Genomic DNA, 57,671 nt, shown 5'->3' on the forward strand with positions numbered 1-57,671 from the left:
CCTGGTTGCAGCCGATGCAGGTATTGATCCGCTCGCTGTGACCGGCCGCCGCCTTGTTGACGAATTCCGGGTCAGCGAGAAACGGACGCGCCATGGACACCATGTCTGCATCACCCTCGGCCAGTACCTGCTCGGCTACCTCCGGCGTATTGATGCGGTTGGTGGTGATCAGCGGAATGCTCACCTCGCCCCGCAGCTTGGCGGTGACCTTGGTGAAGGCGGCACGTGGCACCTTGGTGGCGATGGTCGGGATTCGCGCCTCGTGCCAGCCGATGCCGGTGTTGATCAGCGTGGCACCGGCCTGTTCGATCGCCTTGGCCAGTTGCACGACTTCTTCCCAGACACTGCCGCCCTCGATCAGATCGAGCATCGACAGGCGATAGATGATGATGAACTCCTCACCCACCGCTTCGCGTACACGACGCACGATCTCTACCGGCAGGCGCATGCGATTCTCGTAGCTGCCACCCCAGCGATCGGTACGGTGGTTGGTATGCGCGACCAGGAACTGATTGATGAAGTAGCCTTCCGATCCCATGATCTCGACGCCGTCATAACCGGCGCGCTGGGCGAGGCTCGCGCAATTGACGAAGTCGCGAATCTGCTTCTCGATGCCCTCCTCGTCCAGTTCGCGCGGGGTGAACGGGTTGATCGGCGCCTGGATCGCGCTCGGTGCCACCAACTGCGGGCTGTAGGCGTAACGGCCGGCATGCAGGATTTGCATGCAGATCTTGCCGCCCGCCTCGTGCACCGCCTGCGTGACGATCCTGTGCTCCTCGGCCTCCTCAGACGTGGAGAGCTTGGCCGCCCCGGCACGCACCGAACCTTCCTCGTTGGGTCCTACGCCGCCAGTCACGATCAGGCCGACGCCACCACGGGCACGCTCGGCGAAAAACGCCGCCATGCGCTCGAAGCCGTTGGGCATTTCTTCCAGACCGGTATGCATCGAACCCATCAGGGCGCGGTTGCGCAAGGTCGTGAAACCCAGATCGAGCGGAGCCAGCAGATTCGGGAAAGCGGTCATCGGTGCATCCTCATCGGTTTCGGTGCCGAGCCTCATGGGGCTGCGGTCGGATATGCGACGACGATAAACAGGCCAAACGCCGCACTCAATGATCATAAATGACAACTTTCTGATCATTCAGCGCAAAACGCTTGGCAACAGGCATCGCCTTACCTAGGCTGTCAGGGTCCATCACAGCTCCGCATCCAATGCGCACCTCATTCAAGCTCGCCCTGCTGCTATTCCTCGCCGGCGCTTCGCTGGTGGCCTACATCGACTGGACTCGTGACCGTCGCAGTGGTCCCCTGCTGTCCGATCTGCGTACCCTGCCCATCGACAGCCGCGGGCAGGCCGGCACCGATGGCAACCTGCTGGGTATCGAAACGCGGCTGCAACCGGCTGATTACCAGAGTCGTGAAAGGCTGCAGCTGAAGTTTCGAACCTACCTTCTGCAAGCCGCCGAAGCCGGCATGCTCAACGAGCGAACCGTGGTCGTGCTGCCCGAGCATGTCGGTACGGGCTTGTTCGCCCTGGGTGAAAAGCCGCAAGTGCAGCAGGCCCGCACGTTGCGCGATGCGATGCAGTGGATGGCCCTCAGCAATCCAGGCGGCTACCTGCGGGCACTGACCGGCAACCAGAGCGATGATCGACGCACCGACGCCGTGCTGCGACTGAAAGCACGACAGATGGCCGAGGACTACCAGGCGGTCTTCGGTGGCCTTGCCCGAGAGTTCGGCGTAACCCTGGTGGCAGGCTCGATCGTGCTGCCGGAGCCGTACCTGGAAAACGACCGGCTCAGGATCGGCGATGGCCCCCTGCGCCAGGTCAGCCTGACCTTCGATGGCCGTGGCCAACCGTTGGGAAGCTTGCAGTACAAGTATGCGCTGAGCCGCTACGAGCGCCGCTACAGCCTGGCGCCCGCCGCGGAACCACGACACCTCATTGAAACGCCGGCCGGCCCCCTGGCGGTACTGTTGGGTTGTGATGCCTACCAACAGCGACCGCCCGCGCAGGCCAGGCTGCTGGCGATACCCGGGGCACTGGATGATCCGCGAGCCAGTTGTGCAGGCACGCTCGATGACGGACTGGCCGAACGGCCGCAGATGGCCGTGCACACACTGGCAGTCCCCTGGAACCTGCTCGGCTCGCCGCGCCGTCCAGCCCCGCCGGGTCATGGCGTCCCGGTGCAAATCAAGAACCAGTGGCTCGGTCGCGCGCCATGAATGCGCAGCGCGTACGCCTGGGTGATCTGTCGGTCGGTTTCCTGCACAGCCTCGGCGAAGCATTGCAGCTGTATGGGCAGGACCCTCAACCACTGCTGCTGGCCTATGGACTGGATGCCGAGCGCCTCGCCGAGCCGCATGCACGGCTGTCGATCCCCCGCTACATGCGGCTGGGGCATGCGGCCATCCAGCTTGCCGGCGATGCCGCGCTGGGTCTGGAGATGGGCCGCTTGCGCAAACCCAGCCACCTCGGCCTTGCCGGCCTGACTGCGGCCCAGGCGCCCACGGTGCGCGAGGCCGCACGGGCACTGATCCGCTACGAAGCGCTGTACGCATCCAACTACCGGGGTAGTTCGAGCCTTCACGAAGACGCGTCCGGAGCCTGGCTACGCTTCTACTCCATCAGTCCGTACAACGCCTACAACCGCTTCGTGGTCGATACCGTGCTCGCCAGCTGGGTCACGCAGCTGGCATGCCTGAGCGGACAGTCAGTGTCGCCGACTGCAGTACATATCGAATTCGAAGCCCCGGATTACGCTCCGCGCTACGAAGCGCTGTTCGGCCGCCCGGTGACGTTCGGCGCCGAAGCCAATCAGCTGCAGTTGGACCAGCGCACCCTCTCCCTGCGCAACCCAGAGCACTGCCCTGGCACCTGGCGGCATCTGCTCGAACTATGCGAGGCCGAACTGGAACGGCGCACCCGCACTCGCAGTCTGCGCGAGCGGGTGGCACAGATACTCGGCCCGCTGCTCAAGGGCCAGGAGCCGGACCTGCAACAGATTGCGGCACGCCTGCAAATGCCGCCCTGGACACTGCGGCGCAAACTGGCAGATGAAGGCAGCAGCTATCGCGCGATCCTCAACGACACCCGCCGCGACCTGGCGATGGCCTATATCCGCGACACCGAGTCGGCATTTGGCGAGATCGCCTGGCTGCTCGGCTTTTCGTCCGCGGAAGCGTTCCAGCGCGCCTTCAAACGCTGGAGCGGACGGACGCCCGGCGACTACCGACGCGCTCAGCGCCGCAGCGGCTGAGCAGATACGGGTCGCATGGGTGGGTTTTCAAAGCTCGACGGCATCCTCGGCGCAGTCCGGGTGATCCTGCTCGGCCGCGTGCCACTCCAATAGCTCGTCCTGATAATCGTCCATAGAAGACTCCTGCTTTGTCTGCATTGCCTGGCGGGTGATGGACGAACCTTCAAGGTTCATGCCAGTTACCCTACAAGCCGCGGATGAAGCGGATGTGACAGCACCGGCTGGAGCCGGGCATGATCGGGCCGAAGCCGAACCGGTACCTGCCGTCCTGCCAACGCCCCATGACGGGGCACGGCATCAAGGCGCAGCGAGTCCGGCAGCATTCATCGCCAGCCGTAAAAGCCAGGCAACGATCCCCAATGCCAGAACACTGGCGCCCCAGATCAGTACCAGCCAGCTCATGCGCTGCCACAGCGGCTTCTGCTCGTTGGCGCGGCGCGCTTTTTCATGATCTCCATCCATCAGTGATACCCATCCTCGGCGCTGACCTTGCCGCGGAACACGTAGTAGCTCCAGGCCGTATACATCAGGATCAGGGGAAGAATCAGCAGCGCCCCGACCAGCGTGAACCCCTGGCTTTCGGGCGGAGCGGCTGCCTGCCAGATGCTCACCGACGGCGGAATGATGTTCGGCCACAAGCTGATGCCCAGGCCGCTGTAGCCGAGAAAGATCAGGGCCAGCGTCAACAGGAACGGCGTGTAGTTGGCGTAACGCTGGATCGAACGCAGCAGGCCGAAGGCGCATAGCAGCACCAGGATCGGCACCGGCATGAACAGAAGCAGATTGGGCATGCTGAACCAGCGCTCGGCGATATCCGGATGGTTCAGCGGCGTCCACAGGCTGACGATGCCGGTCACTGCCAGCACGGCCCAGACCAGCGGGACGCCGATGTCATGCATGCGTCGCTGAAGATCCCCCCCGGTACGCATCATCAGCCATGTGCAGCCCAGCAGCGCATAGGCAACGATCAGTGCCAGCCCGCAGAACAGCGAGAAAGGCGTCAGCCAGTCCAGCGCACCACCCGCATAGGCCCTGCCCTCGACCGGCAAGCCACTGATGAAGGCGCCGAGCACGACGCCCTGGAAAAAGGTCGCCGCCAGCGAGCCGCCGATGAAGGCCCGGTCCCAGATGTGCTGGCGCGCGCGGGTGACCTTGAAGCGAAATTCGAACGCCACACCGCGAAAGATCAGCCCCATCAACATGAAGATGATCGGTAGATACAGTGCCGATAGCACCACCGAATAGGCCAGCGGGAAGGCCGCGAAAAGGCCGGCCCCACCCAGTACGAGCCAGGTTTCGTTGCCGTCCCAGACCGGTGCCACGGTGTTCATCATGACGTCGCGCGCCGAGCTGTCCCGAACGAACGGAAAGAGAATGCCGACGCCCAGATCGAACCCGTCCATCACCACGTACATCATGATGCCGAAGATGATGATCACCGCCCAGATCAGTGAAAGATCGATACCCATGGCTCAGTTCCTCTCGCCCAGTTGATCACTTTGCCCCTCGCCAATGCCTTCGTCGGCAGCCGATAGCGGCCGCATCGGCGTGCGCGCTTCGCCGGGACCGCCGGCACCTTTCTCGCGTCCCTCGCTGATCACCGGGCCTTTGTTCACCAGACGCAGGATATAGAGCATGCCAATCCCGAATACCGCGAAGTAGACGATGACGAACATCGCCAAGGTAAGCCCGAGCTGGCCGGCGCCATGGCTGGAGACCGCATCCTCGGTGCGCATCAGCCCGTATATCACCCAGGGTTGGCGGCCTATTTCGGTGGTGTACCAGCCAGCCAGGATAGCGATCAGCCCGGCCGGCCCCATGCACAGCACCAGCCGCAGGAACGGCCGAGTGCTGTACAACCGCGCACCGCGACGCAACAGCAGGCTCCAGATGCCGGTAAAGATCATCAACAGGCCGAGGGCGACCATGATGCGAAACGTCCAGAACACGACGGTCGAGTTCGGTCGATCCTCCGGCGGGAAGTCCTTCAGCGCCGGAATCGGTTCGCTCAGGCTGTGCTTGAGAATCAGGCTGCCAAGATAGGGAATCTCCACCTTGAAGTGCGTTTTCTCCGCTTCCATGTCCGGCCAACCGAACAACAGCAGCGGGGTCGGACCGCCGCCGGAATTGTCCCAATGTCCTTCCATCGCGGCGATTTTCGCCGGTTGATGTTCAAGGGTGTTCAGCCCGTGCAAGTCCCCGATCATGGCCTGCACTGGCGCCACCAGCAGCGCCATCCACATCGCCATCGAAAGCATCTTGCGTATCGCCGGGTTGTCGTTGCCGCGCAACAGATGCCAGGCGGCCGAGGCACCGACGAAGAAAGCGGTGGCCAGAAAAGCGGCGACGGCCATGTGAGACAGGCGATACGGAAACGACGGGTTGAAGATGACCGCCAGCCAGTCCACCGGCACCACGATGCCATCGATGATCTCGTGGCCCTGCGGGGTGTGCATCCAACTGTTCGAGGCGAGGATCCAGAAAGTCGATATCAGCGTGCCGAGCGCAACCATGACGGTGGAGAAGAAGTGCAGCAGCGGACCAACGCGGTTCCAGCCAAACAGCATCACGCCGAGGAACCCCGCCTCGAGGAAGAATGCCGTCAGCACTTCATAAGTCAGCAGCGGCCCGGTCACGCTGCCGGCGAATTCGGAGTAGGCGCTCCAGTTGGTGCCGAACTGGTAGGCCATGACGATGCCGGAAACCACACCCATGCCGAAATTCACGGCGAAGATCTTCAGCCAGAAATGGTAGAGATCGCGGTAGACCTCTTCGCCCGTCTTCAGCCACAGGCCTTCGAGCACGGCGAGATAACTGGCGAGCCCGATGGTGATCGCCGGGAAGATGATGTGGAACGTGATGGTGAAAGCGAACTGGATTCGCGCAAGCTCAAGTGCTTCCAATCCGAACATGGGCAACTCCTCGTCAGATGATCCCCTGCCCTGCCCCAGCAGATGCGGGTCAGGACAAGTGACAGCAGATCGCGCCGAGGGTGCGCCCGGTTTCGGTGCCACATCGTCACGCCGGCCCATGATCAGCGGTCGATGCGGCAGAGCAACCGGCGTCTATGCTGATCTTGCCGCGCCAGATCAGGAGCACCGTCGATGCCGATCGGTTCAGTCATTCCGCCGTACATCCTTGACCGTATCGTTGACCGCGGCTCGCCCCATCAGCGTGACTGCGCCCTGGCAACGCTTGACCAATTGCGCGGCCTGCTACCCAACCCCGGCCCGCCGCGCCGTACCGCAATCGCCGAGCTGGGCGAGCAACGCACGCCCGGTCATCCGCAACGGCGCATCCACGATGCCGAGCAGCGCATGCAACTGCCGGGGGCCGTGCGTCGCCGCGAAGGCCAGCCGGGTACCGGCGATCCAGCCGTGGACGAGGCCTACGACGCCTTAGGCGCGACCTACACATTCTTCTGGCAGACGTTCCAGCGCGACTCGATCGACGATCTGGGCATGCCGCTGATCGGCACGGTGCACTATGGCCAGGGTTACGAAAACGCATTCTGGAATGGCGAGCAGATGGTATTCGGCGACGGTGACGGCGAGCTGTTCCAGCGTTTCACCCGGTCACTGGATGTGGTGGCTCATGAACTGGCACACGGGTTGATCGAAAGCGAAGCCGGGCTGCTGTATTTCAACCAGTCCGGCGCGCTGAACGAATCGGTTTCGGACGTTTTCGGCGTACTGACCAAGCAGCACTCGCTCGGTCAGAAGGCTGCGCAAGCCGATTGGCTGGTCGGTGCCGAGCTACTCAGCGACAAGGTACGCGGCGTGGCGCTACGCTCCATGGCGAACCCCGGCACGGCTTATGACGATCCCCTGCTCGGCCGCGATCCGCAGCCGTCGCACATGCGCGACTTCATCGAAACCCGGGAGGACAATGGCGGCGTGCACCTGAACTCCGGCATCCCCAACCGTGCGTTCTATCTTGCCGCCGTTGCGCTGGGTGGCTATGCATGGGAACAGGCAGGACGCATCTGGTACGACGCCATCTGCGACCGGCAACTACCGAAAGATGCCGATTTCGTGACTTTCGCCCATACGACGCTCGAGCATGCCGCCCGCTCCTTCGGCGCGCATTCCAGGCACGTCGAAGTGCTGCACCAGGCCTGGCACGCAGTCGGCGTACTGCAAGGTTGAGGAGGCAGGATGAAAATGCCGGAGCTGGGGCCGAATACTTCGCTGCGGGTATCCCGCGAAGGCGGTTTCGTCGCGGCACCGGGGCTCGCCCGGCCTCGCCGGATCGAATTCACCGGTTGCGACACGACCCAGCGGCAGGCGCTCTGCTCGGTGCTCGAGCGGTGTCTAGCGGTGGCCGGCAAGATCGTCGGCAGCGGTGACCAGCGCTACTTCCGTGTCGAGCTGCACTACCGTCGCGGAAATGCAGACGCCGAGCTGGTCCTGCAGATACCCGAGGATCGCGCACCGCGGGAACTGGTGCAGTTATGGCAGCACGGCGCCATCACTGACGTGACCTGAGGCATATGAGCGTTACAGCCGCACGATGCCACCGGCATCGAGCAGAGCGGTAAGTTGCGCAGCGGGCAGCGGCCGTGACAGCAGATACCCCTGGAACTCGTCGCAGCCGTGATCACAGAGGTAGTCGAACTGCAGCTGATTCTCCACGCCCTCAGCCACCACCGTCTTGTGCAGGCTCTTGCCCAGCGAGATGGCCGCTCGCGCGATCATCGCCACCTCTTCCTCCTGTTCAAGCCCGGTGACCAGCGAGCGGTCGATCTTGATGATATCCAGCGGAAAACGCCGCAGGTAACTGAGCGATGAATAGCCGGTGCCGAAATCGTCCATGGCCAGCCGGAAGCCGAGCGCCTTGAACTCGGCAAGTATCGTGACGGCCCGCGTGTCATCGCCGAGGAACAGGGTTTCGGTAATCTCCAGTTCGACCTGTGTGGCCGGCAAACCGACTGCGTTCAGTACAGCGGCGACCCGCTCGACCACGTCGTCGCCCAGAAACAGCAGCGGCGACAGGTTCACAGCCACCAGCAGTGGCGTATCGCGGTCCTCGTTCCAGCGTCGCGCATCGCTGAAGGCACGGCGCAGGACGGCCAGGGTCAGGGGCATGATCAGCCCGCTTTCCTCCGCCACCGGGATGAAGCGATCGGGCCCGATCACCCCCAGCTCCGAGTGCGTCCAGCGCGCCAACGCTTCGACACCGACTATCCGGCAGGATGCATCGACCTTCGGCTGGTAGTGCACCGCGAACTCGTCACGCTCCAGCGCGACGCGCATCGCCGCCTCCAGATTCAGACGCTCGTCCGCAATCCGATTGAGTTCAGGGGTGAAGAACTGGAAATTGTTGCGCCCGCGCTTCTTCGCCGCATACATGGCGATGTCGGCGTGCTTGAGCAGGCTCTGGGCGTCGTCGCCATCGTCGGGAAACATCGCGACGCCAAGGCTGGCACCGACCTGGAATTCGCGACCGGAAAGCGCGACCGGCCGGCGAATCTCGTTCAGCACCCGCTCGAGCAGCGAGATCACCGTGCTGACACGGTAGTGATCGCTAAGCACCAGCACGAATTCGTCGCCACCGACCCTTGCGACCGTGTCGGAGCCGCGCAGACTGCTGGCAAGACGAGCGGCGATGCTCTTGAGCAGTTCGTCGCCGGCGACATGGCCAAGACCGTCATTGATGAACTTGAAATTGTCCAGATCGATGAACACCAGCGTCAGGTAGTAACCCAGACGTGCCGCACGGGCGAGTCCCTGATCGATGCGATCATTGAGCAGGACGCGATTGGGCAAGCCAGTCAGCAGATCGTGGTTGGCCTGGCGTTCCAACTGCTGCTGATAATGTTTGCGCTCGGAAATGTCCTGTACGGTTCCTTCGTAGCAGATGAACTCACCGTTCGCACCGCGCACCACATGTGCGTTCTCGGAAATCCAGATCCGCGCGCCGTCGCGGCGATACACCTCGGACTCGAAGTTGAGCACCTCACCCTGCTCTTCCATCAACAGGCAGAACGCCTCGCGGCGTCCGTGCTGGACGTACAGGCGGCGCTCTATGTCAGCCAGGTCGGCAACCAGCTCGGTTGCACTGTCATAGCCATAGATGCGTGCCAGCGCGGGGTTGGCCGCCAGGTAACGGCCATCGCGCGTCGACTGGAAAATGCCCTCGGAGGCATTCTCGAAGATGCTGCGGTAGCGCAATTCCGCCTGCTCCAGGGCATCGAGCACCGCCCGCTGCGGGCTGATGTCTTCGATAAAGCCCTCCACCACGATCTCGCCCTGCTCGTCCGGTACGGCGACACCGCGCTCGATCACCCATTTGAGGCTCCCCATCGCGGTGCTGATCCGATATTGCACGGAAAACCTTCCACAACCTGCAATGGCTGCCTCGATGCAATGTCGGACCCGCAGGCGATCATCCGGATGGGTGATCTGCTCCCAGCTGATGCGGGTGGCGTCTACCAGCTCAGCAGCACTGTAGCCGCAAAGACCCAGGGCACCCTGGCTGACGAAGATCATTGTCCAGGACGCGTCGTTGCGGCAACGAAAGGCCATGCCCTCGAGATTGTGGATCAGGGTATCGAGGACGCGTGAGCGGTCCAGAACTTCACAGCTGAGCAGGCTGCTGCGTCGATTGGTTACTGCAGAAGATTCTCGGGTCATTGCGTATCTTGGCAAATGTTCCTGCCGCGGATGTTGTCGGCTCATGGAAGCGGTACGAACACCACAACGTGCAGGAAAGGCAGAAAACTTCCTGCACAGCAAGAAACGCTCCAGTCTGGGGCAGTCAGCCAATGATCCGGCTGTCTCGGCCAGTCGCCGGAGCGCACTGCGCACCATAAGCGAGCGCGACACAACTGCCAGCCCCAACCCAGTGCACTGCTTCTGCCAACGAACGAAGTTCGAAGAGTTGGGGCCCAGAAAACCCGAAGGGCGCTTTCCTGAAGCCAGAGCCGTTCAGTGAGCTTATGACGCAACGGACGGGACTCGAACCTGCGACTCCGGCATGGCATGTACTTTTCTTTGTCGACCCATGTGAATGTCAACAGCCCCTGGACGCAAGCGTTGCTCTGCTCACCCAGGGCTGCACGACGTGCTGGCCGTCAGTCGCCAAAGCGCATGGAGGGTCGGGCCGGCACCGTACATTGGTCAGTGGAGGCGGTTGGCCAGCTCCGGCACGATCTCGAACAGGTCGCCCACCAGGCCGTAGTCGGCTACCTGGAAGATCGGCGCTTCCTCGTCCTTGTTGATCGCGACGATCACCTTGGAGTCCTTCATGCCGGCCAGGTGCTGGATGGCACCGGAGATACCGACCGCGATGTACAGCTGCGGTGCGACGATCTTGCCGGTCTGGCCGACCTGCATGTCGTTCGGCACGAAACCGGCGTCGACTGCGGCACGCGAGGCGCCGACTGCCGCGCCGAGCTTGTCGGCCAGCGAGTACAGGTGCTTGAAGTTGTCGCCGTTCTGCATGCCACGGCCGCCGGAAACGACGATCTTGGCGGCGGTCAGCTCGGGACGATCCGACTTGGCCAGCTCTTCGCCGACGAAGGCGGACTTGCCGGCGTCGCCGGTGCCGGAGATCTGCTCGACCACAGCCGAACCGCCGGTGGCATTCACGGCATCGAAGCCGGTCGCACGCACGGTGATGACCTTGATCGCGGCGCTGGACTGCACGGTCGCGATGGCGTTACCGGCATAGATCGGGCGCTTGAAGGTATCGGCGCTTTCAACCGCGATGATCTCGGAAATCTGGTCGACGTCCAGCTGGGCGGCGACGCGCGGCAGGAAGTTCTTGCCGTTGGTGGTGGCAGCCGCCAGCACGTGGCTGTAGTTGGATGCCAGGCCAGCGATCAGCGGCGCGACGTTTTCCGGCAGTTGGTTGGCATAGGCTGCGTCATCGGCAACCAGTACCTTGGCCACGCCTTCGATCTGCGCGGCGACCTCGCCGATGGCAGCGCAACCGCTGCCGGCTACCAGTACGTGGATGTCGCCACCGATCTTGGCAGCGGCAGCAACGGTGTTCAGGGTCGCGGCCGCGAGGACGGCGTTGTTGTGTTCAGCGATAACCAGGATAGTCATTTAGATTACCTTCGCCTCGTTCTTCAGTTTCTCGACCAGTTCAGCCACGGACTTGACCTTGATGCCGGCGCTGCGGGCAGCCGGCGCTTCGACTTTCAGGGTCTTCACGGTGGAAGCGGTGGCGACGCCCAGTGCATCCGGGGTCAGCACTTCCAGCGGCTTCTTCTTGGCCTTCATGATGTTCGGCAGCGACGCGTAGCGCGGCTCGTTCAGGCGCAGGTCGGTGGTGACGATCGCCGGCAGGCTGAGCGCGACGGACTGCAGGCCGCCGTCGATTTCGCGGGTCACGTTGACCTTGTCGCCCGCCACTTCCACCTTGGAGGCGAAGGTGCCCTGGGCATAGCCGGTCAGTGCGCCGAGCATCTGGCCGGTCTGGTTGTTGTCGCTATCGATGGCCTGCTTGCCGAGGATGACCAGTTGCGGCTGCTCCTTGTCGACCACGGCCTTGAGCAGCTTGGCGACCGCCAGCGAGTTCAGCTCGTCATTGGACTCGACCAGCACGGCTCGATCGGCGCCCAGTGCCAGCGCGGTGCGCAGCTGCTCCTGAGCAGCGCTCGGACCGATGGAGACGACGACGATTTCGCTCGCCACGCCCTTCTCTTTCAGGCGTACGGCTTCTTCCACGGCGATTTCGCAGAAGGGGTTCATCGACATCTTGACGTTGGCGAGATCAACGCCGGAATTGTCCGCCTTGACGCGAACCTTGACGTTGTAATCGACCACTCGTTTGACTGTTACCAGTATTTTCATGCGGTAAACCTCTGGATCTCACGGGAGCAGGTGCCCGCCCATGCGGGCAGGTAGCGCGGGCACCTGCTGAGTCGATTTAGAAAAGCTCTTCAGCGAGCGCCATGGTGCTATGGCTACCGGCGAGCACGCTGGACAGCAGTGCGCCAGTACGAGGCAGCAGATGGTCGGCGTAGAAGCGCACGGTGATCAGTTTGGCCTCGAGGAAGAGGGGATCGCCCCGCCCGGCCGCAAGCGCAGACGAAGCGGCCAGCGCCGAGCGCGCCATGGCCCACCCCCCACATAGATAGCCCAGCAACATCATCAGATTGAAGGCGACGCTGCCGGGCAGCGCCGGATCGTTCGCTGCGCCCTCCAGCAGATGCTGGCGAGCATGACGCGCCGCCGTCAGCGCCTCGGCCAGCGGGGTAGCAAGCGCGCTGCAGCAAGCATCCTGGCGCAGGTGGCCGAGGGTCGTCTCAATGTCGTCGAGCAACTCGGCAAGCAGTGCACCGCCGTTGGCTAGGGTCTTGCGTCCTACCAGGTCCATCGCCTGGATGCCGCTGGTGCCCTCGTAGATCGGCAGGATGCGCGCATCACGAAAATGCCGCGCGACGCCGGTCTCTTCGACATAGCCCATGCCACCGTGGACCTGTACAGCCAGCGAGGTCACCTCCTGTGCCAGCTCGGTCAACCAGCCCTTGATGATCGGCGTGTAGAGATCCACGCGGCCCTGGCGGGCACGCGCGCTGGCCTCGTCGGGCGCGTGACGGGCACAGTCCAGCTCGGCCGAAGCGATCAGCGCCAGGGCGCGCATGGCCTCGGTGGAGGCTTTCATCTGCATCAGCATGCGGCGCACGTCGGGAAAACGGATGATCGGGTAGCGGCTACCGTCGCGGTGGCTGCCCTGCAGACGCTCGCGGGCATAGGCGCGGGCGTCCTGCCAGGCACGTTCGGAAATCGCCAGGCCCTGCAGCCCAACTGCCTGCCGGGCATGGTTCATCATGGTGAACATGCAGGCCAGCCCCGCGTGCGGCTCACCGACCAGGTAGCCGATCGCCCCGCCCTGCTCGCCAAAGCTCATGGTGCAGGTCGGGCTGCCGTGGATGCCGAGCTTGTGCTCCAGCGACACGCAGCGCACATCGTTCGGCTCACCGGCTTCACCTGCAGTATTCAGCAGGAATTTGGGGACCAGAAACAGTGAGATGCCCTTCACTCCGACAGGCGCATCCGGCAAGCGGGCGAGCACCAGATGAATCACGTTGGGTGTCATCTGGTGGTCGCCCCAGCTGATGAAAATCTTTTGCCCAGTGATGCGATAGTGCTCGCCTTCGGGTACCGCTCGAGCCTTGACGGCAGCCAGATCGGAGCCTGCATCCGGCTCGGTAAGATTCATCGTGCCAGTCCACTCGCCGCTGACCAGCCTGGGCAGGTAGAGCGCCTGTAATTCAGGTGAGGCGTGGTGCGCCAGTGCCTCGATCGCGCCCTGAGTCAGCAGCGGGCAAAGCGCGAACGACATGTTGGCCGCGTGCCAGATCTCACTGACAGCGGTCCCCAGCACATTGGGCAGCGCCTGGCCACCGAAGGCCTCGGACGCCGTAAGCGAACACCAGCCCCCTTCGCTGAAGTGCCGGTAGGCGTCGGCGAACCCCGGAGCCTCCTGGACGCCCTGTTCGGTCAGCCGGACGCCCTGCCGGTCGCCGACAGCGTTCAGCGGCGCAAGCACTTCCGTGCCCAGCTTTCCCGCCTCGGCCAGTACGGCCGCGGCGAGATCACCTTGGATATCAGCCAGGCCGAGCTCAGCGCATAGACGCTCGAAGCCCAGCACTTCGTCGAGCACGAATTCGGTGTCACGGTACGGATGGACGTATTCGGCCATGAGCATTTTCTCTCGGTGCGTTTAGTGGTAGCGCTGACCAGCCTGCAGCCGGGCGCGAAAGTCTTCGGTCAACTGGTACAGGCCGCCGTGACGCACATGACGCTCGGCGCGGGCGGCGAATTCGGCGAGCCCCAGGTTCTGGATGTAACGCAGGGCGCCGCCACGCAAGCGTGGAAAACCGAGGCCGAGCACCAGGCCCATGTCCGCTTCGGCGGCACTCTCGACGATGCCTTCTTCCAGGCAGCGCACCGTTTCCAGGCACAGGGGGATCATCAGCCGGTCGATGATGTCCTGGTCACTCACCTCGCCGTTCGGCGTGCCAAGCAGCCCCCGTGCCTCGGCTGAGGGCTCGCGCTGGCGCCGGCCCTGATCATCGATGCCATACAGGTAGAAGCCCCTGCCGTTCTTCTGACCCAGACAGCCGGCCGCGAGCAGTTGCTCGATCAACGGCTCGCCGTCGTGTCCCATGCGCTCTGGATAGCCTTCCTGCAGCACCCGGTCGGCATGGACCATGGTGTCCAGGCCGATCACATCGGCGAGGTATGCCGGGCCCATGGGCCAGCCGAAACCCTCCATCAGCCGGTCGATGCGGACGAAATCGACGCCATCCTGCAGCAGCCGGTTGAAGCCATTGAAGTAGGGAAACAGCACCCGGTTGACCAGAAAGCCCGGGCAGTCGCGAACCACGATGGGCATCTTGCCCAGCGCCTGGGCGAAAGCCACGGTGCGCGCCAGCGTCGCCTCGTCGGCGTGGCGACCGCGGATGACCTCCACCAGCGGCATCATCGGCACCGGGTTGAAGAAGTGCATGCCGCAGAAGCGCTCGGGATTGCTCAGCCCTTCGGCCAGCCGGTCGATGGAAATGGTCGAGGTATTGGAGGCGAGCACCGCGTCGGCGGCCAGTATCACCTCGGCTTTGCCCAGCACCGCGGCCTTGACGTCGGCCCGTTCGACCACCGCCTCGACGACCAGATCGGTCTCGGCAAATCCTTCCCACCCCAACGTCGGGGTAATCCGTTCGAGGATCGCCGACTTCTGCGTCTCGCTCAGCTTGCCCTTGGCGATCTGACGGTCGAGTTGCGCGGTAGCGGTGCGCATGCCCAGCTCCAGGGCCTCGGCGCGGATATCCTTCATCAGGATCGGCGTGCCGCTGGCCGCCGCCTGGTAGGCAATGCCGCCGCCCATGATGCCGGCGCCGAGCACTGCGGCGCGGCGCACCGGCGCGGCACCTTCGGCATAACGACGGGCCTGCTTGCGCACCGCCTGGTCGGCGAGGAACAGACCGACCAGCGATGCTGCCTCGGGTCCACGCGCCAAGCCGACGAAGGCCTCACTCTCGACCCGCAGCGCCTCGGCCCACGCCAGCCCGGCGTGGGCCTGCAGCGCGGCGAGAATCGCCCGCGGCGCCGGGTAGCGTGCATCGAGCGTGTCACCACGGGTGGCGATGCCGTCCGGCACCGCCACCGGGTGACGCTTGCGCGCACGCTGCGCCTGCCAGTCGTCCGCCTCAGCAGCCTCGCGCAACAGCGCCAGTGCCTCTTCGCGCAGCGATTGCGGCGCAACCATGCGGTCGGCGGCGCCATCCGCCAGTGCGGCACTGGCCTTCCGCGGCTTGCCTTCGAGCAGCCAGTCCAGCGCGCCGGTCACGCCGATCAGGCGCGACAGCCGCACGGTGCCGCCGAAGCCGGGGCAGATGCCGAGGGTGACTTCCGGCAGACCGACCCGCGCGTCCTCGGCCAGCACCCGGTAGTCGGTGGCCAGCGCCAGCTCCAGGCCACCGCCCAAGGCGAGTCCGTTGACCGCCGAAACGCAAGGATACGGCAGCGTCTCAAGACGCCCGAAGGTCTCCAGCGTCTGCTCGATCCAGACATACATGGCGGCCTCGCCCGCCTCGAACAACTCGGGAAACTCGGTAACGTCCGCGCCGACCATGAACGCCGGCTTGGCGCTGCGCACCAGCAGTCCGCGCAGCGCGGTCTGTTCGAGCACCTCCACCGCAGCACGCAGTTCCGCCAGCGTGGTGCGGTCCAGCTTGTTCACCGAGCAGCCATCGAGGTCGAGCACCAGCTCGGCGAAACCGTCGTCGAGCCTTTCCAGGCGCAGCGCCTGCCCTTGGAAGAGAGTCATCAGAGTCGCTCCAGGAGTGCGGCGATGCCCTGGCCGCCGCCGATGCACAGGCTGACCACGGCGAAGCGGCCTCCGGTGCGTTGCAGTTCGTGCACCGCCTTGACCATCAGGATGGCGCCGGTAGCGCCGATGGGATGGCCGAGAGAGATTCCACTACCGTTGGGGTTGACCTTCTCCATCGGCAGATCGAGCTGCTGCACCACCGCCAGCGCCTGGGCGGCGAACGCCTCGTTGAGTTCGAAGAAGTCGATGTCGCCGATCTCCAGCCCGTTGCGCGCCAACAGCTCGCGCACTGCCGGCACCGGGCCGATGCCCATGACGTCCGGCGCCACACCGGACACCTGATAGTCCGCCAGCCGGGCCATCGCCTGGTGACCACTGGCCTCGGCGTGCTCGCGGTCCATCAGCAGCAACGCCGCGGCGGCATCGTTCAAGCCCGAAGCGTTGCCCGCGGTGACGGTACCGCCTTCGCGCTTGAATGCCGGCCGCAGGGCCGCCAGCTCATCCAGCGTGCAATCGCGGCGTACATGCTCGTCGGTATCGAATAGCTGGGTACCTCTGCGGGTCTTCAGCTCCACCGGTACGATCTGTCCGTCGAAGCGCCCTTCGCCGATGGCCTGGGCCGCGCGGCGGTGACTTTCCAGCGCCAGGGCGTCCTGCTGCGCACGAGTAATGCCGTAGCGCTCGGCGACGTTCTCCGCAGTGATCCCCATGTGATAACGGTTGATCGGACAGGTCAGCGCGCCGACCATCAGGTCGAGCGTCTGTCCATCCCCCATCCGCTGGCCGAAGCGCGCGGCGGGCAGCAGATAAGGCGCGCGGCTCATGGACTCGGCACCACCGGCGATTGCCACGTCGCATAGGCCGAGCTGAATCTGCTGCGCGGCACTGACCACCGCCTGCAGGCCGCTGCCACAGAGGCGGTTCACCGACATGGCGACACAGCGATCAGTCAGCCCTCCTTCCAAGGCCGCCACCCGCGCGAGATACAGATCACGCGACTCGGTCGGCAGCACGTTGCCGAACACGCAGTGTCCGACGCTCGCCGGATCCACTCCGTAGCGCTTGACCGATTCGGAAACCATATGGGTTGCGAGTTCACTGGGCCTGACGTCTTTAAGGCTGCTGCCGAAATCCCCGATCGCCGTGCGCAAGGCGCCGGTGATTACCACCTCTCGTACTTGCATGGAAGGCTCCCTGGTCAGGTAGAGTTGTCGGATAGAGCGAACGAAAGCCTCGAGCCGGCCGACTCGCCAGCCGAATACGTCGTTGCTCGCTTCTCTTGTCAAGCGCCAGTATCTTCGCCGGTCGCGCAGGCGCCAGCCATAACCAAAGCTGCCTAATACTTGACATAAACGGACACCAGCGAGCCTCACCATGTCATACGAGGGCTACAGTATTTCGGTCCACTTCGTCTGCAGCGCCATCAAAGCGGCGCAGCGCAATGGGCTCGATGAACACGCACTGCTGGAAGAGGCTGGTATCGGCCAGCGCTTGCTCGACAACCCGCAGATGCGCCTTACCTCGCTGCAGTTCAGCCGGCTGATGCTGGCACTGTGGCGCGTCGGCGACGACGAGTTCATGGGCCTTGCGCCCTACCGCAGCCGCCATGGTGTGTTCGCCCTGATGGCCCGCCAGGTCATTGGTTGTCGTCGCCTCGCCTCGGTCTATTACCGGATGGCGCGCTTCTACAATCTGACCAATGATTCGCTGCGCCTGGAACTGGTCGCCGATGGCGAGCAGGTGGCCTTCGTGATGCACCTGGCCGACCCGGAGCGCGACCCTGAGCATCTTCTACGGGAGGTGTTCATGTTGCTCTGGCATCGCTTCTCCAGCTGGCTGGTGGGCCAGCGCATCGGATTGCGGGAGGTTCACTTCGACTATCCGCAACCGACTAATCATGCCGAATACGGGCTGATGTTTCCCTGCCCGGCACGCTTCTCCATGCCCGACTGCCGCCTGGTCATCGAAGCCCAGTGCATGGGCATGCCGGTGGTCCAGACCGCCGCCACCCTTCGCGAGCACCTGCAGCGGGCCCCGCTGGAGTGGTTCACGCGACCGTCCTATCAGGCTGCCTGCACGCGCAGCGTCAGCGACCTGTTCCAGCAGGGCGGTGCCTTCAGGGATTTGAGCATCGAAGCCGCGGCAGACGCGCTGCACATCACCGAGCGCACGCTGCGGCGGCGCCTCGCCCTGGAAGGCACGCGCTTCCAGACGCTCAAGGACGGCCTGCGCCGAGATCTGGCCATCCATTACCTCAGCCAGGCTGGCCTGCCGATCAGCGAAATTGCCCAGCGCCTTGGCTTCTCGGAACCTTCGGCTTTCACCCGTGCCTTTCGCCAGTGGACCGGCGGAAGCCCAAGGTCCTATCGGGACGCTGCACTCGCCTGAGACCGCATCGGTCGTCAGCGAGCAGGGCCGACCGATGTCCCGGCGGCTAGCCGCGCAAGCGCATCGGGTCTACCAGGCCCGCCGCTACCGCCATCCCGACCAGATCGGCCAGACGCTCAGCCTGCATGCGCTTCATCACCCGGGAACGATAGAGGTCGACCGTCTTGATACTGATGTCGAGCTGGCGAGCGATTTCCTTGGTCGTGTAGCCCTGCACCAGCGGCAGCAGCACATCGCGCTCGCGCGGAGTGAGGCAGTCCAGACGGGCCTGCAAGCTGGCGTGCTCGCCTGCGCCGCCGCGACGTTCGTGACGACTGAGCGCGTGCTGCACACTGTCCAGCAGCAATTGCTCGTTGTAGGGCTTCTCGATGAAATCCACAGCCCCGGCCTTGAACGCGCGGACCACGATAGGCACGTCTGCATGGCCACTGACGAAGATGACAGGCAGCTCCAGCCCGCGCGCGCGCATGGCTTCCTGCACCTGCAGCCCCCCCATACCTGGCATCCGAACGTCCAGCAGCACACAGGCGTTATCCGAGCCATTACAGGCCTCGAGAAATTCCCGCCCTCCAGTAAAGGGCCTGGCACGCAGCCCAACTGACTCTAGTAACCAGACCGTCGAGTCGAGCATGCCCTGGTCGTCATCGACGATATACACCACCTGCTCGTGAGCATCGCTCATCAGCGTTCCTCTGTTGTTATTTTCTTGATCGGTAAACGGCAGCGCATGCAAAGTCCCTCGAGTTCGCCCGGCCGTCCTTGCAGCGCACCGCCAAACCCCTCGATGATGCTGCGGCTCATCGGCAACCCGAGCCCGAGACCATCCGGTTTGCGGGTGAAGAACGGCGTAAAGGCCTGCTCCAGTTCGTACTCGTCCAACCCGCGCCCCTGATCCTCAACCGCCAGGACCACCTCGCCAGCCTGACGCTCGGCTCGCAACACGATACGCGACGGTTGCCCTGGATGGGCTTCGCGGTTCGCTTCTATGGCATTACGCAAGAGGTTGATCAACACCTGCTCGAGCAACACACGGTCGGCATAGACCTGTGGCAGGTCGCCCGCCAGTTGCTGCTCGATGCTCACCTGGGCAGCAGTCGTCTCCCAGGCGCAAAGGCGCACCGCGTCGCGCGCGACTTCAGCAACATCGAGCGACTGCATGCGCCGCTGCCCCTTGCGTAGAAATGCCCGCAAGCGCTTGATCACCTCCGAGGCATGGTTGGCATGCTCGGTAATGCGCTCCAGGCCCTGGGCAACCCGCTCGGCGGCTCGTGGGTTCTGCCCTATGCTCTGCAAATAGCGCTGGCTGGCGCTGGCGTAGTTGACCACCGCCGCGAGTGGCTGGTTGATCTCATGCGCGATACCGGATGCCAACTCGCCGAGTGTGACGAGGCGCCCGGTGTGTGCCAGCTCGTCCTGGTGGCGACGCTGTTGCGCCTCGCGCAGCTCGCGTTCGCTCATGTCGCGGGCAACCAGCGAGTAATAGCGCTCACCGCCTGTTGTCAGATGCGCCAGTAACACCAGGGAAATCGGTACCGAGGCACCGCCATCCTGCGCGAGCAATCGGGAATCGGTGCTCCAGACGCCCTCGCGTTCGGCGGTGTCACGACCAGCCCCGCGCAGCAGAACCAACATCTCGCTGTCGAACAGCGCATCCAGCGCTGGCATGTGCCCCTCGAGCAGGCGTAGCGTGCGCCTTGCAGCCGGGTTGAGATAGGTCACCCGCCCCTCGGCATCGATGAACAACACCAGGTCGGTATTCACTTCCACCACCTCGGCAAGGCGTCGGCGGTTCTCCTCGGCCTGCACCCGAGCGGTGATGTCGCGCGACACGCTGACTACCTCGACCACCGCACCGGTGTAGGTTTCGCGGATGGCATGGCTCGCGGTTTCGAACCACAGGTAATGGCCATCGCGATGGCGTACCCGATAGGTCATGGTGTGATACCCATCCACCTCAAGCGCGTCGCGGCTGCGTGCCGGCAGTTGAGCCCGATCCTCGGGATGGAAGAAAGCTTCCACGAGTTTCCCGCGCAGCTCCTCCGGCCAGTAGCCGAGCAGCCGCCAGGCCGCCGGGGAAGCGTCGAGAAACCGCCCATCCGGTGCATGACGGGAAATCAGGTCAGTGGTGTTTTCAGTGATCAGCCGATAAAGACGCCGTGCTCGCGCCGCATCCCGCTCGGCCAGAACTTGTTCCGTTGCTTCACGACAGCGTGCCAGGACTCGGTTTTGCGTTGGGTCCGGGATAAAAGTCCAGATCAGAATGCGCTGGCCGTACTCAGCCTCCACGCCTTCTATCGCCCGCTGCTGAGCCAGACAGGCACCGACCAACGCGGCGTGGTTGACCGGCAGGAAGCGCAACAGCTCGTCCAGCGGGCGATCGGCCAACAGTGCCAGCAAGGCAGCGTTCAGCTCGATCGGCCGTGCATGGTCATCCAGTAACAGGCTCGGTTGCGGATCCAGGCCGAGCAGCGGCGAATGGCGCGCCAGCCCGCCCGCGCATGCGAGCAGGCTCAGCAGTAGCTCGCGCACCCAGCCCAGCGAGCATGGCCCGGCATCGCCATCGGTGACGAGCAACAGCAAGCCGGGTACGGCTTCGTCCATATCCAGCGCCAGCACGGCGCCCTGAACGATGCCTGCCCGACGAAGCCGGCCGGCCAGCCAGCAGTCCGATACGCGGACCGCGGCCAGGTCGAGTATGCCGTCGCAGCCAAGTCGATCACGCAGCAGGCGATCGCTGGCCTGCAGTGGATCTCCCTGCCCGGGAGGCAACTGTGCGCCACTGCCTTCATGGGCATAGATCTCGGCACCCGCCTGCCAGGTCATGTAATAGGCCTGGCGCACCCTGGGGCAGCCGCGCAGTACCCGACACAGGGCATCGGCGCGCGCGCCGAGAGCCACCTGTTCACGCTGCAGGCGCAGCCAGGTGTGAAGGCGAACGGGAGTTGTGCTCATAGGCGATCCGTCTGAAAGGAGGGCCAGGTGGTACCAGCAGAATACCTGGAAACTGATATAGGACTATTACCATATTAGTTAAGCAATACTTCCATGTTTTTTCCGATTGATCTATAAGGTTTGCAAGCCGCCCGAGCAAAGCACCGGGCGACACAAAACAAGAGCTAATAATCAGCCAAATGGTGTCTTGCATGAGCATCTACGAACAGGGCCTTGCGCCCGCCGCAGTCAACTATGTTGCCCTCAGCCCGCTGAGCTTCATCGAGCGCACCGCCAGCGTCTATCCCGATTACCCAGCCGTGATACACGGCTCTATCCGTCGTACCTGGGCCGACACCTACACGCGCTGCCGGCGCCTGGCCTCGGCACTGGCCGGGCGGGGCATCGGCAAGGGCGATACGGTCGCGGTGATGTTGCCCAATATTCCCTCGATGCTCGAGGCACATTTTGCCGTGCCAATGATCGGCGCCGTGCTCAACACGCTCAATGTTCGACTGGACGCCGAGGCCATAGCATTCATGCTCCAGCATGGCGAGGCCCGGGTGTTGATCGCCGACCGCGAGTTCGCCTCGGTAGTGCGCGCCGCCGTCGGGATGCTCGACCACCCTCCGTTGGTGATCGATGTGGACGACCCCGAGTACGGCGAGGGCGAGCCGGTTTCCAACCTCGACTACGAGGCGTTGCTCGCCGAAGGAGACCCGGCGTTCGCCTGGCAGTGGCCGGAAGATGAGTGGCAGGCGATCAGCCTCAACTACACCTCCGGCACCACCGGCAACCCCAAGGGCGTGGTCTATCACCACCGTGGCGCCTATCTGAATGCGCTGGGCAACCAGATGACCTGGGCGATGGGCAACCATCCAGTCTATCTCTGGACGCTACCGATGTTCCACTGCAACGGCTGGTGCTATCCGTGGACAGTCACGGCGCTGGCCGGCGTGCACGTGTTCCTGCGCCGGGTCGACCCGCAGAAGATCCTCGGACTGATTCGCGAACATCAGGTCACCCACCTGTGCGGCGCGCCGATCGTGCTCAATGCGCTGGTTAACATGCCGGCGTCGGCAAAGGCCGCCATCGACCATCCGGTGCAGGCCATGGTCGCTGGCGCCGCACCACCGGCCAAAGTGATCGGCGCTGTCGAGGAAATGGGCATCAAGGTGACGCATGTCTACGGCCTGACCGAAGTCTATGGTCCGGTAACCATCTGCGCCTGGCATGCCGAATGGGACGAACGCCCGTTGGAGGAGCGAGCGGAAATCAAGGCGCGACAGGGCGTGCGCTACCCGACCCTGGAAGGACTGATGGTGGCCGATCCCAAGACGCTGGAGCCGACGCCGCGCGACGGCCAGACCATCGGTGAGATCTTCATGCGCGGCAACACGGTGATGAAGGGCTACCTGAAGAACCCCAGTGCGACTGCCGAAGCGTTCGAAGGCGGTTGGTTCCACACCGGCGACCTCGCCGTCTGCCATCCGGACGGCTATGTGGAAATCAAGGACCGGCTCAAGGACATCATCATTTCAGGCGGCGAGAACATTTCCACCATCGAACTCGAGGGTGTGCTCTATCGCCATCCGGCCGTACTGGAGGCTGCCGTGGTGGCCCGACCGGACGAGAAATGGGGCGAAACCCCGTGTGCATTCATCAACCTCAAGGCCGACCACCAAGCCGTCGACGAAGACGCCATCATCGCCTTCTGCCGCGAGCATCTAGCTGCGTTCAAAGTACCGCGCACCGTGGTATTCGAGGTTCTACCAAAAACCTCGACCGGCAAGATCCAGAAGTACGTCCTGCGAGAGCGGGCTCGCGATCTGTCCCCACCTGGGTCTACGCCCCCAGCGTAACCAAGCCTGATTCCCACGTTTCTGCCTAGCACTGCCATCCCGCGCAGGGATGGCGGCTGCCAGCGGCATCCGTTCACAACAAGAAGGCGCCACGCGGCGCCAACGGAGGCTCCATGCAACTCTACAAACGCAACGATGGCGATGAACAACCCAGCTGGAAGGCCGGCCCCTTCAAGCTCCGCCTGCCCTTCGTGCACTACCGCTGGGAAACCGCGGAGATGCTCCAGGCGCTGATCATGTTCGTGGTCAGCCTGGGCATGATCCCGCTGCTGGAGAAGTACCTGGGCCTGCCCTACGACGTGGCGCTGGCCTACGTGGTGGTGTGCGGCATCGGCTTCATGCTGCCGGCACTGCTCGGGGTGCCGCTGGTGCCGGGCTGGATCACCCCCGGCATACCGGTGGTGCTGCTGTTTCTCGGCAACTTCGAACCGGGGCCGGAGGCGATCCGCGCGCTGTTCGCCCTGCAGATCCTGGTCTGCGTCATCTTCTTCCTGCTCGGGGTCACGCGGCTGGGCAGCGTGATGGTGCGCATCGTGCCCAACTCGATGAAGGGCGGGATCATCATCGGCGCCGGCATCGCCGCGCTGATCGGCGAGATCGAGGCCGGCGGACGCCTGGCCAACACGCCCATCTCGCTGGTGCTGGGCAGTCTGATCTGCCTGTACCTGATGTTCTCGGTGTCGTTCCGCGGCCTCACCGAGCGGGTGCCGCTGGCACGCAAGATCGTCAACTACGGCATGGTTCCGGGGATGATCGTGGCGATCGTCGCCGGCATTGCGGTGGGCGAGTACAGGATGCCGGACGTGCGCGTCGGCATCACAGCACCGGCTTTCGACCAGCTCTGGCAGTACCTGCCCTTCGCCGTCGGCTTCCCCGACGCCCAGGTCTTCATGCTGGCGGTGCCCACCGCGGTGATCGCCTACATCATCGCCTTCGGCGACATCATCGTCGGCCAGTCGCTGATGCAGCGCGCCGACGAACTGCGTACCGACGAGAAGATCGAAATCAACGTCGACCGCATCCACCTGGTCTGTGCCATCCGCAACGCCCTGCACGCCTTCTTCGCGCCCTACCCGGGCCTGGCCGGTCCGCTGTGGACGGCGGTCGCGGCGACCATGGCAGAGCGCTACAAGTACGGTCGCAAGGCGATGGAGTCGATCTACAGCGGTGCCGGCACCTTCTGGATCACTGGCTTCCTGGCGCTGTTCGTCCTGCCGCTGGTGAGCTTCTTCCAGCCGGTGCTACCGATCGCTCTGTCGCTGACGCTGATTCTCACCGGCTACATCTGCCTGATGGTTGGCTTCGAGCAGCTCAACAACAACGCCGAGCGCGGCATCGCGGGCACCATGGGCGTGGTGCTGGCGGTCTATGGCGCGGGCTGGGGCTTGGCGGCCGGTGCCTTGCTGTACCTGCTGATCGAGCGCACCCACCTGCTGCGCTTCGCCTCCCCGGGGCTGCCCACCCAGCGCCCCAGCGAAACCGAGTGACCGCCGTCCGCCCTCACCCCAAACCGCCCGCATCGGTCCGCGCGGCCGGTGCGGGCGGCTAGAAAGGCCGTGCGCAACCAAGCAGGCCATTGCCACAATTCTCCGCGGTGCCCGGCTCAACAGCCGCGAGAAGGAAGAGCTGCCCCTCGACTCCGGCAAGCTGGCTGGAGGTGATGAATCAGCCAGCCTGAATGCTGGCAATCTGAGCAGCCACCTCGCAAATCTCCATAGACCCGCCGGGCGCCTCTCGATTGATCCGGAGAGTTGATCTTGCACGTTCTCGTCGGTACCCCAGAGCAGCCTTTATAACGCACGCGACCCGCTACCAGGGCGCTCGTCCAGACCGAATGGCCATGCAAGAAACGAGAAACAATGGTGTGGTCCGTCAGACTTGCGACGGCGCCGCCTCGGTCCTTAGGGTTTCCGACAGTGGCGCCCCGCATACGCGCTTCTTCATCTTGCCGAGCACCTGCAGGCAGAGGTCGCTGTGCGGCATGATCCGGCAGGCCAGCACTATGCCTTGTACCTGCTCCTCAGCGCTGACGTGGGTCAGGCTCATGACCTTCGCCTCGTAGCTGCCGTGAGTGACCTGCACCTTGCACACGCCACAGCCGCCCCCGCGGCAGCCCAGCGGAATGCCGCGCCGACCGAGGCGAGCCATGCCATGCAGGACAGACTCATGCTCGTCACAGGGATAGCGCTCAGCGGTGTCTTCGATGGTGATCTGGTGTTTCATATCGCCCTCACTCTGCCGTGTCCAGGCCCAGCGCTGCCAGCGCGACGCGGGCGCAGGCTTCATCCTGCTCCTCGCTGCCGCCTGAGACGCCGACGCCACCGATGCAGCATCCGTCGACGATGATCGGCAACCCCCCGCCCAGCACCACCAGCCGCGGCCGGGTGATCAGGCCGGTATGCAGGCGCAGGTTGTCGCCGATCACCTCCAGCCACTTCCCAGTGGCAAAACCGAAACTGGCGGCGGTATAGGCCTTGTCGATGGCAATGCTTTCCGAATGCAGGAACGCCTCGCACATGCGCAGATAGGCCAGCGTGTTGCCACTGCGATCGACCAGCGCGACATGCACGCGGATGCCCTGACGCTCAGCACAGTCCAGCGCCGCCTGGGCGGCGGCCGCGGCGCCGCGCCAGTCGAGACGCATACCCTGGGGCCGGAGGAAATCGGTGGACGTCATCGCCCGACTTCCAGTGCCTTGTCGCGTACATCGATCTCCATCGCGCGCAGTAGATCGGCCGGTATGCCGCCAATCGACCAGTCCTGCGGATCCACCCGAATACACAACCCGCGCACCAACTGCGGCTGCACATCAAGGATGCGCACCAGCAGTTCGGTGAAGCCGGCCATTAGCCGCCGCCGCTCCTCCAGCGGACGACCGTCAAACACGCGGAATTCGAAGTAAGGCGCCTGCCGCCCGGTTTCACCAGACACGGAGAAGCACTCTCGCGGATACAGGCTTATCATCGCTCGGATACGGTCGATGGGCGCGGCGAGTACCTTGCTGTACAGCCGCGAGGCTTCGTCGAGCAACTCGGCCTGTTGCTCGGCGCTTGCGCAGCCTTCCACCAAATGAAAGATCACGATTGGCATTGCGACATCTCCCAGACGTATTTGTGATTGTTCGTCCACTTCATTTCGGTCGGTGGGCTCAGGGCAATCCGCGTCGTCGCCCCGAGTCGAGCATCAGCGTCGAGCCAGTCATCGCGTCGGCTTCCGGCGCAAGCAGCAGCGCCACCGCCCAGGCAACCTGCTCGGGCGTGGTAAAGGCGCCGAGTGATGATTCCGCGCGCATCTCGGCCAGTACCGCCGCGGTATCAACGCCACGCTGACTGGCGCGATCGGCGGCCACCCGCCGCAGCCGTTCGGTGTCGGCCGGGCCAGGCGCGACAAGATGCGCTGTGATTCCGCGCGCACCGTAGGCCAGGCTCAGCTGACGCACCGCGTTGACCAGCGCCGCGTTGGCTATGCCTGCCGATGCGGCGTAGGCGGTCGGCTCGAACCCATAGTGCCCGCCGATGGCGACCAGTCGCGAGCCGGCCCGCAGGTTCGGGTCGACCGCACGGACCAGGCGCAGCAGGCCTCCGACCTTGATGTTGACCGCGTCCACCAGTGACGTGATCGGCGCATCGAGCACGCCTCCGGCGACCGCCACGCCCGGCCCGTGCACCACCATCCGAACCGGGCGGTCGAGTGCCGCGCCGATGGCCGCGACCGAATCAACGGCAGCGATATCGGCAACGCAGGCAATCACCCGCGGACATTCCGCGCGCAACGCCTGCAGCCGCTCGGCGCTGCGCGCCACGGCCAGCACGTCGAGTCCACTGTCGATCAGCCGCTCGACGATCCGGCGCCCGAAAGCGCCCGAGGCACCAACCACCACAGCCAGTTCGTTGGTCACTGTTCACCCTCCTCCGCTGCACGTGACATCAGGCCTGGAAAGCGATGCCACGCGCCTTGGCCATGGTCATGGCGGTGTCCTGGATCATGTCTTCCTGGCCACCGATCATCTTCTTGCGACCCAGTTCGACCAGGATGTCGCGCGCCGGTACGCCGAAGCGCTCAGACGCCCGCTTGGCATGCAGCAGGAAGGTCGAGTAGACGCCGGCATAGCCCAGAGTCAGCGACTCACGGTCGACACGCACCATGTGCTCCATCATCGGCACGATGATCTCTTCGGCGACGTCCATCAGCTTGAACAGATCCACGCCGGTGACCATGCCCATGCGCTCGCACACCGCGGCGAAGACTTCCAGCGGCGTATTGCCGGCGCCAGCTCCGAGCCCGGCAACCGAACCGTCGATACGTGTCGCGCCGGCCTCGATGGCGGCGATGGAGTTGGCGATGCCCATACCGAGGTTGTGGTGGCCATGGAAGCCGATCTCGGTCTCCGGCTCGAGTACCGCACGCAGCGCTCCGACCCGCGCCTTGACGTCATCGGGCAGCATGAAGCCGGCCGAATCGGTGACGTAGACGGTCTGCGCGCCATAGGACTCCATTAGCTTGCCCTGCCGGGAAATGCCTTCGGCATCGTTGAGGTGCGCCATCATCAGGAAGCCCGAGGTGTCCATACCCAGCTTGCGTGCATAAGCGATGTGCTGCGGCGATGTGTCGGCCTCGGTGCAATGGGTAGCCACGTGCACGCTACGCGCGCCGCAGTCGTAGGCCGACTGCAACTCCTGCATGGTGCCCAGCCCCGGAATCAGCAGCACCGAGACTTTGGCCTGCTTCATTTCTGCCGCGACGGCGCTGATGTACTCCTCATTGCTGTGCGGAGCGAAACCATGCTGCATCGAGTTGCCGCCCAGGCCTGCGCCGTGGGTGACCTGAATATAAGGCACGCCGGCATGGTCTAGCGCGGTGGCGACCTGGATCATCTGCTCGACGCTGATCTGCTCGCGCTTGGCATGCATGCCGTCGCGCAGGCACATGTCATGGAGGATGACCTTACGACCTTTGAGACTGTTGGACTGGCTCATCACGCGACCTCCGGGGCTGGCAGCTGGATTTTTCCGGCGAGCATTTCCTCGGCGAACATCTCGGCGGTACGGGTGGCCGCGGCGGTCATGATGTCGAGATTGCCAGCGTAAGTCGGCAGGTAGTCGCCCAGGCCCGCCACTTCGAGGAAAACCGAAACCTTGTTGCCGTCGAAGATCGGCCCGTTGACCAGGCGATAGCCGGGCACGTACTTCTGCACCTCGCCGATCATCTCGAGGATCGAGGCAGTAATGCGGTCGCGGTCCGGCTCCTCATCGGTCAGGCAGTAGACGGTGTTGCGCATCATCATTGGCGGCTCGGCCGGGTTGATGATGGCCAGCGCCTTGCCGCGCCGCGAACCGCCGACCTTGCAGATCGCACTGGAGGTGGTAGTGGTGAATTCGTCGAGGTTGGCGCGGGTACCCGGACCGATGGATTTCGATGCCAGGCTGGCGACGATCTCGGCGTAGCCGACGCTCTGGATACGCGACACGGCGTGAACGATCGAGATGGTGGCCTGGCCGGCGCAGGAAATCATGTTGACGTTCATCTCCAGCTTCTCGGCGTGCGCGCGCAGGTTCACCGGCGGCACGCACAGCGGGCCGATGGCCGCCGGGGTCAGGTCGATCATCAGCACGCCCAGCGCGTTGAGCTTGCGGCTGTTCTCGGCGTGCACATAGGCGCTTGTGGCATCGAAGGCGATCTGGATGTTGTCCTCCAGCACGTGCGGCAGCAGCCCGTCGACGCCCTCGTGGCTGGTTTTCAGGCCCATTTCGCGCGCCCGCTTGAGTCCTTCGGACTCTGCGTCGATCCCCACCATCCATACCGGCTCGAGCACCGGGCTACGCATGATCTTGTAGATCAGGTCGGTGCCGATGTTCCCCGAGCCAATGAGTGCGCATCTGATCTTCTTCATTGCGTCTGCTCCTGCTTTGCGGCGCGTTGGGCGAGGGTCATGCCCCCGACATAGAACTCCCCGCTGCGGTGTTCGGTGATGAGGATCCGTACCGTTTCCGGCGTGCAATCCAGGCTCTCGGCAACCGCGGCAGTGACGGCGGCGGCAACGCGGCTCTTCTGCTCGTGGGTACGCCCCTCGACCATATGCATTTCGATGATTGGCATGAGTGGTTCTCCGGTTATTCGACGAAGCGCATCGATACGCTGCCCAGGTCCTGAAAGCGCGCGACCACGTTTTCGCCAGGCTTCACTGCGATGGCTTCGGTAATCCCGCCGCTCATCACGAAACTGCCGGCTGGCAGGCTCTCGCCCAGTTCGGCGAGGATGTTGACCAGCATCGCGATAGCCTCGGCCGGATGCCCCATGACGGCCGCCGAAGCGCCGGTGGCAACGATTTCGCCGTTGATCTCGATCACTACGCCGAGGGTGCGTAGGTCGAGGTCCTCGACGTAGCGTGGGCGTCCGCCGCCGACGAAGCGTGCCGAGGAGGCGTTATCGGCGATCACGCTTGCCAGGTCGAACTTGAAGCCGGAGAACCGCGAGTCGATTATCTCCACCGCCGGCAGCACGTAGTCGGTGGCCGCCAGGACATCACGGGCCGTGCAGCCCGGCCCGCGTAGGTCCTGCTTCATGACGAAGGCGACTTCGCATTCGACCCGTGGATGCACCAGGTCAGCCGTGGAAATGGCCGAGTTCTCCGGGCGCGCCATGCGGTCGGTGAGAAAGCCGATCGACGGCACATCGACGCCCATTTGCTGCATCTTGGCCTTGGACGTCAGCCCGGCCTTCCAGCCGATCAGCTTGTGGCCCTGGGCGACGAAACGCTTGCGCAGTTCGCTCTGCACGGCGTAACCATCGGCGATGGTCATGTCCGGGTATTCGTTGGTCAGCTTGGGAATCGCATAGGCGCGGGCCTGCGCGCCTTCGACGCGCTCGCACAGGCGCACCACATCTTCCCGCGAAAGTGTCAGGTTCATGCCGCGCTCCTCCCGGAAAACTTCACCCGGCAACTGCCCAGGCCACCTACGGTGCACACCAGCTCGTCGCCATCGACCACCGGCACCAGCGCCGACTGCGAACCGGAGAGGATCACCTCGCCGGCCTTGAACGGAATGCCCAGCTCGCCAAGGGTATTGGCCAGCCAGGCCACAGCGTTGGCCGGCGAACCCTGCACGGCGGCGCCAACGCCGGTGGAGAACAGCTCGCCGTTCTTCTCCAGCACCATGCCGGCCAGGGTGATATCCAGCTTGCGCGGGTCGCCCTTGGTCTTGCCCAGCAGGTACACGCCGCAGGAGGCGTTGTCCGCCACGGTGTCCTGGATCTTGATCTGCCAGTTCTCGATGCGCGAATCGACAATCTCGAAGCACGGCAGCACGTAGTCGGTGGCGCGGATCACATCCATCGCGGTGATGCCGGGACCCTGGAGGTCCTGCTTGAGGACGAACGCCAGCTCGGCCTCGGCCTTGGGCTGGATCATCTGGCCGAGGTCGATGGTGTCGCCTTCCTGGAAGACCATGCCGCTGGTGAGGATGCCGAAGTCCGGCTGGTAGACGCCGAGGAATTCCTGCACCGGCTTGCTGGTGGCGCCGATCTTCTTGCCGATCACCCGCTCACCGGCAGCAAGGCGCCGCGCGACGAATCGCTGCTGGATGCGGTAGGCATCCTCGATGCTGATATCCGGCTCGCGCGCCAGCAGCGGTGGCACCGGGCGGCGCGCGACGAAGGCTTGGTAAAGCTCGTCGCCGTATTGTTCGATCTTGTTGTTATCCATAGTGTTCTCACAGGTTCGCGGCGGATAGGCACGGCCTTCCCTGGCGCAGGGCAAGGCACAGGCGTTCTCAGAGCTTCACGCAGATGTTGCGGGTTTCGGTGTAGAACTCGAGCGAATGAACCCCACCCTCGCGGCCGATCCCGGACTGCTTGGAACCACCGAAGGGCGTGCGCAGATCGCGCAGGAACCAGCTGTTGATCCAGGTGATGCCGACATCGACGCGCTCGGCGACGCGATGCGCGCGCGCCAGGTTGCTGGTCCAGATGGTGGTGGACAGGCCGTACTCGGTGGCATTGGCCTTGGCGACCACTTCGTCCTCGCTGTCGAACGGCGCGATGTGGCAGCACGGCCCGAAGATTTCCTCGCGTACCACCGCGGCGGTCTCCGATAGCCCGGTCCAGATGGTCGGCTGTATCCAGGCACCCTCGGCCAGCTCGCCCGGCATGTCCGGTACGCCGCCGCCGGTGACCAGCGTCGCGCCCTCCTCGATGGCCTTGCGGTAGTAGGAAAGCACCTTCTGCTGATGCTCCAGGCTGATCAGCGGACCGAAGTTGCTGTCATGCACCTCGGGTCGACCGTACTTCACCGCCTCGGCCTTGGCCTTGAGCGCCTGCACGAAGCGCTGGAAGATCGGCCGCTCGACATAGACCCGCTCGGTGCCTAGGCAGACCTGTCCGGTGTTGAGAAACACCGAGCGCGAAAAGCCTTCCACGGCAGCATCGAAATCTGCGTCGGCGAAGACAATGCCTGCGTTCTTGCCGCCCAGCTCGAAAGACACGTCGCGCATGCCCTCGGCCGCGGCTTTCATGATCGCCGTGCCGGTACGCGTCTCGCCGGTGAAGGTGATCGCATCCACCCCCGGATGGCGGGTGACGAACTCACCAGCCGAATCCGGACCGAAACCGTGCACCACGTTGTACACGCCCTTGGGAATGCCCACCGCGTTCATCACCTCGCCGAGCAGCGCAGCGGTCTGCGGCGACTCCTCGGAGGGTTTGACCACCACGGCATTGCCGCAGGCCAGCGCCGGGCCGACCTTCCAGGTCATCAGCATGAACGGTGCGTTCCACGGGCAGATCACGCCGATCACGCCCTTGGGCTTGCGGATCGCATAGTTCAGCGCGCCGCGACCGTCCGGGGTGTCCGTCCGGAAGGACTCGCTGGCAACGTTCTTGATGGTGTCGGCGAAGACCTTGAAGTTAGCCGCGCCGCGCGGGATGAACACGTGCTTCATGACATGCTCGGGCTGGCCGGTGTCGGCCATTTCCGCCTCGACGAAGTCATCGAAACGGCGAGTGATCTCGTTGGCCACCGCGTAGAGCAGCTCGACGCGGCGCTCGGTGCTCATCGTCCCCCATTCGCCCTGCAGTGCAGCATGCGCGGCCTGTACGGCGGCGTCCACCTCGTCGCGACCCGCCTCGCTGACCGAGGCGATGACACGGTTATCCAGCGGCGATCGCTTGTCGAAGCGTCGGTCACTGGCCGCCGCGCGGTACTCACCGGCAATGAAGTTTTCAATCTGGCGCATGATCACTCCGCATTGTTGTTCTTGGACCGGCCAGCCAGTGCGATCGGACCGACCTTTTCGATTGAGTCTAGGGATGCCGCCTGATACCGACCAATACTTTGTTTCTTACGAATCAATACCTATAAGGTATGACTAAGCCGAGCCGACAGCCCGCCTGCCGTGATGCTCGGCGAACTGCCGAGCGCCTTCAGCCAGGCATTTTGGCGAACTGCGGCAGGCCATCCAGCGGACGACCCCACGGCTGCGCGCTGTGGCAGTAGATGTGCATCGTGGGGCTGACCTTTGCCGGATCATCCAGGCTAGCGACACGGATAAATTGCAGCTCTGGCAGGATCGCCACCTCGGAGAACAGCGGCGAACCGCATTCACCGCAGAAGTGCCGCAGCACCGGATTGCCGCTGTCGCCACGGGTGGCGTAAGTGCGCGTCTGTCCGCTGCGGTGCAGGGTCGCGCGTGGCACGGCGAACACCGTGGACATGGCCGCACCGCTGGCGCGCTGGCAATCGCGGCAATGACAGTGGGCGACAAGGGCCGGCTCAGCCACGCATTGGTAGCGCACCGCGCCGCAGGCACAGCCGCCAACGAGTCTGATGTCCTTCATTATTGCGTCTCCTCGGCTCGATCAGATCGCCTTGAACAGTGGGCTACGCACCTGCTGGGCATCAGCCGCCGAGATAAATTTCTCGGTGTAGATGTCGCGCTCGAACAGCCGTCCCTGCATCAGGGCTGTGATGCAGGAATCGATCATCAGCGGCGGACCGCAGAGGTAGGCCTTGTGGCCACGGAAATCATTGCCGAAGTGCGCCTTCGCCGCGTCATGGACGAACCCGCGAAAGCCCTTCCAGGGACTGCCTTCCGGCTCGTGGGAGAGCGCCGGGACGTAGTGGAAGTTGGGGTGGCGGATGGCCAGGGCGAGGAATTCGTCGTGGTAGTAGAGCTCCTCGCGGTTGCGCTGGCCATAGATCAGCGTGATCGGCTTGGCGAAGCCCTCGGCCAGCAGGTCGAGGATCATCGAACGCGGGCTGGACAGCCCCGAGCCGCCGGCCATGAAGATCACCGGCACGTCGGCAGACTTCTTCACGAAGAAGCGTCCGTAGGGCCCGGTGAGGTGCACGCGCTCGCCGACCTGCATCTGCTCGTGCACGTACAGGGTGCCGCGCCCGCCGGGAACGATGCGGATGTTCAGCTCCAGCTCGTCGGCGCCCGGCATGCTGGCGATGGAAAAGGCGCGGCTGCCGATGCCATCCGGCAGCATCAGGTTGATGTACTGACCGGCCTGGAAGCGCATATCGTCAGCGTTCTCCAGCTTGATCCAGACGCCCTTGATGGTCGGCGACAGCGATTCGATACGGCTGACCACGCCGTAGTAGTCGCGCACCGGCAGGTTCAGCGAATCGGGGTCTTCCTCGACTTCCGCCTCGATGACCACATCGCTCTCGACGGTGGCGCAGCACGCCAGGCACTTCTGCTCTTCGCGCTCGAAGTCCATCAGGGCGAAGGTGGACGCCTCGCCGTGGTCAATCTCACCATCCACCACCTGCACTTTGCAGGTGGCGCACAGCCCGTGGCCGCAGGCATGCGGCAGGTAGATGCCCGCGCGCAGCGCGGCGTCGAGGATGGTCTGGCCTTCTTCGATCTCGATGGTCTGCCCGAGGGGCTCGATAGTCAGTTCGTAGCTCATGATCAGCCTCCCCCTTCACTTCAACGCGCAGACGCTGTTCAGACCAGGCGTACGCAGGCGCAACTGTTCCTTGTGGCCGATGCCGTTGTCGGCCAGGCTGCGCTCGAAGTACGGCACCCAGGGCAGGTTGCCCTTGAGCCATTCGACCTTGCTCCAGTCGATGGCCGCGGCGTCCGGGTCCGCCTGAAGCAGCGGCTGCAGGTGCTGGTCGATCAATTCGCCAAGGGTGGTCTGCGGCGTCACGCAGAACATCATGGGCGCGGCGAACAGCAGGTGATGGTCCCAGCTGACGTAGACTAGCTGCTTGCCGTTGAAATTCTCGATTCGGTCGCGGGCGACGCCGACGTATTCTTTGCGGGCAACTACGGACATGACGGTGTTCCTTCTTGTTGTTCTGTTCACGAGTGACGGCAAAAAAGCCGGCCTCGCCTGACCCCTGCGCCCGCGGGCGGGCACAGGGATCGCCGGTTACTGGTTGGAGGTGGACTGCGCGCGCCAGCGCTCGAAGTTCTCGCGATCCTGCGAGGTGGCGAAGTCGCCGTTGTCCTGGCCGTCCTTGAGGAATGCCCAGTCCATCCAGCCCATCAGGTCGCCATGCAGCGGCGCCTGCATCAGCCCCGGCATCGGCAGCCAGGCCTGGATGTACTTCTCCGGCTCGTTATCGAAGATGTCCTTACAGCCGTCAGAACAGAAGTGGTACTTGTCGCCCTTGTAGTCGGACTCGCGGTGGCAGATCAGCGTCGGATCGCCTGGTTCGGTGAACAGGGTCGGCAGTTGGCAGCACTGACACAGCTTGGGCAGGCCGAAGTTGTTGAACGGCGCGCCGGTGGCCGCCTCGTGCATCTTGATGTGCTCCCAGCGCGGACGGTAGTAGGTGTCGAAGGTGGTCGGGTACTTCTTCGACAGCCAGTCCAGGTCCTCGTCGGACGGCACCCAGACGTGGAACGCGGTGCCGAACTTCCACTGGTACAGCGCCAGCATGAGCTGGTGCGACATGTGATCAATCGCCTCCTCGGCCTGGTCCCAGTGCTTCGGCGGACGGACGCCGTAGCGCGCCAGGTCCTTGAACAGCGCCCCGCCGTTCTCCACGCCGTAGATGTTCCAGGCCTCGCGCCAGGACATCACGCGCTTGGGCAGCATGTAGTCCATCATCGTACTGACCAGGCTCAGCACACGGATGCCGCGCCAGAACCACTTGTCGATCCACGCCTGGACGATAGGCAGGTTGTCCGGGTCCTGTTCGAGCATGAACTTGATGCACTCCAGACCCAGGGTCATGTGCCGCGCCTCGTCGGACTGCGCCGAGAAGCCGAAGGTGACAGTGGCCATGTCGCCGTTGTAGGCCGCGCCGGACATGAACGGCACGAACAGCAAGTTGGTCAGCACGTACTCGAAGCTGAAGCCGATGGCGATCATGAACTCAAATGGCCCAGCGGACATTGCATCGTCGAAGAACGAACGCGCCACCGAGGTGTACCAGATGCGGTCGCGCTGATCGGCGAAAGCATGGAAGCCGTTGTAGAACCTGTTGTAGTTCGACAGCGCGTGGATCTGCGTCTGCGCGTGGCGGATCTCGTCGATGGCCTGCATCTGGCAGGCAACTTGGGTGCCGACACCACGGAACTCGCGGCCGACGCGGGCGAAGCCCTTGTGTGCCGAGTATTCAGCGGGGCTGATGGCCTGCAGGAACACCTTCAGCGCCGACAGGTAGCGTGCATCGGTGATGTTCAGATGGCCGTTGTTCTGCGCATGGGCATCGATGATCGCGTAGAACTTGCGCTCTTTCTCCGCCTGGTACTTCCAGTAGGCGTCCATGGTCAGGCGGAACGGGTCTTCCCACTTGTCCCAGTCGGTGATCTTGATGCCTTCATAACCGATGTACGGGAAAATCTCGTCGCTGCTGCGATAGCTCGGCTCCCAGGCCAGGTCGCGGGTCAGCAGACGGTATTTTTCCTTTTGCGTCAGTTTCTTGTTCTGGGTCTTCATATCCATGGGGAAGGTCCTCGCTCAGGAGCGCCAGGTGAGGGTCAGGGAGTCCTCGTCTTCGCAGACGTTGCCCGACAGGGTGATCAGATTGACGTTCAGTTCCTGCATGTCGAAGCGGCGGCCGAGTTGCTCTTCGATGGTTTCGCGCTTGACGACCAGCTGGCCCTCGGCATTGATCTTCACCATCGCCGGTTCGCGGTCTACGACCGCCGAGGGATTGTCGAGCTCGATGGCCTCGATGATCGGGCGGGTTTCTTCGTTGGCTTGCAGTGCGATGAAAACGGTGGACATGACGAAACTCCTCAGATGACCACGCCGATCTTGTCGAGACGCGCCTTGAAAGCGTCCAGTTGTTCGCTGACGATTTCGTCCGCCTGATCGACGAATACCTGGCACGCCAGCGGCGTCAGTGCCACCACGGCCCGCTCGCGCCAGGCGCAGGTCCAGGCCTGCAGCTGTTCGCGATTGGCGTCGGATTCGGCGGCGGCGACCTTAAGCACGGCGTCGATCCACTTGCGGGTTTCATCGAACCAATCGCTCATGAACTGGGTGAGCATGGCCACCATCGAACCGCCGTTGGCGGCGAAGTGCTCGTCGACGATGCGCGCATACACCAGCGGGTAGAGCAGGCCGTCGAGTACCACGTTCTGCGCCACGAAAGACTCGAACGGATCGCGAAGCACCAGTGTGTCCTCGACATAGCGGCGCAAATCCTGCCAGGTATCGCCCTGCATCCAGGCCGCCTTGCCAGCATCGAGCGCCTCGGTGTCGCCAAGCAGCAGGCCGATGCGCGATAGGTATTGCGCGGTGCCGAGATTGTCCATGGCGTGGTAGATGCAGGGCTGGGTGAACACCGTGCCGTAGCCGTAGCCGCCGATGAAGGTGTTGTTCAGGTTGGCACCCCAGGCGGCGTGACGCAGCGGCACCAAGAGTTCCAGCGCGGCGCGGCGGATGCCCTCGGGCATCAGCTCGACCAGCCCGCGCGACTCTACGAAGGCGAAGTTGGCCTCAGCATTCTCCTGCTGGCGCGCGCGGGTCAGGGTATAAGTGCTGTAGTAGAACTGGCGCGGATCTTTCAGCGCGTACCAGTCCTGCATGACGATCTTGGTGATGCGCGTGTCGTAGAGCTCCTGCTCCGGCTCCCAGGTGGGGCGGTAATGCAGGTTTTCCGCGGCCTGGATGTCGTAGCTGGCTTCCTGATAGCGCGAAGCGGGTTTGTCGCCGAAGCGACGGACCAGGTGGTCGAACGTCTGCCGCAGCGGCTGGATGCTGACCGTACGTAGATCGATGTGCATGTGTTGTCTCCCTCTGCGTCCCGCCGCTGGCGAGACGCCAGTGTCTTAGTGCTTGAAACGAATCCGGGTGGCATCAGCGAGCCGCCAGTTCCACTGCGCAGCATCGGAGCCGTCGTCTAGTACGCCGGGCTCCGGTGGCAGGACTTGCACCACATTGGCGGTGCAGAACTCGATGAACGCCTCGTACGTCAGGATCATCTCGACGAACAGTTCCGGCTCACCGATGGCGAAGTCGAACTCGACGAACTCCGCGCCGCGGCTGCCGGTGATCCGCACGAAGCGCTTGCTTGTATCCAGTGCCGCCGGCGTCATTTCCAGTGCTTCTTCAGGCGTGCTCAAGGGGCCGCTCCTCACGTCACGACGGTCAGGAAGGTTTCGTGCAGCTTGCGTTGCGGGTAGTCGAGGCCCTGGCCGAAGTTGTCGTAGGTCCAGGTGATCGGCTCGTAGTCGGGATATGGCTGATACCCGCCCATGAAGGTTTCGAAACGATTTCCGGAGGGGTCCCAGGCATAGATGGTGCAACCGCGGGTGACGCCGTGGCGGGTCGGACCGATATCCACGTTGACCAAGTTCATCGACATGATGTCGCCGGCACGCAGCACCTGCTCCCAGCTTTCCATCAGGAACGAACAGTGGTGCAGCTTGCCCGGCTCCGGGTACTCGGCGAAGGCGATATCGTGGACCTTGTGCGAGCAGGACAGCCAGATCGCCGCGTTGTTTTCGCCGTCGGGGGTGAGTACGCGCTCGACCAGATAGAAGCCCAGCACTTCGGTGAAAATCTTCAGTACCTCGGCCACGTTCGGCCCGTACATCAACGCGTGGTCGAGGCGCACCGGACCAATGCCGTGTTCGCGGGCCTGGGTCCAGGGCGCGGGATTTACCAGCCCGGCGCCGTTGCCGACATTGGTTTTGTCGGCATACAGCTCCATCCGATGGCCGGAGGGCAGTTGGAAGCGCACGCGCTCGCCGGTTTCCAGCATCTCGCCTGCGGGGATGCGGGCTGTCTCCAGCCCGTAGGCCCGGAGATCGGCCTCCAGCTTGTCCAGAGTCGCCCGGTCGAGCACCTTGAAGCCGAAGAAGTCGAGACCTGCGCTGTCGGCCTCGCGGATCACGTAGGAGTTGTGGTCGCGTTCATCCCAGCATTTGAAGTAGACCCGGCCCTGATCATCGCGGCCGGTTTCCACCAGCCCGAGCACGTCGCGATAGAAACGCACACTCTCTTCCAGATTGAGCACACGGACCTGGGCATGGCCCGGCCTCAACACACCTGTCATCGCCATTTCTTGTCTCCTTTATTGGCTAATGAGGCTTGGTTGCGGTTTGCCTGACGGCTCACCGCGAACGTTTTTGCGGTTTCGCAATAAGCTTTGCAGGGAGGGTGCCAACTAATCTAAGCAATTGATCTGTAATGAAAAGATAGAAAAATTTCGCTGCCCCGGGGGCGTTCCTGCGTGACGTTTCTGTCCAACCGGACTTGTGGCCTTACAAAAACGTAAGGCGCACAACGCCTGCTTCAACCGAAAAAAGGCCGCCGCCGCCCTGCGCAGGCACAAATCACGCCGTGGTAAAGCGTATTTCGGGCCTTTTTGAGCTCGGGAAACGGGTAAGTGCAACCGTCGCAGGGCGACACTGGACGGAAAAATCCGGTGATCGCCCGGCGTGGGAGAAAGTGTGGATGCAGGTGTTCGTTTTGGTCAGGTGCGCAGCGGTCGGCCCAGCGACTGTTTAACCCGGTAGGCCAGTTGCCGGCGGGTGATGCCGAGCAGGCGCGCGGCATGGGTGAGGTTGCCCTTGGCTCGCCGCACCGCCAGTTGCAGCAGATGCGCCTCGTGCGCCTGCAGGTCAAAGCCGTCCTGCAGCAGGTCGTCATAGAGACGCTCGAAACGCGCCTGCTGGGCATTGCCGACATGCCCCTCGTGATCGACCGGCGCACCGGGTACCGGCGCCGGATCGAGGCTCGGGAACAAATACCTGACCTCGACTTGCGAGCCCGAAGGCGTGAGCAGCACGGCTCGCTCGATGACGTTCTCCAGTTCGCGCACGTTGCCTGGCCAGTCGTAATCCATGAGGGCCTGCATCGCCCTGTCGCTGACGCCCTGCAGCGTCTTGTGGTAAGCCGGCGAATACTTTTCGAGCAGCACCGACACCAGCACCGGAATGTCCGATTTGCGGTTGCGCAGCGGCGGGATCACCAGCGGGTAGGTCGCCAGGCGATAGTACAGGTCCGCGCGAAAACGCCCGTCGGCGATCGCCTGCTGCAGATCGACGTTGGTCGCGGCCACCAGCCGCACATTGACTTTACGCGGCTTGTCGTCACCCAGCCGCTCCACTTCGCCGGTCTGCAGCACGCGCAGCAACTTGACCTGCGCCGAAGGCGACAGCTCGCCCAGCTCGTCGAGGAACAGCGTGCCGCCGTCGGCGCGCTCGAAACGGCCGGCGCGCGACGCCTGCGCGCCGGTGTAGGCGCCCTTCTGCACGCCAAACAGTTCGGCCTCGATCAGATCGTTGGGGATCGCCGCGCAGTTAACCGCCACGAACGGCTTGTCCGCCCGCGCACTGTTGTCGTGCAGCCACTGGGCGAAGACTTCCTTGCCGACGCCCGTCTCGCCCAAAAGCAGCACGGTGATCGGGCTGTTGGCGGCTTTGCTGAGCAACTCGAAGGCACGGCTGAACGCCGGCGAACTGCCGACCAGCTTGCCCGGTGCCCGCAACTCCACCTGTTGGCTGCGCAGCTTCCAGAGGTTCTGCTGCAGTTCCTCGAAGGGTGTCTGCAGGTCGGCCTGGCAGTAGTCCAGGTCGACATCATCGCCCCAGGCTTCGGCCGGTTTGCCGTCCATGGTGCAGACGGAATCGCCGCAGCAAACGCAGTGGGTTTCGCGAAAAACGATCAGCCGCTTGAAGAAGCGCGACACATAGCCCGACGCATAGCCGGCCATGGTCCAGCAGGCCATGTGCTCGCCGACGCCGAACAGTTGCAGATGCGACTCGGCTTCCCACGAATTGGCGCAGCTGACATCACCGAAGAACGTGCCCTCCTCCCAGTCGATCCGGGCATCGGTGATGGTCGAACGCACCAGCCCCTCGAAGGCATGCAGCTCCGGGCCGATCTTGAACACGTCGTAGGCGTCGCCCTGTCCGTAGAGCTTGTGCGCCAGGTCGGCGTCGCTCTGCCCGGCGGCGAACCCCATGCGAAACAGCAGCCCTTGGGCACGCTTGGGACCAAGCGACTCGAAAAGTTCCTGGCGCAGAGCGCCGAACGCCTTGGCGTGCAGCAGCAGCATCCGGTTTTCGTCGAGCCAGATCTGTCCACTTTGAATGTCGAAGCGCAGCCTTGACCGCAGGTTGAACCGCTCGATCAGAGGTTGCTCGGTCATGTTGTTCTTAAGGCATCCATAGCGTATCGGCCCATGGTTATTGTTATTCCTGTGCAGGCGCTGCGCCTCGTCGGGCGGCTCTGTCGTTTGTATGCGCGCCACCGGAACTTGTCACATGGGCTTTAGTCTAGGCGGCCAGAGCAGCGCACGCCTGTTTGACGGTGGAATAGGCGGCACGCACCAGCGGCACGCAACGCTCGCGCTGCTGATCCAGCGTGCCGTCCTGGGCAGCCCCGAGCAGCGGATCGCGCACCGCACGGTAGGCGAGCAGCGCCTTGTGCAGTTGACCGAGGGCGTTACCGTGTTCGGCACCGCGCATCCGTTCCAGCAGCCCGTCGACCTCGGCATCGAGCCGTTGTATGCGTTGCACATGGGGCAGCATCTGCTCGCGGCTGCGCGCGTTGAGCACCATGATGATATGCGCACGGGTCTCCTCGACGGCCTCAAGCAGCGCGCCGAAGACGTCGCGGTTGACATCGATGCGAGTGGCCAGGCTCTTGAGCTCCACCAGCCCCATCATCAGCTCGCGCAAGCCCTTGTTGCAGTCATTGACCTTGCTGTCCAGCGTGCCGGCCAGCTGCGCAACCACGCTGGAATCATCGAGCAGTTGGCTGGCGCTGCGCGCCTGGCTGCCGGCGTTGTCGGCGATGCCCTGCACCGCGATGACGGTGTCCTGAGCGGTCGCGGCGATCCCGCGCAGCACCTCGGCGGCCGCGGTGGAGCGCGCTACGCCGTCGGCTGTGCCCTGACGGGCGCCCACCAAGCGTTGCTCGAGACTATCGATGCCCCGGACTATCAGCGAAATGATCTCGCCAACGCTGAGCGTCGCGTTGCCGGTACTTTCGGCCAGCTTGCGCACCTCATCGGCGACCACACTGAATCCGCGGCCATGCTCGCCGGCACGCGCCGCCTCGATGGCCGCATTGAGCGCCAGCAGGTTCGTCTGCCCGGCAATGCCCTGAATGATCGCGACGATCTCGCCGATGCGCCCGACCTGCTGGCGCACACCGTCGAACTCTTCGCCCACCGCAGTCACATTGGCCGACAGATCGAGCATCGCACTAGCCACCTGGCGGACCTGCTCGCCGCCGTCGGTAACCTGCTGGCGGGCGCTGGCGCTTGCCTTGGCGAGTCCCTGCGCCTGCTGCAGCGTGGCTCGCGCCTGCCCGGCCATATCCTCGACCCGGCCCATGGAGTCGCGCGCCATGGCCGACTGTTTATCGGCGGTCGCCACCGCCTCGGTGAAACCGGACACCAGCGTGCCGGTGGCCACGGTCAAATCGCAGGCCAGCTTGCTCATGTGCTTGACCGCCTCGACCTTGCCCTGCAGCACCTGCTGCAGCAGATCGAGCGAACGCCGGGCGTCGCCGCCGGCATCCTGCGCATCGTCGAGCAGCGCGCGAATGCCGTCGATACGCGCAGCAATCGCCCGTTCGCGGCACACGCTACCGGCGAGCAGCACCAGCGCCGCCGGCAGCAGCAGCGCAGCCCACAGTCCGCGCACCCCGTATGCGTCCAGCCCGCAGAGAATGGCGATTGCGGCCAGCAGCGAAGTGGCGAGCCAGTCACGAGAGTAGCTGTTCATGCCCATTCTCCTTGTCTACGCCGTCATACGGCCGCGGCGGCTCGCCGACTATGCTCTAACGCGACCGCGCAACCCTTGGGACGAAACAGGAAGTGCGCCAACGCCGGCAGCAGGATCAGCGCGCCGAGCATGTTCCAGACGAACATGAACGCGAGCAGTATGCCCATGTCGGCCTGGAACTTGATCGGCGACCAGACCCAAGTGGCGACGGCGATACCGAGCGTGATGCCGGTCAGCACCACTACCTTGCCAGTGAAGGTCAGCGCCTTGTAGTAGGCCTCGGACAACGAGCGGCCGGCGCGCAGCTGCGCCAGGGTCACGGTCATCACGTATAGCGCGTAGTCCACGCCGATGCCCACGCCGAGGGCGATCACCGGCAGGGTGGCGACCTTGACGCCGATGTTCAGCCAGACCATCAGTGCCTCGCAGAGCACCGAAGTGATCATCAGCGGCACCACGGCGCAGACCACGGCGCGCCACGAGCGGAAGGTGATGAAGGCCAGCACAATCACGGCCGCGTAGACCAGCAATAGCATCTGCACGTTGGCCTTCCTCACCACGATGTTGGTGGCCGCTTCGATGCCGGCGTTGCCTGCCGCGTTGAGGAAGCGGATCTCATCGCTGCCGTAGCGCGCAGCAAAGTCTTCCACTGTGTTGACCACGCTGGTCAGCGTGTCGGCCTTGTGGTCCTTGAGGTAGGTGTAGACGGTCAGCAGGTCGCAGTTCTGGTTGAACATCTCGCGCGGGGCACGGGTAATGATGGCGTTGAGCATGTCCTGCGAGCGCGGCATCTCATACCACTTCATGCTGCCCTCGTTCATCCCGGCGTTGGCCACCTTGGCCAACCCGGCCAGCGAACTGGTGGTTTCCACACCCGGTAGCTGCTGCAGTTCGCGCTCCAGCGCATCTACCGAGCTCAGGGTCCTGTAGTGGGCGCAGGCGTACTGCGGAGTCTTGACCATGACGATGTAGACGTCGCTACTCGCCGCGTAGTTGGCGACCATGAAGGCGTTGTCCTGGTTGTAGCGCGAGTCGGCCCGCAGCTCCGGCGCACCGGGGTCGGTGTCACCAATCTTCAGTTGGAAGCTGAACGCCAGGCCGACCGCGCCGAACACCGCGCCCAGCGCCACCGCCGCACCGGCCCAGGGCATGCGGGTGAACAGGTCGAGGAAAGCCCAGAACGGGTGCTTGCGATGTAGCGGATCGTTGGTCTCCATCCGCTCGGCCTTGAGGCTGCGCCGGGCGGCGACCGGGCTGACGCCGGTGTAGGACAGCAGGATCGGCAGCAGCACCAAATTGGTAAAGATCAACACGGCGACGCCGATGCTGGCGGTGATTGCCAGGTCCTGGATAACCTGGATGTCGATCACCATCAGCACGGCGAAGCCCACGGCGTCGGCCAGCAGCGCAGTGAGGCCGGCGAGGAACAGACGGCGGAAGGTGTAGCGCGCCGCCACCAACTTGTGGGTGCCGCGGCCGACATCCTGCATGATGCCGTTCATCTTCTGCGCGCCATGACTCATGCCAATGGCGAATACCAGGAACGGCACCAGCACCGAGTATGGGTCCAGCTCGTAGCCGAGGGTCGGCAGCAGACCGAGCAGCCAGACCACCGCTACCAGAGAGCAGAACACCACCAGCAGCGTGCTGCGCATGCAGCGGGTGTACCAGTACAGCACCGCAGTGCAAATGACGATGGCAGCGGCGAAGAACACCAGTACCTGGTGCAGGCCGTCGATCAGGTCGCCAACCACCTTGGCGAAGCCGGTTACGTGGATGGCAACCTTGTCTGACTGATACTTGCCGCGCAGCTCCTCGATACGCTGCGACAGCATGTGGTAATCGATGCGCTCGCCTGTTTCGGCGATGCGTTCCTGCAGTGGCACCAGGATGATGCTCGAACGGTAGTTCTCGGCCACCAGCTGACCGATTTCGCCGGAACGCTCGACGTTGATGCGCACCCGCTTGAGACTGTCAGGCGAGCCGTCGTAATCGTCGGGAATCACCGGGCCGCCGTCGAGACCGTCCTCGGTGACGCCAGTCCAGCGTACCGCCGGCGCCCACAGCGATTTCATGTACGGGCGGTCGACGCCGGGTAGCAAGAACACCTCGTCACTGAGTTTGCGCACGGTGTCCAGGTAGTCGCTGTCGAAAATGCTGCCCTCTTTCGCCTCAACGGCAATGCGCAGCGTATTGCCCATGCCGGCCAGCTGCTTGCGGTTCTCCAGGAAGTTGGCAACGTAGGGATGGCTGGTGGGGATCATTTTCTCGAACGCTGCGTTGAGCGACAGGCCGAGCGCCTGATAGCCCAGCACCAGCGTGGTGAACAGGCACAGGCAGACGATGATCAGGCGATTGTTGAACAGCAGGCGCTCGGCCAGGGTCCCGGACTTGCGGTCGAAATTCCTGATGTCACCGATGATCATATCGGTGGGTACGGACGGCATGTGGCTCATCATTGAACTCTCCCTGCAAGTGCAGCGCTCTCGCCTAGTGCAGCCGCCTCGACGCGGGCGAGCCCGCGCGCACCGGCCAGCACCAGCGCGCCATCATGGGTTGGCGCCAGGCTGCTGATGCTGGTGGCCGATGCGCTCGGCAACGCGCTGAAGGTTATGCCGCCATCGGCACTGTGCAGCAGGCGGCCGCCTTCGTCGGCAAGCAGCAAGGCGCCGCCGCCAAGGTTCAGCGCAGCATTTACGGTGGCCGGCTGGCCCAGTTCGACACGCGTCCAGCTGGCACCTCCATCGCTGCTGCGCCAGGCGTTGCCACGCAGGCCGTAGGCCAGCAGCGCATCGCCACCCAGTTCGAGCGCGCCGAAGAAGGTGCCGGTGTAGGGCGTCTGTATCGCAGAAAAGCTCGCACCGGCATCCACCGAGCGGAACAGCGCGCCCTGCTCGCCAGCGATCAGCAGCGCATCACCGTCGATCTGTACCTGATACAGGTGTTTGCCGCGCGGATTGGCGATCTGCCCGACCAGCGAATGCCAACTCTGCCCACCATCCAAGGTATACAGCGCGATGCCGTAGGCGCCGACCACGTAGCCACGCTGTGCATTGGCGAAACGCACGCCGAGAAATGGCTTGTCCGGGCCGTCGCTCACAAGAAATTCCGCGCTGCGCAACGCCGCCTCGGCACCCTCCTCACCCGTATCGGCACGACGCTTGGCGTCATCGCGAATGATCACCGCCGCCTGCCCGCCGTCGAGCTGGCGCACCCAGCTCTCGCCGCCGTCGGCGCTGTGCAGCACCACACCGCTGTGCCCCACCGCCCAGCCTTGGCTGGTGGAAGCGAAGTGCACGTCGGTCAGCGCCACGCTCACCGGAACGCTGCGCGCCTGGCGCCAGCTGCGCCCGGCATCGTCGGAGAGCAGCACGGTGCCCCGCTCGCCAACCGCCACCAGGCGATCACCGGCGCGAGTCACCGCCAATTGCAAGCTGTGCTCAGCCCGCACGCTCTGGCGCGCGGGAAGGTCGAGCAGGTCGGGCACTGTCTGGCCGGTTGCTGCATGAGAGGGGCCTACCAGGCAGACCAGAGAGAAAAGGGCGGCGGCCAGGGCCGTGCGCCGGTGGTGCGGAGTCAACGCGTGCATGGTGCAGTACTCGAATCCGACTCCCGCCTCCACTGCGCCGCCAAGCGTGGCGCCCGCGGGGTGGGAAAGTCATGAGAGGGAACTCCGGCCCCTGCCGGCGGCAGGGGGACCGGGACTACAGCCTGGGGTTTGCGCGGATCAACGCACGCCGTCGGCAGCGACCGCATCACCCGTCCAGTGCATTTCCGGCTTGCGCTCGACGACCCGGAACATGGCTTCGTTGAGCGACTGCGTCGTGCTCATGGTGTTGGCCTGCAGATTAAATATGTGCGCCGGTTTCAGGCCCAGCATCGGCGTAGACGGCAGCACGAACGGGGTGACCTGGGTGGTACGCCAAAGCTTGCCCTCGCTGTCGTAGCCGTCCATGAGCAGGACCATCCAGGAGTCCTCGTCGAAATAGTACTTACGCTTGGCCACCGCATGGCGCTTGCCGCCAGCCACGGTCGCTTCCACTTCCCACACGCGGTGCAGCTCCCAACGCACCTTGTCAGGATTGAGGTGGTGCTGGCCGTAGGCCTCCTCCAGCTTGGCGGTCACCACCTCATTGGCGTTGTACGGCACGTACAGCTCCTTCTTGCCGACCAGCGTCCAGTCGAAGCGGTCGATATGGCCCATCAGCCCCATCACTTCATCGAAGTAATTGGCGCCAGAGGCGACGAAGTCGGGCGTGTCATACGCCACGGTCGGCGCACGACGCACACGGCGCTGACCGACCAGGTACTGCCAGGCCTGACGCGACTGGTCGACGTCAATGCTGTCGCGGAATACCAGCGACTCACCGGCCTTGAACGGTGGTGCGATGGTGGAGAAGCGCTGCAGGAAGTACTCGCCGCTCCACTTATCCGCCGAGCCGTCCTTGTAGTAGTAGGGATACTGGTTGGCCTGGTCGTTCATCGTCGCCAGGGTGCGCGAGCCATCGGCGGTCAGCACGATGTTCTTGAAATTGGCAACATCAGTGGCCTCGTTCTCAACCCGCAGCAGATGGTTCCAGGCCACCTCAACGCCAGCTTTGGGAATCGGGAACGGAATGCCGCCGTAGCAACCCTGCAGCGACTTGCCGTCGTCCTTGGTCTGGCACTGGGTGGCGTTCTTCGCGGTGTTGTCATACACATACTGCGGCGCCGCCGCGGTGCGGTGCGTCGGATAGACGTCGACGCGAAAGCTGTCCGGATACTTCTTCAACAGCGCCTGAGTGCCCTCGGAGAGCTTGTCGGCGTATTGCGCCATGTTCTGCGCGGTGATCTGCGCCAGCGGCTTCTCGTTCGCAAAAGGCTTGACCGGAATATCGCCGACCTTGGCGCCGGCCGCATCCACACCCTGCACGCCGGTCCATGCCGGAATGCTGCCATCGCTGTTGCCAGCCATTTCCCCACCCAGCGGATTGAGCGTCTTGCCCAGGGCCTCCGCTTCAGTGCCGCTCACTGCCGCTTGCGCACAATTGGCAGCCATCAGTACGGCAGCCAGTGCCGCCCACAAAGCCGTTTTCTTATACATTGTCGTTCTCCTCGACTCGGCCATCAGAAGGTGCGTTGCACGGAGAACGACACGAAGTCGCGGTCGCCGTGGAAATTGTTGTAGGAAAGTTCGGGCACCGCAGTGTCGTAGCGGATGATCGAGCCATCCGAGCCGTAGTAGTGGGTGTATCCGACGCTGGCCTGCCAGGTCTTTTGGTATTCGGCCTTCAGCCCGATGCTAACGTTGCCGCCCTTGTTGGCCGGAAACAGCGCGCCGTTGACCGAAGAGCGACCGAACAGGCCGTAGCTCACGCCGATCGGCACCTGCAGATCTAGGCCGGGCGCCACTTGGAAATACTCGGGGGTGAATACGAATTGCAGCGCACCGGCATCGCGGGTCGCCAGTGGATCAAGCTGATCCGGGTTATCGGTGATGCTCAGGCGGCGGTTGAAGGCGAACTCGCCGATGAACGAGGCGCCGTCCCAGATCGGAGACTCCGAAAGCACGGTAATCGCCGACAGGTTCAGATGCATGGTGCGCCCCTTGGGGAACGCAGCATCATCGCTGCCATCGGCACCGGCGCTGGCCGGCACGATCACGGTATTGCCGCTGGCCACCAGGGGCATGTCGTCGCGGAATGACAGTTCGGCGGCGACGTTGGTTTCGCCAATCAGCGTGCTGACGCTGAAGCCGATGGTGCGGATGTCTTCGGCGTAGACCTGCTCGTAGACGCCCGAATCGGGATACAGGTAGAACTGCGGCATCTTGTCGTGGAACTGCGCGGCGTAGATGCCGAATTCGTAGTCGCCCGAACTGATCTTCACCTGCACGCCGCCCTGCCCCGAGTCGCGCGCCTCAATATCGTCGCCTCGCAGCGCCGCGACACCTGGGCCGAGAATCAGCGATTCGCCGCCCTCGTCGACGAAGTCGGCGAAGCTGAAATAGCTGCCAGCGCCGGGCAGGCGGCTCTTGCGCCATTCCAACTGGTAGTAGGCACCGATAGAGACATTGGAATTGATCTGCAGCTGGCCGGCGACCTGACCGACAGGCCGCAGGATTTCCTTGAACTGCGAGTTGGGCACCGACAGCGCCTTGATCAGATCCAGTGAGGTCTGCGCGGCAGCAATGCCGTTGGAGCCGAAGAACAGGCTCTCGCCATAGAGCTGGGTGAAGCGACCGGCCTTGGCGTTGAGACTCATGCCGGCCGGGGCGAAGCTACCGTATACGAAAGCATCGAGCAGCTCGGCCTTGCGTCCGTGGAGCTTCTCGGTGTCTGCGGTGAAGTCGTCGTAGTCGGCGCTGCGCGAGTTGACCAGCGCGCCGCCCAGCGCTCCTGGGTTGTCGTTTGACTGGTTGTAGACGTCGTCGTACCAGGCCGCGCCGCTCAGGCGCAACCCATAGTTGCGTTTGTAACGAAGGTCGAACTCGGAGAGCAGGTCGAGGCGATTGGAAATCAAGCCCTTGCCGAAGTTGAGATCGCCATCGTTGGTGTTGGCCTGCACACCAATGGAGTTATCAGCCACCTCGGAATCTGCGCCGCGCACTCGCCAGGCGGCGCTGTACTTGATGGTGTTGTCCCAGGAAATGCGCAGATCGGGGTTACCAACGTTAATCGGTAGGGCATGGGCAGGCACTGCTGCTGCGGCCCCGGCGAGAGTGCCAGCCACAGCGATAAACAGTTTCTTCAAACGAACCGTGGGTAAACTGGTACTAGGCACCATGTCGTACTCCTGAATTGTTATTGTTAGAAGTAGCTGAACCCACCCTTTATGGCGGTGCTCGCGAGGCAAAAACTAAGGCTCGCCAGGATTACCGTCCAATACTAAAAAAACCTGCCGTCGATACCTTTTAGGCATGGAGAAGGATAATCTGCTGCACTGAACTGCCGTTACGGCGATCGCGCCGTAGCCGCTCAGCCACAGCCCGGAAAAAACACATGGAACTTCGCCACCTGCGCTATTTCATCGCCGTCGCCGAGGAGCGCAATATCGGCCGCGCCGCCGCGCGTCTGCATATCTCGCAGCCGCCGCTGACGCGGCAAATCCAGCAGTTGGAAGATCAACTGGGCGTCCAGCTTTTCAACCGCACGCCACGTGGCATGGAGTTGACACCCGCAGGCGAGCTGCTGCTCGACGAAGCAAAAAATATCAACGCAGTGATCGAACAGGCCACCGAGCGCACACAGCGCGCGGGCCAGGGGAAGTTCGGCCGATTGGATGTGGCCATCTTCGGGTCGGCGATCCTCGACACCATTCCGCGCCTGCTGGTCGACTTCAGAAAGGCCTACCCGGACGTCAAGATCGTGTTGCACAGCATGCAGAAAGACGAACAGCTGGAGGCGCTACGTCAACGTCGTATCGACGTAGGATTCAACAGAATTCTCACGCTTTCTCCAGATATCGCCGCTGAACTGGTCGATACGGAACCTCTGTTTCTAGCCATCCATGAAGACAACCCACTAGCCGATCAGGCAAGCATCGATTTCAACATGCTCGCCGATGAAGCATTAATCCTTTTCCCCACCGGAGGCCGTCCTAGCTTCATCGATAAAGTACTCGGTCTGTGTCAGCAAGCAGGTTTCGTTCCGAAGATTGCCCAAGAGGTTGGCGATGCGGTAACCGCCGTCTCGCTGGTATCGAAGGGGTTCGGGGCAAGCTTCGTAGCAAAATCCACGGTCGCGCTATCGTTGCCAGGACTGACCTACCGCCCCCTGAGAAACGTTCCCGGCAGTACCAAGATTGATCTTTCGTGTATTTATAGACGGGACGATCGATCTCCAATTCTGGCCGCCTTTCTGGAAGTAGTGAAATCAAACAGAAATCGGCGTGAGGCGGCCAACAATGAGTCGCAATCGGGGTGCTGAACACCCGCACGCTCGTAAGCCAATGGCGGACTTTCTGGAGACAGCTCGAGCCGTTCATTGGGCATTTGGGCTTGCCCGATAGAACATAAGCGGATCGCAGGTTTCTCCAATCGAACCGTCGCCCTCGCTTTGAGCGGGGCTTTCGACAGGCACAAAAAAAGCTGCCCTTGGCAGCTTTTTCTGTCCTCCCCTTAATCTCAGGAGAGGTTATGTATGGCGCAGCGGACGGGACTCGAACCCGCGACCCCCGGCGTGACAGGCCGGTATTCTAACCGACTGAACTACCGCTGCGCGTCGGCCGGACTTTCGTCCGTAATCTCACAAAGGTTGGTGGCTGATGACGGGATCGAACCGCCGACCCCCTGCGTGTGATGCAGGTGCTCTCCCAGCTGAGCTAATCAGCCGATCGCCTTGCGAGGCGCGCAATTTACTCACCCCCCTCAGGTAAGTCAACACCAGCGTTGAATTTTTTTAACCGAACCGTGGTCAACTGGTGCTGCCGCATCGCTTTGTAGCCTTGCGTGGGCACGATCCGATCACCGAGTTGTCGGAAACTTCGCGGCGGCATCGTCCAGGCGTTCCAGCAATGCCACGTCTGACAAAGGCCCCGCTCACAGGGAACCGAACAACAGGCGCCACGGAGTATTTCGCTTGTCATTGCCGGGAAAACTACGCAATTACCGTCAACATGCCCCGTTGCTCGCCAGCATCCTGCTCCTCTGCGCCTTCGCCATCTACCTGGCTGCGCAGGTCGAGCAATGGCTGGAAACCACCCGAGCTCCGGTCCCCACTGATGTCTCCGGACGAGACTTCGGCGGCATGGACGGGCCCGACCTGCAACGCCTGGAGATTCTTTTTGGCTCGACCGCACCAGCGGGTGCCTATGCACCCGCTACCGCTCCGAGCGACCTCATCTTGCGCGGCAGCTTCGTTCATCTGGAACCGCAGCGATCGAGCGCCATCATTCAGGTCGAAGGTCAGCCGCCAAGGCTCTACTGGCGCGGTGAGGAGCTGCAGTCAGGGGTAAGCCTGCACAGTGTCTACCCCGACCATGTGGAACTGCTGCGCAACGGCACCGTCGAGGTACTGCGCTTTCCCACGGTGAGCTCGCCCACCTACGTCCCGGATGAGCCCGCCGACATGCCCTATCAGGATGAACAGCCCTACGCCACGCCAGCGGCCGACGACACGCAACAGATGCAGCAACAGATGGATGCCCTGCGCCAGCAGCTGGAAGAAGCCGTGAACCAGCCCGAAACCGAGCCCTCCAACGACCAGCCCATGGAAGACGATTGACCGATGCCGAAGCCTTTCTCGTGCTCAATGCTTGCCCTGCTTGCCGCCGGCCTGCTGGCCTCGCCCCTGCCCCTGATCGCGGCCGAACCCGGTATCGAACCGAGTACGAGCCAGCAGGACGGTTGGACCATCAATCTCAAGGACGCCGATATTCGGGCGTTCATAGACCAGATCAGTCAGCTCAGCGGACAGACTTTCATCGTCGATCCGCGCGTGAAGGGCCAGGTCAGCGTCGTCTCCAATGCGACTCTGTCGCTGAGCGAGGTGTACCAGCTATTCCTCTCGGTAATGGCGACCCATGGATTCAGCGTACTGACCCAGGGCGACGTCGCGCGGGTCGTACCGAACGCCGAGGCGAAAGCCGAAGCCGGCGGCGGGCCGACCGGTGGCGACCAGCTGGAAACTCGCGTGATCCAGGTGCAACATACGTCCGCCGCCGAACTGATACCGCTGATCCGACCGCTCGTTCCGCAGTTCGGCCACCTGGCAGCCGTTTCGTCTGCCAACGCACTGATCATCAGTGACCGTAGCGCCAACATTGCCCGCATACAGGACCTCGTGCGCCAGCTCGATCGAGCCGAAAGCAACGACTACGATGTGCTCAACCTGCGCCATGGCTGGGCCGTCGATATTGCCGAGGTGTTGCGCAACGCGCTGATACGGGGCGAGGGGAAAAGTACTCCGGGCGTACAGATCATCGCCGATTCGCGCACCAACCGCCTGATCTTCATCGGCCCAGGCGAAGCGCGGAGCAAGCTTGCTGCGCTGGCGCAGTCGCTCGACACACCTGCCACCCGCTCGGCCAATACCCGGGTCATTCGTCTGCGCCACAACGACGCCAAGTCGCTGGCCGAGACGCTGGGTGACATCTCCGAAGGCTTGCAGGCCCCGGACACCGGCGAGGCCGCCGTCGGGCGGCCGCAGAACATCCTGATTCGTGCCGATGAAAGCCTGAACGCCCTGGTACTGCTCGCCGAACCCGAGCTGATCGGCACCTTGGAGAGCATCGTCAGGCAACTGGACGTTCCGCGCGCGCAGGTCATGGTGGAAGCCGCCATCGTCGAAGTCTCCGGCGACATCACCGATGCGCTTGGCGTGCAATGGGCAATCGATGCGCGCGGCGGCACGGGCGGAGCGGGCGGCGTCAGCTTCGGCAACACCGGCATCTCAGTCGGCAGCGTGCTCAACGCGATCAGCGAAAACGAGATACCGAGCAATCTGCCGGATGGCGCTATCATCGGGATCGGCACGCGCAGCTTTGGTGCTCTGATCACCGCGCTGTCGTCCAACAGCAAGAGCAATCTGCTTTCGACACCCAGCCTGCTGACGCTGGATAACCAGGAGGCCGAAATCCTCGTCGGCCAGAACGTGCCATTCCAGACAGGCTCCTACACCACCGACTCGGCCGGTGCGAACAATCCCTTCACTACCATCGAGCGTCAGGACATCGGCGTCACGCTCAAGGTCACGCCACACATCAACGAGGGCGCCACCCTGCGCTTGCAGATCGAGCAGGAAATATCCTCGATCGCCCCAAGCGCCAGCCTGACGGCTCAGGCAGTGGATCTGGTGACCAACAAACGCGCGATCAAAAGCACCATCCTCGCCGAGGATGGCCAGGTCATCGTGCTGGGCGGCCTGATTCAGGACGATGTGACCCGCACCAATTCCAGAGTTCCGCTACTGGGCAGCATTCCGCTGCTGGGTGCTCTATTTCGCTCGACACAGGAAACCCATATCAAACGCAACCTGATGGTTTTCCTGCGGCCGACGGTAATCCGCGACCGTGCCGGCCTCGCCGCGCTTTCCGGCAAGAAATACAGCGACATCAGGGTCATCGAGACGGACTCGCAAAGCCCCTCCATCCTGCCGGCCAATCCTGCCCAGCTGTTCGATGGCCAGGGCGAACCGGCACCGGCGATCGACCTGCGCCGGTGAAGCAGCGCCCACCCGCTGCGTGCTCAGCTCGAGGTGGACGAGCTCGAATCACGCAGCGGGCGGACCGCGAAGTCAGAGCGCGGCCAGCCCGCGAGCCAGGTCGGCCTGGAGATCCGCGAGATCCTCGAGGCCGACCGCAACACGAATCAGGCTATCGCTGATTCCGGCAGTCGCCCGGTCTTCCGCGGAAAGCCGGCCATGGGTGGTCGAACCGGGATGGGTGATGGTGGTCTTGCTATCGCCGAGATTGGCGGTGATCGAAATCAGTCGCGTGGCATCGATGAAGCGCCAGGCCGCGTCCTTGCCACCCGCGACCTCGAAGCTGAGTACCGCACCGAAGCCCTTCTGCTGACGCTTGGCCAGCGCGTGCTGCGGATGGCTGGGCAACCCGGCGTAGAACACCCGCTCAATTCCCGGCTGCTGCTCCAGCCACTCGGCAAGCGCCTGTGCGCTGGCACAGTGGGCCTGCATGCGCAGCCGCAGGGTTTCCAGCCCCTTGAGAAAGACCCAGGCGTTGAACGGGCTGAGAGTCGGGCCGGCAGTGCGCAGGAAGCCGACCACTTCCTTCATCTGCTCACTGCGCCCGGCAACGACGCCACCGAGGCAACGCCCCTGCCCATCGATGTACTTGGTCGCGGAATGGATGACGATATCGGCACCAAGCGCCAGCGGTTGCTGCAACACGGGCGTGCAGAAACAATTGTCCACGGCCAGCATCGCGCCCTTGGCGTGGCATAGCTGCGCCAGCGCGGCGATGTCCACCAGTTCGGCAAGCGGATTGGACGGCGACTCGACGAACACCAGCTTGGTGTTGCCCTTGAACGCCCCCTCCCAGGCCGAAAAATCGGTGAGCGGGACGTAGTCGACCTGCACACCGAAGCGTTTGAAGTACTTTTCGAACAGCGAAACGGTGGCACCGAAGACACTGCGCGAAACCAGCACGTGATCGCCTGCCGAGCACAGGCTCATCACCGTGGCGAGAATGGCCGCCATACCGGATGCCGTGGCCACCGCCTGCTCTGCCCCTTCCAGCGCCGCGATGCGTTCTTCGAAGGCACGTACGGTGGGGTTGGTATAGCGTGAATAGACATTGCCCGGCACATCGCCGGCGAAACGCGCGGCGGCATCGGCAGCGCTGCGAAATACGTAGCTGGAGGTGAAGAACAGCGGCTCGCCGTGCTCGGCCTCCGGAGTGCGGCGTTGACCGGCGCGCACGGCAAGGGTGTCGAGCCCGGCGCCGTCAAGATTGCTGTCGAGCCGCCCGGCTTCCCATTCAGTGGTCATAACTCTTACCTCGACCGGCTGCAGCCGAAGCCGCAGCGTCGGCACGAATCAGTTGTTGTAAAGGTCGATGATGGCGCTGACCGCATTGGTCTTGGCCTTGCTCAGGTCATTGCGCGCCTGTTCGATCTTGTGCAGATAGGCTTCGTCGATGTCGCCGGTGACGTAGTTGCCGTCGAATACCGCGCAATCGAAATTGTCGATCTTGACCTTGCCGCCGCCCACCGCGTCGATGAGGTCTTCCAGATCCTGGTAGACCAGCCAGTCGGCACCGATCAGCTCAGCGACTTCTTCGGTGGAGCGATTGTGCGCGATCAGTTCATGGGCGCTTGGCATGTCGATGCCATATACGTTCGGATACCGCACCGCCGGCGCGGCCGAGCAGAAGTAGACGTTCTTCGCACCCGCCTCGCGGGCCATCTGGATGATCTGCTTGCAGGTGGTGCCACGCACGATGGAGTCATCGACCAGCATCACGTTCTTGCCGCGGAACTCCAGATCGATGGCGTTGAGCTTCTGCCGCACAGACTTCTTGCGCGCAGCCTGACCCGGCATGATGAAGGTCCGGCCGATGTAGCGATTCTTGACGAAGCCTTCGCGGAACTTCACCCCCAGGCGGTTGGCCAGCTCCAGAGCCGCCGTGCGGCTGGTGTCCGGAATGGGGATGACCACGTCGATGTCGTGCTCGGGACGCTCGCGCAGGATCTTGTCAGCCAGCTTCTCGCCCATGCGCAGGCGTGCCTTGTACACCGAGACGCCGTCCATCAGGGAGTCGGAACGCGCCAGATAGACGTATTCGAAGATGCAAGGCGCGAGTTTCGGCGCATCCGCACACTGACGCGTGAACAACTTGCCGTCAGTGGTGATATATACCGCTTCGCCCGGCGCAAGATCGCGGATCAGGGTAAAGCCAAGCACGTCCAGCGATACGCTCTCGGAGGCGATCATGTATTCCACGCCTTCGTCGGTGTGACGCTGGCCGAAAACGATCGGGCGAATGGCATTGGGATCGCGGAAACCGACGATGCCATAGCCGGTGACCATTGCCACCACGGCATAACCACCACGGCAACGCTCGTGGACCTTGCTCACAGCAGCGAAGACGTCCTCCTCGGTCGGCTGCAACTTGCCACGCACGGCAAGCTCATGGGCGAACACGTTGAGCAGCACTTCCGAATCGGAATTGGTGTTCACGTGACGCAGGTCCGACTCGTAGATTTCCTTGGTCAGCTGATCGACGTTGGTCAGGTTGCCGTTGTGCGCCAGGGTGATGCCGTACGGCGAGTTGACGTAGAACGGCTGGGCCTCGGCGGAGCTGGAGCTGCCGGCGGTGGGATAACGGATATGCCCGATGCCCATGTTGCCGACCAGCCGCTGCATGTGGCGCTGCTGGAAGACATCGCGCACCAACCCATTGTCCTTGCGCAGAAACAGCCGACCGTCGTGGCTGGTGACGATACCGGCTGCGTCCTGGCCACGGTGCTGCAGTACGGTAAGCGCGTCATACAGCGCCTGATTGACGTTCGACTTACCGACGATGCCGACAATGCCACACATGCAAGGAACCTCTCAGTTATTACAGGCTGTCCGGATACTGCGACACACCGCGCATCCCGTGAAAAAATGACTCAACCTGGGGAGTTGAGCGAGCCGGCGATCCATTGGCCGCTGAGCCCGAGAATGAGATTCTTCGACCAGTCGGCGATCAGTAGAAAATGCGGCAACAATGCCGATTCGCGCCACCAGGGGTCCTGCTGGACGGGCGCCAGGCTTAGCAGCCCGGCAAGCACGACGACCAGAAGCCCACCTCGCGCGGCACCAAACACCATTCCGAGAAAACGATCGGTTCCCGACAGGCCCGTCACCCTGATCAGCTCACCGATCAGGAAATTCACCAGGGCGCCGATCAGGAGAGTCGCCACGAACAGAATCGCGCAAGCGGCAATGACCTGCGCCGACGGCGTGCTGATGTATTCGGCAAGGTGATGAGACAACGCGCCCCCGAACATCCAGGCGACCACGCCGGCGATGATCCAGGTAAGCAGCGAAAGTGCCTCCTTAACGAAGCCACGCTTCAGACTGATCAGGCTGGATATGGCGATGACAGCAGTGATGGCCCAATCGACCCAGGTGAATGCCACGATGTCTTCCGCATAGGGGAAAGGCGGCGCATTTTAGCAGAGGCTGGCCGCCAGGGGTACGCGCCGACAACCGGCGACGGGCCGACAGTAAGACTGCGGCACCAGCGTCGACCGGCGGCGGCTTAGCTGTCTTCAGGCTTGAAGCGCACAACGAATCCGTCGAGCTTCTGCTGGCGCTGCAATACATCACGCAGCCGATTCGCCTCGCTGCGTTCGACCAGCGGCCCGACAAAAACCCGGTTCATGCCGCCAGCAGTACGAATATAGGCGTTGTACCCCTGAGAGCGCAGGGTCTGCTGCAAGCTTTCGGCACTGGCACGATTGGACAGGCTGGCAAGCTGGATCGACCAGCTGACAGGCAGGTTGTTGTCATCCAGCCGCGACTCCGATACGGACGGCTCGACGATCTCAGGCGCGGCAGGCGCAACAGGCTCGCTCGGCTCGGGGGCCTGTGGCGATTCGGCCGGTGCCGCGCCCTGCCAGGCCTGGTCCTCGGCGACCTCGAGGCCCTCCGGCACGGACTTCGGCTCGGGCACCTCCACCGGCTGCACTTCTATCTCCGCCACCACCGGCGCGGGCGGCATGGCTGGCGCATCGACCGTGACATGGCGCAGGTCATCCTCACGATTGAAGAGCATCGGCACGAAAATCACCGCCAGCGCGATCAGTACCAGCGCACCGACCATGCGCTGCAGCAATCCCTTATCCAGCAATGCCATGTCCACTT

The 57,671-nt window shown here is 63.6% G+C and carries 52 protein-coding genes and 2 tRNA genes (2 of these 54 only partly in view); 10 read left to right on the plus strand and 44 right to left on the minus strand.

Translation table 11 applies throughout. From position 1 onward, the window contains the following. Window positions 1–1,024, minus strand: the 5' portion of a protein-coding gene (locus B597_RS39730; RefSeq protein WP_003294879.1) for an NADPH-dependent 2,4-dienoyl-CoA reductase. It extends 1,007 nt beyond the left edge of the window; the window shows 1,024 of its 2,031 coding nt (coding positions 1–1,024); it begins with the start codon at window positions 1,022–1,024; the stop codon falls past the left edge of the window. A 188-nt stretch (window positions 1,025–1,212) separates the two neighbouring features. Here B597_RS39730 and B597_RS39735 point away from each other — a divergent pair, with 188 nt between their 5' ends. Together B597_RS39735 and B597_RS39740 are read left to right on the plus strand one after the other, a co-directional pair. Then, the gene (locus B597_RS39735) at window positions 1,213–2,226 is read left to right on the plus strand and encodes a carbon-nitrogen hydrolase family protein (protein WP_003294880.1); all 1,014 of its coding nucleotides are present in this window, start codon (window positions 1,213–1,215) and stop codon (window positions 2,224–2,226) included. Then, window positions 2,223–3,260: an AraC family transcriptional regulator gene (locus B597_RS39740; protein ID WP_003294882.1), complete on the plus strand. Its 1,038-nt coding sequence runs from the start codon at window positions 2,223–2,225 to the stop codon at window positions 3,258–3,260. Before B597_RS39735 ends, B597_RS39740 begins: the two co-directional genes overlap by 4 nt. Window positions 3,261–3,287: 27 nt before the next feature. Here B597_RS39740 and B597_RS47420 read toward each other — a convergent pair whose 3' ends face one another. From B597_RS47420 to B597_RS39755, 4 genes are all read right to left on the minus strand, one after another. Continuing rightward, window positions 3,288–3,434, minus strand: a complete 147-nt coding sequence (locus B597_RS47420) for a hypothetical protein (RefSeq protein WP_192939410.1) — start codon at window positions 3,432–3,434, stop codon at window positions 3,288–3,290. A gap of 123 nt (window positions 3,435–3,557) precedes the next feature. After that, complete coding sequence (locus B597_RS39745; protein ID WP_003294883.1) at window positions 3,558–3,722, minus strand: DUF2474 domain-containing protein; 165 nt, start codon at window positions 3,720–3,722, stop codon at window positions 3,558–3,560. Then, window positions 3,722–4,729: a cytochrome d ubiquinol oxidase subunit II gene (gene cydB / locus B597_RS39750; protein WP_003294885.1), complete on the minus strand. Its 1,008-nt coding sequence runs from the start codon at window positions 4,727–4,729 to the stop codon at window positions 3,722–3,724. Before cydB ends, B597_RS39745 begins: the two co-directional genes overlap by 1 nt. A 3-nt stretch (window positions 4,730–4,732) precedes the next feature. Next, the gene (locus tag B597_RS39755) at window positions 4,733–6,172 is read right to left on the minus strand and encodes a cytochrome ubiquinol oxidase subunit I (RefSeq protein ID WP_003294886.1); all 1,440 of its coding nucleotides are present in this window, start codon (window positions 6,170–6,172) and stop codon (window positions 4,733–4,735) included. 192 nt (window positions 6,173–6,364) lie between these two features. Here B597_RS39755 and B597_RS39760 point away from each other — a divergent pair, with 192 nt between their 5' ends. Both B597_RS39760 and B597_RS39765 read left to right on the plus strand, forming a co-directional pair. Then, complete coding sequence (locus B597_RS39760; RefSeq protein ID WP_003294887.1) at window positions 6,365–7,408, plus strand: M4 family metallopeptidase; 1,044 nt, start codon at window positions 6,365–6,367, stop codon at window positions 7,406–7,408. Between the two features lie 9 nt (window positions 7,409–7,417). Beyond that, on the plus strand, window positions 7,418–7,747 hold the full coding sequence (locus tag B597_RS39765) for a protealysin inhibitor emfourin (RefSeq protein ID WP_003294889.1): 330 nt from the start codon (window positions 7,418–7,420) through the stop codon (window positions 7,745–7,747). A gap of 12 nt (window positions 7,748–7,759) precedes the next feature. Here the strand turns inward: B597_RS39765 and B597_RS39770 are convergent, their stop codons facing one another. The 6 genes from B597_RS39770 to bktB all read right to left on the minus strand — a co-directional run bounded on the left by B597_RS39770 (window position 7,760) and on the right by bktB (window position 17,233). After that, a complete protein-coding gene (locus tag B597_RS39770) occupies window positions 7,760–9,895 on the minus strand; it encodes a putative bifunctional diguanylate cyclase/phosphodiesterase (RefSeq protein ID WP_003294890.1) in 2,136 nt (711 codons plus the stop codon). 486 nt (window positions 9,896–10,381) lie between these two features. Next, window positions 10,382–11,314, minus strand: coding sequence for an electron transfer flavoprotein subunit alpha/FixB family protein (locus B597_RS39775; protein ID WP_003294892.1), 933 nt, complete (start codon window positions 11,312–11,314; stop codon window positions 10,382–10,384). After that, window positions 11,315–12,064, minus strand: a complete 750-nt coding sequence (locus B597_RS39780; RefSeq protein WP_003294894.1) for an electron transfer flavoprotein subunit beta/FixA family protein — start codon at window positions 12,062–12,064, stop codon at window positions 11,315–11,317. Window positions 12,065–12,140: 76 nt separating this feature from the next. Continuing rightward, window positions 12,141–13,919: an acyl-CoA dehydrogenase gene (locus B597_RS39785; RefSeq protein WP_003294895.1), complete on the minus strand. Its 1,779-nt coding sequence runs from the start codon at window positions 13,917–13,919 to the stop codon at window positions 12,141–12,143. 21 nt (window positions 13,920–13,940) lie between these two features. Then, window positions 13,941–16,046, minus strand: a complete 2,106-nt coding sequence (fadB, locus tag B597_RS39790; protein WP_024162348.1) for a fatty acid oxidation complex subunit alpha FadB — start codon at window positions 16,044–16,046, stop codon at window positions 13,941–13,943. Then, a complete protein-coding gene (gene bktB, locus B597_RS39795; protein ID WP_003296942.1) occupies window positions 16,046–17,233 on the minus strand; it encodes a beta-ketothiolase BktB in 1,188 nt (395 codons plus the stop codon). Before bktB ends, fadB begins: the two co-directional genes overlap by 1 nt. A 190-nt stretch (window positions 17,234–17,423) precedes the next feature. Between bktB and B597_RS39800 the strand changes: the two genes are divergently transcribed. Then, entirely contained in the window at window positions 17,424–18,437 is a 1,014-nt protein-coding gene (locus B597_RS39800; RefSeq protein ID WP_003296944.1) for an AraC family transcriptional regulator, read from the plus strand. A 46-nt stretch (window positions 18,438–18,483) separates the two neighbouring features. On the opposite strand, the gene B597_RS39805 is transcribed toward B597_RS39800, so the two are convergent. Then, window positions 18,484–19,119: a response regulator transcription factor gene (locus tag B597_RS39805; protein WP_024162349.1), complete on the minus strand. Its 636-nt coding sequence runs from the start codon at window positions 19,117–19,119 to the stop codon at window positions 18,484–18,486. Further along, window positions 19,119–21,389, minus strand: coding sequence for a PAS domain-containing sensor histidine kinase (locus B597_RS39810; RefSeq protein ID WP_003296945.1), 2,271 nt, complete (start codon window positions 21,387–21,389; stop codon window positions 19,119–19,121). Before B597_RS39810 ends, B597_RS39805 begins: the two co-directional genes overlap by 1 nt. Window positions 21,390–21,580: 191 nt before the next feature. Between B597_RS39810 and B597_RS39815 the strand changes: the two genes are divergently transcribed. Further along, entirely contained in the window at window positions 21,581–23,230 is a 1,650-nt protein-coding gene (locus tag B597_RS39815) for an acyl-CoA synthetase (protein WP_003296946.1), read from the plus strand. A gap of 113 nt (window positions 23,231–23,343) precedes the next feature. Beyond that, a complete protein-coding gene (locus tag B597_RS39820; protein ID WP_003296947.1) occupies window positions 23,344–24,717 on the plus strand; it encodes a solute carrier family 23 protein in 1,374 nt (457 codons plus the stop codon). A gap of 385 nt (window positions 24,718–25,102) precedes the next feature. Here B597_RS39820 and B597_RS39825 read toward each other — a convergent pair whose 3' ends face one another. The 24 genes from B597_RS39825 to B597_RS39940 form a co-directional block, all read right to left on the minus strand. After that, a complete protein-coding gene (locus B597_RS39825; protein WP_024162350.1) occupies window positions 25,103–25,453 on the minus strand; it encodes a 2Fe-2S iron-sulfur cluster-binding protein in 351 nt (116 codons plus the stop codon). Window positions 25,454–25,460: 7 nt separating this feature from the next. Further along, window positions 25,461–25,907 carry a GlcG/HbpS family heme-binding protein gene (locus tag B597_RS39830; RefSeq protein ID WP_024162351.1) on the minus strand — a complete coding sequence of 149 codons (447 nt, stop codon included), beginning with the start codon at window positions 25,905–25,907 and terminating at the stop codon, window positions 25,461–25,463. After that, on the minus strand, window positions 25,904–26,320 hold the full coding sequence (locus tag B597_RS39835) for a tautomerase family protein (protein WP_003296951.1): 417 nt from the start codon (window positions 26,318–26,320) through the stop codon (window positions 25,904–25,906). Before B597_RS39835 ends, B597_RS39830 begins: the two co-directional genes overlap by 4 nt. A 58-nt stretch (window positions 26,321–26,378) precedes the next feature. Next, window positions 26,379–27,128 (minus strand): SDR family NAD(P)-dependent oxidoreductase, encoded by a 750-nt coding sequence (locus B597_RS39840; protein ID WP_003296952.1) that lies wholly within the window; start codon window positions 27,126–27,128, stop codon window positions 26,379–26,381. Between the two features lie 28 nt (window positions 27,129–27,156). After that, window positions 27,157–28,209, minus strand: a complete 1,053-nt coding sequence (dmpG, locus tag B597_RS39845; protein ID WP_192939411.1) for a 4-hydroxy-2-oxovalerate aldolase — start codon at window positions 28,207–28,209, stop codon at window positions 27,157–27,159. Further along, on the minus strand, window positions 28,206–29,120 hold the full coding sequence (locus B597_RS39850; RefSeq protein ID WP_003296954.1) for an acetaldehyde dehydrogenase (acetylating): 915 nt from the start codon (window positions 29,118–29,120) through the stop codon (window positions 28,206–28,208). Before B597_RS39850 ends, dmpG begins: the two co-directional genes overlap by 4 nt. After that, window positions 29,117–29,326 (minus strand): tautomerase family protein, encoded by a 210-nt coding sequence (locus tag B597_RS39855; protein ID WP_003296955.1) that lies wholly within the window; start codon window positions 29,324–29,326, stop codon window positions 29,117–29,119. Before B597_RS39855 ends, B597_RS39850 begins: the two co-directional genes overlap by 4 nt. 14 nt (window positions 29,327–29,340) lie before the next feature. Then, the gene (dmpH, locus tag B597_RS39860; protein WP_003296956.1) at window positions 29,341–30,138 is read right to left on the minus strand and encodes a 2-oxo-3-hexenedioate decarboxylase; all 798 of its coding nucleotides are present in this window, start codon (window positions 30,136–30,138) and stop codon (window positions 29,341–29,343) included. Further along, entirely contained in the window at window positions 30,135–30,932 is a 798-nt protein-coding gene (dmpE, locus tag B597_RS39865; RefSeq protein ID WP_003296957.1) for a 2-oxopent-4-enoate hydratase, read from the minus strand. Before dmpE ends, dmpH begins: the two co-directional genes overlap by 4 nt. A gap of 67 nt (window positions 30,933–30,999) precedes the next feature. Beyond that, complete coding sequence (locus B597_RS39870) at window positions 31,000–32,460, minus strand: 2-hydroxymuconic semialdehyde dehydrogenase (RefSeq protein WP_003296958.1); 1,461 nt, start codon at window positions 32,458–32,460, stop codon at window positions 31,000–31,002. A gap of 187 nt (window positions 32,461–32,647) precedes the next feature. After that, the gene (locus B597_RS39875; RefSeq protein ID WP_003296959.1) at window positions 32,648–33,061 is read right to left on the minus strand and encodes a GFA family protein; all 414 of its coding nucleotides are present in this window, start codon (window positions 33,059–33,061) and stop codon (window positions 32,648–32,650) included. Between the two features lie 21 nt (window positions 33,062–33,082). Beyond that, entirely contained in the window at window positions 33,083–34,141 is a 1,059-nt protein-coding gene (locus B597_RS39880) for an NADH:ubiquinone reductase (Na(+)-transporting) subunit F (RefSeq protein WP_003296960.1), read from the minus strand. Window positions 34,142–34,156: 15 nt separating this feature from the next. Beyond that, entirely contained in the window at window positions 34,157–34,513 is a 357-nt protein-coding gene (locus tag B597_RS39885) for a phenol hydroxylase subunit P4 (protein ID WP_003296961.1), read from the minus strand. A gap of 96 nt (window positions 34,514–34,609) precedes the next feature. Then, entirely contained in the window at window positions 34,610–36,133 is a 1,524-nt protein-coding gene (locus B597_RS39890) for a YHS domain-containing protein (protein WP_003296962.1), read from the minus strand. Between the two features lie 15 nt (window positions 36,134–36,148). Further along, window positions 36,149–36,418: an MmoB/DmpM family protein gene (locus tag B597_RS39895; protein ID WP_003296964.1), complete on the minus strand. Its 270-nt coding sequence runs from the start codon at window positions 36,416–36,418 to the stop codon at window positions 36,149–36,151. Window positions 36,419–36,429: 11 nt separating this feature from the next. Further along, window positions 36,430–37,422, minus strand: a complete 993-nt coding sequence (locus tag B597_RS39900) for an aromatic/alkene monooxygenase hydroxylase subunit beta (protein WP_003296965.1) — start codon at window positions 37,420–37,422, stop codon at window positions 36,430–36,432. A 45-nt stretch (window positions 37,423–37,467) separates the two neighbouring features. Further along, window positions 37,468–37,761, minus strand: coding sequence for a phenol hydroxylase subunit (locus B597_RS39905; RefSeq protein ID WP_003296966.1), 294 nt, complete (start codon window positions 37,759–37,761; stop codon window positions 37,468–37,470). Between the two features lie 11 nt (window positions 37,762–37,772). Further along, complete coding sequence (locus B597_RS39910; RefSeq protein WP_003296968.1) at window positions 37,773–38,702, minus strand: catechol 2,3-dioxygenase; 930 nt, start codon at window positions 38,700–38,702, stop codon at window positions 37,773–37,775. Window positions 38,703–39,116: 414 nt separating this feature from the next. Beyond that, window positions 39,117–40,796 (minus strand): sigma-54-dependent Fis family transcriptional regulator, encoded by a 1,680-nt coding sequence (locus B597_RS39915; protein ID WP_003296969.1) that lies wholly within the window; start codon window positions 40,794–40,796, stop codon window positions 39,117–39,119. Between the two features lie 127 nt (window positions 40,797–40,923). Next, a complete protein-coding gene (locus B597_RS39920) occupies window positions 40,924–42,381 on the minus strand; it encodes a methyl-accepting chemotaxis protein (RefSeq protein WP_003296970.1) in 1,458 nt (485 codons plus the stop codon). Between the two features lie 23 nt (window positions 42,382–42,404). Continuing rightward, complete coding sequence (locus B597_RS39925; protein ID WP_003296971.1) at window positions 42,405–44,837, minus strand: efflux RND transporter permease subunit; 2,433 nt, start codon at window positions 44,835–44,837, stop codon at window positions 42,405–42,407. Continuing rightward, the gene (locus B597_RS39930; RefSeq protein ID WP_024162353.1) at window positions 44,837–45,970 is read right to left on the minus strand and encodes a WD40/YVTN/BNR-like repeat-containing protein; all 1,134 of its coding nucleotides are present in this window, start codon (window positions 45,968–45,970) and stop codon (window positions 44,837–44,839) included. Before B597_RS39930 ends, B597_RS39925 begins: the two co-directional genes overlap by 1 nt. 138 nt (window positions 45,971–46,108) lie before the next feature. Continuing rightward, a complete protein-coding gene (locus tag B597_RS39935) occupies window positions 46,109–47,464 on the minus strand; it encodes a DUF1329 domain-containing protein (RefSeq protein ID WP_003296975.1) in 1,356 nt (451 codons plus the stop codon). Window positions 47,465–47,487: 23 nt separating this feature from the next. Next, window positions 47,488–49,146, minus strand: a complete 1,659-nt coding sequence (locus tag B597_RS39940; protein WP_024162354.1) for a DUF1302 domain-containing protein — start codon at window positions 49,144–49,146, stop codon at window positions 47,488–47,490. Between the two features lie 215 nt (window positions 49,147–49,361). Here B597_RS39940 and B597_RS39945 point away from each other — a divergent pair, with 215 nt between their 5' ends. Further along, a complete protein-coding gene (locus B597_RS39945; RefSeq protein WP_024162355.1) occupies window positions 49,362–50,288 on the plus strand; it encodes a LysR family transcriptional regulator in 927 nt (308 codons plus the stop codon). A 214-nt stretch (window positions 50,289–50,502) separates the two neighbouring features. Here the strand turns inward: B597_RS39945 and B597_RS39950 are convergent. Both B597_RS39950 and B597_RS39955 read right to left on the minus strand, forming a co-directional pair. Next, a tRNA-Asp gene (locus B597_RS39950) sits at window positions 50,503–50,579 on the minus strand. Between the two features lie 37 nt (window positions 50,580–50,616). Continuing rightward, window positions 50,617–50,692 (minus strand) — tRNA-Val (locus tag B597_RS39955). Between the two features lie 247 nt (window positions 50,693–50,939). On the opposite strand from B597_RS39955, the gene B597_RS39960 reads away from it, so the two are divergent. Together B597_RS39960 and gspD are read left to right on the plus strand one after the other, a co-directional pair. Continuing rightward, entirely contained in the window at window positions 50,940–51,584 is a 645-nt protein-coding gene (locus B597_RS39960) for a type II secretion system protein N (RefSeq protein ID WP_024162356.1), read from the plus strand. Window positions 51,585–51,587: 3 nt separating this feature from the next. Beyond that, window positions 51,588–53,522, plus strand: coding sequence for a type II secretion system secretin GspD (gene gspD, locus B597_RS39965; protein WP_024162357.1), 1,935 nt, complete (start codon window positions 51,588–51,590; stop codon window positions 53,520–53,522). Window positions 53,523–53,594: 72 nt separating this feature from the next. On the opposite strand, the gene B597_RS39970 is transcribed toward gspD, so the two are convergent. The 5 genes from B597_RS39970 to folC all read right to left on the minus strand — a co-directional run. Then, window positions 53,595–54,806: an O-succinylhomoserine sulfhydrylase gene (locus B597_RS39970; protein WP_003296981.1), complete on the minus strand. Its 1,212-nt coding sequence runs from the start codon at window positions 54,804–54,806 to the stop codon at window positions 53,595–53,597. A gap of 48 nt (window positions 54,807–54,854) precedes the next feature. After that, a complete protein-coding gene (gene purF / locus B597_RS39975; protein ID WP_003296983.1) occupies window positions 54,855–56,360 on the minus strand; it encodes an amidophosphoribosyltransferase in 1,506 nt (501 codons plus the stop codon). Window positions 56,361–56,431: 71 nt separating this feature from the next. Then, window positions 56,432–56,944: a CvpA family protein gene (locus tag B597_RS39980; RefSeq protein WP_003296985.1), complete on the minus strand. Its 513-nt coding sequence runs from the start codon at window positions 56,942–56,944 to the stop codon at window positions 56,432–56,434. 122 nt (window positions 56,945–57,066) lie between these two features. Beyond that, complete coding sequence (locus B597_RS39985; protein WP_024162358.1) at window positions 57,067–57,663, minus strand: SPOR domain-containing protein; 597 nt, start codon at window positions 57,661–57,663, stop codon at window positions 57,067–57,069. Beyond that, on the minus strand, window positions 57,647–57,671 hold the end of the coding sequence (gene folC / locus B597_RS39990) for a bifunctional tetrahydrofolate synthase/dihydrofolate synthase (protein WP_024162359.1). The gene runs 1,280 nt beyond the window's last position; the window shows 25 of its 1,305 coding nt (coding positions 1,281–1,305); the start codon falls outside the window, past its right edge; the stop codon is at window positions 57,647–57,649. Before folC ends, B597_RS39985 begins: the two co-directional genes overlap by 17 nt.

The organism is Stutzerimonas stutzeri KOS6 (assembly GCF_000307775.2).
Taxonomy (GTDB): Bacteria; Pseudomonadota; Gammaproteobacteria; order Pseudomonadales; family Pseudomonadaceae; genus Stutzerimonas; species Stutzerimonas stutzeri_B.

Coding starts and splice junctions, on each gene's coding strand:
- B597_RS39765 (WP_003294889.1), top strand. CDS start 7,418: ATGAAAATGCCGGAGCTGGGGCCGAATACTTCGCTGCGGGTATCCCGC.
- B597_RS39735 (WP_003294880.1), top strand. CDS start 1,213: ATGCGCACCTCATTCAAGCTCGCCCTGCTGCTATTCCTCGCCGGCGCT.
- B597_RS39970 (WP_003296981.1), bottom strand. CDS start 54,806: ATGACCACTGAATGGGAAGCCGGGCGGCTCGACAGCAATCTTGACGGC.
- B597_RS39770 (WP_003294890.1), bottom strand. CDS start 9,895: ATGACCCGAGAATCTTCTGCAGTAACCAATCGACGCAGCAGCCTGCTC.
- B597_RS39870 (WP_003296958.1), bottom strand. CDS start 32,460: ATGCGCCAGATTGAAAACTTCATTGCCGGTGAGTACCGCGCGGCGGCC.
- B597_RS47420 (WP_192939410.1), bottom strand. CDS start 3,434: ATGAACCTTGAAGGTTCGTCCATCACCCGCCAGGCAATGCAGACAAAG.
- B597_RS39915 (WP_003296969.1), bottom strand. CDS start 40,796: ATGACCGAGCAACCTCTGATCGAGCGGTTCAACCTGCGGTCAAGGCTG.
- fadB (WP_024162348.1), bottom strand. CDS start 16,046: ATGACTCTCTTCCAAGGGCAGGCGCTGCGCCTGGAAAGGCTCGACGAC.
- B597_RS39815 (WP_003296946.1), top strand. CDS start 21,581: ATGAGCATCTACGAACAGGGCCTTGCGCCCGCCGCAGTCAACTATGTT.
- bktB (WP_003296942.1), bottom strand. CDS start 17,233: ATGCAAGTACGAGAGGTGGTAATCACCGGCGCCTTGCGCACGGCGATC.
- B597_RS39745 (WP_003294883.1), bottom strand. CDS start 3,722: ATGGATGGAGATCATGAAAAAGCGCGCCGCGCCAACGAGCAGAAGCCG.
- B597_RS39810 (WP_003296945.1), bottom strand. CDS start 21,389: ATGAGCACAACTCCCGTTCGCCTTCACACCTGGCTGCGCCTGCAGCGT.
- B597_RS39985 (WP_024162358.1), bottom strand. CDS start 57,663: ATGGCATTGCTGGATAAGGGATTGCTGCAGCGCATGGTCGGTGCGCTG.
- dmpE (WP_003296957.1), bottom strand. CDS start 30,932: ATGGATAACAACAAGATCGAACAATACGGCGACGAGCTTTACCAAGCC.
- B597_RS39945 (WP_024162355.1), top strand. CDS start 49,362: ATGGAACTTCGCCACCTGCGCTATTTCATCGCCGTCGCCGAGGAGCGC.
- B597_RS39940 (WP_024162354.1), bottom strand. CDS start 49,146: ATGGTGCCTAGTACCAGTTTACCCACGGTTCGTTTGAAGAAACTGTTT.
- B597_RS39825 (WP_024162350.1), bottom strand. CDS start 25,453: ATGAAACACCAGATCACCATCGAAGACACCGCTGAGCGCTATCCCTGT.
- B597_RS39900 (WP_003296965.1), bottom strand. CDS start 37,422: ATGCACATCGATCTACGTACGGTCAGCATCCAGCCGCTGCGGCAGACG.
- B597_RS39910 (WP_003296968.1), bottom strand. CDS start 38,702: ATGGCGATGACAGGTGTGTTGAGGCCGGGCCATGCCCAGGTCCGTGTG.
- B597_RS39920 (WP_003296970.1), bottom strand. CDS start 42,381: ATGAACAGCTACTCTCGTGACTGGCTCGCCACTTCGCTGCTGGCCGCA.
- B597_RS39830 (WP_024162351.1), bottom strand. CDS start 25,907: ATGACGTCCACCGATTTCCTCCGGCCCCAGGGTATGCGTCTCGACTGG.
- B597_RS39820 (WP_003296947.1), top strand. CDS start 23,344: ATGCAACTCTACAAACGCAACGATGGCGATGAACAACCCAGCTGGAAG.
- cydB (WP_003294885.1), bottom strand. CDS start 4,729: ATGGGTATCGATCTTTCACTGATCTGGGCGGTGATCATCATCTTCGGC.
- B597_RS39855 (WP_003296955.1), bottom strand. CDS start 29,326: ATGCCAATCATCGAAATGCATATGGTCGAGGGGCGTACCCACGAGCAG.
- B597_RS39760 (WP_003294887.1), top strand. CDS start 6,365: ATGCCGATCGGTTCAGTCATTCCGCCGTACATCCTTGACCGTATCGTT.
- B597_RS39740 (WP_003294882.1), top strand. CDS start 2,223: ATGAATGCGCAGCGCGTACGCCTGGGTGATCTGTCGGTCGGTTTCCTG.
- B597_RS39930 (WP_024162353.1), bottom strand. CDS start 45,970: ATGCACGCGTTGACTCCGCACCACCGGCGCACGGCCCTGGCCGCCGCC.
- B597_RS39755 (WP_003294886.1), bottom strand. CDS start 6,172: ATGTTCGGATTGGAAGCACTTGAGCTTGCGCGAATCCAGTTCGCTTTC.
- B597_RS39880 (WP_003296960.1), bottom strand. CDS start 34,141: ATGAGCTACGAACTGACTATCGAGCCCCTCGGGCAGACCATCGAGATC.
- B597_RS39775 (WP_003294892.1), bottom strand. CDS start 11,314: ATGACTATCCTGGTTATCGCTGAACACAACAACGCCGTCCTCGCGGCC.
- B597_RS39935 (WP_003296975.1), bottom strand. CDS start 47,464: ATGTATAAGAAAACGGCTTTGTGGGCGGCACTGGCTGCCGTACTGATG.
- B597_RS39780 (WP_003294894.1), bottom strand. CDS start 12,064: ATGAAAATACTGGTAACAGTCAAACGAGTGGTCGATTACAACGTCAAG.
- B597_RS39885 (WP_003296961.1), bottom strand. CDS start 34,513: ATGTCCGTAGTTGCCCGCAAAGAATACGTCGGCGTCGCCCGCGACCGA.
- B597_RS39850 (WP_003296954.1), bottom strand. CDS start 29,120: ATGAAGAAGATCAGATGCGCACTCATTGGCTCGGGGAACATCGGCACC.
- B597_RS39890 (WP_003296962.1), bottom strand. CDS start 36,133: ATGGATATGAAGACCCAGAACAAGAAACTGACGCAAAAGGAAAAATAC.
- B597_RS39800 (WP_003296944.1), top strand. CDS start 17,424: ATGTCATACGAGGGCTACAGTATTTCGGTCCACTTCGTCTGCAGCGCC.
- gspD (WP_024162357.1), top strand. CDS start 51,588: ATGCCGAAGCCTTTCTCGTGCTCAATGCTTGCCCTGCTTGCCGCCGGC.
- B597_RS39875 (WP_003296959.1), bottom strand. CDS start 33,061: ATGAAGGACATCAGACTCGTTGGCGGCTGTGCCTGCGGCGCGGTGCGC.
- B597_RS39785 (WP_003294895.1), bottom strand. CDS start 13,919: ATGGCCGAATACGTCCATCCGTACCGTGACACCGAATTCGTGCTCGAC.
- B597_RS39895 (WP_003296964.1), bottom strand. CDS start 36,418: ATGTCCACCGTTTTCATCGCACTGCAAGCCAACGAAGAAACCCGCCCG.
- dmpH (WP_003296956.1), bottom strand. CDS start 30,138: ATGAACCTGACACTTTCGCGGGAAGATGTGGTGCGCCTGTGCGAGCGC.
- B597_RS39925 (WP_003296971.1), bottom strand. CDS start 44,837: ATGAGCCACATGCCGTCCGTACCCACCGATATGATCATCGGTGACATC.
- purF (WP_003296983.1), bottom strand. CDS start 56,360: ATGTGTGGCATTGTCGGCATCGTCGGTAAGTCGAACGTCAATCAGGCG.
- B597_RS39805 (WP_024162349.1), bottom strand. CDS start 19,119: ATGAGCGATGCTCACGAGCAGGTGGTGTATATCGTCGATGACGACCAG.
- B597_RS39835 (WP_003296951.1), bottom strand. CDS start 26,320: ATGCCAATCGTGATCTTTCATTTGGTGGAAGGCTGCGCAAGCGCCGAG.